Annotated in this window: 46 protein-coding genes and 1 tRNA gene (1 of these 47 running past the window's edge); 29 read left to right on the forward strand and 18 right to left on the reverse strand. The window is 60.4% G+C overall.

Going from position 1 to position 57,671, the window contains the following annotated elements; translation table 11 throughout:
• Window positions 1–354 precede the first annotated feature (354 nt).
• The 6 genes from EV561_RS23510 (at window position 355) to EV561_RS23535 (ending at window position 8,213) form a co-directional block, all read left to right on the forward strand.
• A tRNA-Met gene (locus EV561_RS23510) sits at window positions 355–431 on the forward strand.
• A 437-nt stretch (window positions 432–868) separates the two neighbouring features.
• On the forward strand, window positions 869–2,251 hold the full coding sequence (locus tag EV561_RS23515; protein WP_132525000.1) for an SWIM zinc finger family protein: 1,383 nt from the start codon (window positions 869–871) through the stop codon (window positions 2,249–2,251).
• A complete protein-coding gene (locus EV561_RS23520; protein ID WP_132525002.1) occupies window positions 2,248–3,660 on the forward strand; it encodes a DUF5691 domain-containing protein in 1,413 nt (470 codons plus the stop codon). The genes EV561_RS23515 and EV561_RS23520 overlap by 4 nt, the downstream gene beginning before the upstream one ends.
• On the forward strand, window positions 3,653–4,735 hold the full coding sequence (locus tag EV561_RS23525; RefSeq protein WP_132525004.1) for an AAA family ATPase: 1,083 nt from the start codon (window positions 3,653–3,655) through the stop codon (window positions 4,733–4,735). Before EV561_RS23520 ends, EV561_RS23525 begins: the two co-directional genes overlap by 8 nt.
• The gene (locus EV561_RS23530) at window positions 4,735–7,065 is read left to right on the forward strand and encodes a DUF5682 family protein (protein WP_132525006.1); all 2,331 of its coding nucleotides are present in this window, start codon (window positions 4,735–4,737) and stop codon (window positions 7,063–7,065) included. Before EV561_RS23525 ends, EV561_RS23530 begins: the two co-directional genes overlap by 1 nt.
• Window positions 7,062–8,213 carry a VWA domain-containing protein gene (locus EV561_RS23535; RefSeq protein WP_132525008.1) on the forward strand — a complete coding sequence of 384 codons (1,152 nt, stop codon included), beginning with the start codon at window positions 7,062–7,064 and terminating at the stop codon, window positions 8,211–8,213. The genes EV561_RS23530 and EV561_RS23535 overlap by 4 nt, the downstream gene beginning before the upstream one ends.
• A 55-nt stretch (window positions 8,214–8,268) precedes the next feature.
• On the opposite strand, the gene EV561_RS23540 is transcribed toward EV561_RS23535, so the two are convergent.
• On the reverse strand, window positions 8,269–9,687 hold the full coding sequence (locus tag EV561_RS23540) for an RtcB family protein (RefSeq protein WP_132525010.1): 1,419 nt from the start codon (window positions 9,685–9,687) through the stop codon (window positions 8,269–8,271).
• 1,199 nt (window positions 9,688–10,886) lie between these two features.
• The gene (locus EV561_RS23545) at window positions 10,887–12,440 is read right to left on the reverse strand and encodes a TROVE domain-containing protein (protein ID WP_132525012.1); all 1,554 of its coding nucleotides are present in this window, start codon (window positions 12,438–12,440) and stop codon (window positions 10,887–10,889) included.
• Between the two features lie 212 nt (window positions 12,441–12,652).
• Between EV561_RS23545 and rtcR the strand changes: the two genes are divergently transcribed.
• Together rtcR and EV561_RS23555 are read left to right on the forward strand one after the other, a co-directional pair.
• The gene (gene rtcR, locus EV561_RS23550; RefSeq protein WP_132525014.1) at window positions 12,653–14,266 is read left to right on the forward strand and encodes an RNA repair transcriptional activator RtcR; all 1,614 of its coding nucleotides are present in this window, start codon (window positions 12,653–12,655) and stop codon (window positions 14,264–14,266) included.
• 153 nt (window positions 14,267–14,419) lie between these two features.
• Window positions 14,420–15,121 (forward strand): YoaK family protein, encoded by a 702-nt coding sequence (locus EV561_RS23555; protein WP_132525016.1) that lies wholly within the window; start codon window positions 14,420–14,422, stop codon window positions 15,119–15,121.
• A 5-nt stretch (window positions 15,122–15,126) separates the two neighbouring features.
• Here the strand turns inward: EV561_RS23555 and EV561_RS23560 are convergent, their stop codons facing one another.
• The 3 genes from EV561_RS23560 to EV561_RS23570 form a co-directional block, all read right to left on the reverse strand.
• Window positions 15,127–16,047: a LysR substrate-binding domain-containing protein gene (locus tag EV561_RS23560; protein WP_132525018.1), complete on the reverse strand. Its 921-nt coding sequence runs from the start codon at window positions 16,045–16,047 to the stop codon at window positions 15,127–15,129.
• 201 nt (window positions 16,048–16,248) lie between these two features.
• Entirely contained in the window at window positions 16,249–17,712 is a 1,464-nt protein-coding gene (locus tag EV561_RS23565) for a catalase (RefSeq protein ID WP_132525020.1), read from the reverse strand.
• A gap of 190 nt (window positions 17,713–17,902) precedes the next feature.
• Window positions 17,903–18,601, reverse strand: a complete 699-nt coding sequence (locus EV561_RS23570; RefSeq protein WP_132525022.1) for a GntR family transcriptional regulator — start codon at window positions 18,599–18,601, stop codon at window positions 17,903–17,905.
• Window positions 18,602–18,683: 82 nt separating this feature from the next.
• Between EV561_RS23570 and EV561_RS23575 the strand changes: the two genes are divergently transcribed.
• From EV561_RS23575 to EV561_RS23610, 8 genes are read left to right on the forward strand one after another with little or no spacing between them, the layout of a single operon-like run.
• Complete coding sequence (locus EV561_RS23575; protein ID WP_245512865.1) at window positions 18,684–19,688, forward strand: Ldh family oxidoreductase; 1,005 nt, start codon at window positions 18,684–18,686, stop codon at window positions 19,686–19,688.
• Window positions 19,689–19,711: 23 nt separating this feature from the next.
• Entirely contained in the window at window positions 19,712–20,962 is a 1,251-nt protein-coding gene (locus tag EV561_RS23580) for an iron-containing alcohol dehydrogenase (protein ID WP_132525024.1), read from the forward strand.
• Window positions 20,963–20,964: 2 nt separating this feature from the next.
• Window positions 20,965–22,443 (forward strand): NAD-dependent succinate-semialdehyde dehydrogenase, encoded by a 1,479-nt coding sequence (locus EV561_RS23585; protein WP_132525026.1) that lies wholly within the window; start codon window positions 20,965–20,967, stop codon window positions 22,441–22,443.
• A 27-nt stretch (window positions 22,444–22,470) separates the two neighbouring features.
• Window positions 22,471–23,586, forward strand: coding sequence for a mandelate racemase/muconate lactonizing enzyme family protein (locus tag EV561_RS23590; RefSeq protein WP_132525028.1), 1,116 nt, complete (start codon window positions 22,471–22,473; stop codon window positions 23,584–23,586).
• A 23-nt stretch (window positions 23,587–23,609) separates the two neighbouring features.
• Window positions 23,610–25,223 carry an ABC transporter substrate-binding protein gene (locus EV561_RS23595; RefSeq protein WP_132525312.1) on the forward strand — a complete coding sequence of 538 codons (1,614 nt, stop codon included), beginning with the start codon at window positions 23,610–23,612 and terminating at the stop codon, window positions 25,221–25,223.
• A gap of 14 nt (window positions 25,224–25,237) precedes the next feature.
• Window positions 25,238–26,173, forward strand: a complete 936-nt coding sequence (locus tag EV561_RS23600) for an ABC transporter permease (RefSeq protein ID WP_132525030.1) — start codon at window positions 25,238–25,240, stop codon at window positions 26,171–26,173.
• A gap of 5 nt (window positions 26,174–26,178) precedes the next feature.
• Window positions 26,179–27,051 (forward strand): ABC transporter permease, encoded by an 873-nt coding sequence (locus tag EV561_RS23605; protein WP_207910579.1) that lies wholly within the window; start codon window positions 26,179–26,181, stop codon window positions 27,049–27,051.
• A 55-nt stretch (window positions 27,052–27,106) separates the two neighbouring features.
• On the forward strand, window positions 27,107–28,993 hold the full coding sequence (locus EV561_RS23610) for an ABC transporter ATP-binding protein (protein WP_132525314.1): 1,887 nt from the start codon (window positions 27,107–27,109) through the stop codon (window positions 28,991–28,993).
• A 90-nt stretch (window positions 28,994–29,083) separates the two neighbouring features.
• Here EV561_RS23610 and EV561_RS23615 read toward each other — a convergent pair whose 3' ends face one another.
• Window positions 29,084–31,645, reverse strand: coding sequence for an FAD-dependent oxidoreductase (locus EV561_RS23615; protein ID WP_132525034.1), 2,562 nt, complete (start codon window positions 31,643–31,645; stop codon window positions 29,084–29,086).
• A gap of 205 nt (window positions 31,646–31,850) precedes the next feature.
• Between EV561_RS23615 and EV561_RS23620 the strand changes: the two genes are divergently transcribed.
• The 4 genes from EV561_RS23620 to EV561_RS23635 all read left to right on the forward strand — a co-directional run bounded on the left by EV561_RS23620 (window position 31,851) and on the right by EV561_RS23635 (window position 35,173).
• Window positions 31,851–32,339, forward strand: a complete 489-nt coding sequence (locus EV561_RS23620) for a DUF305 domain-containing protein (RefSeq protein ID WP_132525036.1) — start codon at window positions 31,851–31,853, stop codon at window positions 32,337–32,339.
• A gap of 13 nt (window positions 32,340–32,352) precedes the next feature.
• A complete protein-coding gene (locus EV561_RS23625) occupies window positions 32,353–33,807 on the forward strand; it encodes a YncE family protein (protein ID WP_132525316.1) in 1,455 nt (484 codons plus the stop codon).
• 65 nt (window positions 33,808–33,872) lie between these two features.
• Window positions 33,873–34,400, forward strand: coding sequence for an RNA polymerase sigma factor (locus EV561_RS23630; RefSeq protein ID WP_132525038.1), 528 nt, complete (start codon window positions 33,873–33,875; stop codon window positions 34,398–34,400).
• Window positions 34,397–35,173: an anti-sigma factor gene (locus EV561_RS23635; protein WP_132525040.1), complete on the forward strand. Its 777-nt coding sequence runs from the start codon at window positions 34,397–34,399 to the stop codon at window positions 35,171–35,173. Before EV561_RS23630 ends, EV561_RS23635 begins: the two co-directional genes overlap by 4 nt.
• 25 nt (window positions 35,174–35,198) lie before the next feature.
• On the opposite strand, the gene EV561_RS23640 is transcribed toward EV561_RS23635, so the two are convergent.
• Complete coding sequence (locus EV561_RS23640; RefSeq protein WP_132525042.1) at window positions 35,199–36,113, reverse strand: AraC family transcriptional regulator; 915 nt, start codon at window positions 36,111–36,113, stop codon at window positions 35,199–35,201.
• A gap of 116 nt (window positions 36,114–36,229) precedes the next feature.
• Between EV561_RS23640 and EV561_RS23645 the strand changes: the two genes are divergently transcribed.
• From EV561_RS23645 to EV561_RS23660, 4 genes are all read left to right on the forward strand, one after another.
• Window positions 36,230–36,568: a carboxymuconolactone decarboxylase family protein gene (locus EV561_RS23645; protein ID WP_132525044.1), complete on the forward strand. Its 339-nt coding sequence runs from the start codon at window positions 36,230–36,232 to the stop codon at window positions 36,566–36,568.
• 224 nt (window positions 36,569–36,792) lie between these two features.
• Window positions 36,793–37,305, forward strand: a complete 513-nt coding sequence (locus EV561_RS23650) for a DNA starvation/stationary phase protection protein (RefSeq protein WP_207910580.1) — start codon at window positions 36,793–36,795, stop codon at window positions 37,303–37,305.
• A gap of 63 nt (window positions 37,306–37,368) precedes the next feature.
• Window positions 37,369–38,745 carry an FAD-containing oxidoreductase gene (locus EV561_RS23655; RefSeq protein WP_132525048.1) on the forward strand — a complete coding sequence of 459 codons (1,377 nt, stop codon included), beginning with the start codon at window positions 37,369–37,371 and terminating at the stop codon, window positions 38,743–38,745.
• A gap of 98 nt (window positions 38,746–38,843) precedes the next feature.
• On the forward strand, window positions 38,844–40,379 hold the full coding sequence (locus EV561_RS23660) for a carboxypeptidase (RefSeq protein ID WP_245512867.1): 1,536 nt from the start codon (window positions 38,844–38,846) through the stop codon (window positions 40,377–40,379).
• 12 nt (window positions 40,380–40,391) lie between these two features.
• Here the strand turns inward: EV561_RS23660 and EV561_RS23665 are convergent, their stop codons facing one another.
• The 3 genes from EV561_RS23665 to EV561_RS37285 all read right to left on the reverse strand — a co-directional run bounded on the left by EV561_RS23665 (window position 40,392) and on the right by EV561_RS37285 (window position 42,714).
• Window positions 40,392–41,909, reverse strand: a complete 1,518-nt coding sequence (locus EV561_RS23665; protein WP_245512870.1) for a mechanosensitive ion channel family protein — start codon at window positions 41,907–41,909, stop codon at window positions 40,392–40,394.
• A 241-nt stretch (window positions 41,910–42,150) separates the two neighbouring features.
• On the reverse strand, window positions 42,151–42,516 hold the full coding sequence (locus tag EV561_RS23670) for a DUF488 domain-containing protein (RefSeq protein ID WP_132525054.1): 366 nt from the start codon (window positions 42,514–42,516) through the stop codon (window positions 42,151–42,153).
• Window positions 42,517–42,555: 39 nt separating this feature from the next.
• A complete protein-coding gene (locus tag EV561_RS37285; RefSeq protein WP_165927892.1) occupies window positions 42,556–42,714 on the reverse strand; it encodes a hypothetical protein in 159 nt (52 codons plus the stop codon).
• Window positions 42,715–42,995: 281 nt separating this feature from the next.
• Between EV561_RS37285 and EV561_RS23675 the strand changes: the two genes are divergently transcribed.
• Window positions 42,996–44,576, forward strand: a complete 1,581-nt coding sequence (locus tag EV561_RS23675; RefSeq protein WP_132525056.1) for an aldehyde dehydrogenase (NADP(+)) — start codon at window positions 42,996–42,998, stop codon at window positions 44,574–44,576.
• Window positions 44,577–44,657: 81 nt separating this feature from the next.
• Here EV561_RS23675 and EV561_RS23680 read toward each other — a convergent pair whose 3' ends face one another.
• The 3 genes from EV561_RS23680 to EV561_RS23690 all read right to left on the reverse strand — a co-directional run bounded on the left by EV561_RS23680 (window position 44,658) and on the right by EV561_RS23690 (window position 47,622).
• Complete coding sequence (locus EV561_RS23680) at window positions 44,658–45,578, reverse strand: AraC family transcriptional regulator (protein WP_132525058.1); 921 nt, start codon at window positions 45,576–45,578, stop codon at window positions 44,658–44,660.
• The gene (locus EV561_RS23685; protein ID WP_245512872.1) at window positions 45,572–46,357 is read right to left on the reverse strand and encodes an AraC family transcriptional regulator; all 786 of its coding nucleotides are present in this window, start codon (window positions 46,355–46,357) and stop codon (window positions 45,572–45,574) included. Before EV561_RS23685 ends, EV561_RS23680 begins: the two co-directional genes overlap by 7 nt.
• Window positions 46,358–46,815: 458 nt before the next feature.
• The gene (locus EV561_RS23690; protein ID WP_132525062.1) at window positions 46,816–47,622 is read right to left on the reverse strand and encodes an SDR family oxidoreductase; all 807 of its coding nucleotides are present in this window, start codon (window positions 47,620–47,622) and stop codon (window positions 46,816–46,818) included.
• Between the two features lie 121 nt (window positions 47,623–47,743).
• On the opposite strand from EV561_RS23690, the gene EV561_RS23695 reads away from it, so the two are divergent.
• Window positions 47,744–48,685 carry a GlxA family transcriptional regulator gene (locus EV561_RS23695; RefSeq protein WP_132525064.1) on the forward strand — a complete coding sequence of 314 codons (942 nt, stop codon included), beginning with the start codon at window positions 47,744–47,746 and terminating at the stop codon, window positions 48,683–48,685.
• Here the strand turns inward: EV561_RS23695 and EV561_RS23700 are convergent.
• The 3 genes from EV561_RS23700 to EV561_RS23710 all read right to left on the reverse strand — a co-directional run bounded on the left by EV561_RS23700 (window position 48,682) and on the right by EV561_RS23710 (window position 52,921).
• The gene (locus EV561_RS23700; RefSeq protein WP_132525066.1) at window positions 48,682–49,929 is read right to left on the reverse strand and encodes an adenylate/guanylate cyclase domain-containing protein; all 1,248 of its coding nucleotides are present in this window, start codon (window positions 49,927–49,929) and stop codon (window positions 48,682–48,684) included. The two genes, EV561_RS23695 and EV561_RS23700, sit on opposite strands and share 4 nt — an antisense overlap.
• Window positions 49,930–49,958: 29 nt before the next feature.
• Complete coding sequence (locus EV561_RS23705; protein ID WP_132525068.1) at window positions 49,959–51,599, reverse strand: MDR family MFS transporter; 1,641 nt, start codon at window positions 51,597–51,599, stop codon at window positions 49,959–49,961.
• 77 nt (window positions 51,600–51,676) lie between these two features.
• On the reverse strand, window positions 51,677–52,921 hold the full coding sequence (locus tag EV561_RS23710) for an HlyD family secretion protein (protein WP_132525070.1): 1,245 nt from the start codon (window positions 52,919–52,921) through the stop codon (window positions 51,677–51,679).
• 138 nt (window positions 52,922–53,059) lie between these two features.
• On the opposite strand from EV561_RS23710, the gene EV561_RS23715 reads away from it, so the two are divergent.
• From EV561_RS23715 to EV561_RS23725, 3 genes are all read left to right on the forward strand, one after another.
• On the forward strand, window positions 53,060–53,962 hold the full coding sequence (locus tag EV561_RS23715) for a LysR family transcriptional regulator (protein WP_132525071.1): 903 nt from the start codon (window positions 53,060–53,062) through the stop codon (window positions 53,960–53,962).
• Window positions 53,963–54,103: 141 nt separating this feature from the next.
• Complete coding sequence (locus EV561_RS23720) at window positions 54,104–55,096, forward strand: substrate-binding domain-containing protein (RefSeq protein WP_132525073.1); 993 nt, start codon at window positions 54,104–54,106, stop codon at window positions 55,094–55,096.
• Between the two features lie 174 nt (window positions 55,097–55,270).
• On the forward strand, window positions 55,271–55,765 hold the full coding sequence (locus EV561_RS23725; RefSeq protein WP_132525075.1) for a histidine kinase: 495 nt from the start codon (window positions 55,271–55,273) through the stop codon (window positions 55,763–55,765).
• Between the two features lie 124 nt (window positions 55,766–55,889).
• On the opposite strand, the gene EV561_RS23730 is transcribed toward EV561_RS23725, so the two are convergent.
• Window positions 55,890–57,158, reverse strand: a complete 1,269-nt coding sequence (locus EV561_RS23730; protein ID WP_132525077.1) for an ABC transporter substrate-binding protein — start codon at window positions 57,156–57,158, stop codon at window positions 55,890–55,892.
• 26 nt (window positions 57,159–57,184) lie between these two features.
• Window positions 57,185–57,671, reverse strand: partial view of a carbohydrate ABC transporter permease gene (locus tag EV561_RS23735; protein ID WP_132525079.1) — the 3' portion only. The gene runs 350 nt beyond the window's last position; only the last 487 of its 837 coding nucleotides appear in the window; its start codon lies off the right edge, out of view; it ends in the stop codon at window positions 57,185–57,187.

Consider the following 57,671-nt stretch of genomic DNA (forward strand, 5'->3'; position numbering starts at 1 on the left):
TCCGAACACGGCCGTGAAACGCCCCTGCGCCCATGGTACTTCGTCTTAAGACGCGGGAGAGTAGGTCGCTGCCAGGTCTGCCAAACGCAACAAACAATCTTCTCGACACGCCTCGGCCCAAGCCGAAATCATCGGGCCGCGAAAGCGGCCTTTTGCTTTTGGGGCCTGCCGCAGAACATATGAAATGAAAGATCGGCGCACCGGGTCTATAATGGTGCGTCCATTACAGGAGACCAATTGCTCCGCAATTGGCTCCGGCAGAAAGCATCACCGCTTTGCGGTGACGCTATCGCGACATTCGGCAAAGCCGAATGCGCAACACCGGATAAGCCGCTCAGCGGCTTACCTAGAGGACGCGGGGTGGAGCAGCCCGGTAGCTCGTCAGGCTCATAACCTGAAGGCCGCAGGTTCAAATCCTGCCCCCGCAACCAATATCCCCCGAAATATAGCCGCATCCCATCGCCGGCCGACCTTCGCTGGCACAAAAGCTGCCCCTGCCATCGCGAGCGTAGCTCAAAGGCACGCGGACCGGAACACGAAGGCGCCGAAGGATCGTGCGCAGGATCAATCCGGGTGGATCTTAATGCAGATGGGATCCGCCGTTGCTGTCGAGTGGCTGAAGCGGAAGCAAGGCGCCCGCCATCCGTAACCGTTGTCGAAAGACTGCTCATCCCTGTCGCCATTTCGCGTGAGAGATTGGGCAGGTAGCTTGTCACTTCTCCCGTCACTCATCATAAAGCGATTCCATATTCGCTCAGGTTTTGATTTGCTCAGGTTTCGTCAACTTGGCGTCGTGCGCGGCGATTATGCCTTTTACGATATCAATCTGATACGACATGGATCTGGGTAGCAGGGGCGGGGGTTTCATTTGGGTCTAACTCTGGCGAAGATTGAAGAGGTTGCACCGGATCAGGGCTCGCTGGCGGCGGCGAAGAAGCTTCTGAAGCTTTCGAACTGGCCGGCCATTGCCCAGAATGGTTCAGGCCTCATCTGGGGCGAGTGCCAGGGTTCAGGCGCCACGCCATACAGGATTTCGGTAACCGAGGCCGACGCCGGCTATAAATGCAGTTGTCCCAGCCGCAAGTTTCCTTGCAAGCATGCGCTGGCGCTGATGTGGATGCGGGTCGAGGGCAAGGTCGATTTTGCGATCGGGACAGCGCCGGATTGGGTGAACGACTGGCTTTCGCGCCGTCGCGGACCATCCGCCGTCGCGCCGACCGCCACTGCCGACAAGCCGAAGGCCTCGATCGCTGACATCGAGGAAACGGAAGTTGTCACCGACCCCAGGGCGGAAGCTCGTGCTGCCGCTACCCGTGAGCGCAGTCGGCTTGAACGCGAGGCCTCGATTGCCGGGGGTCTCGACGAACTGGATACCTGGCTTGTCGATCAGATGGATGGCGGGCTCGCAGCCTTCCCGACAAAGGCCTCATCTGCTTGTCGGGTGATGGCGCAGCGCCTGTTTGACGCAAAGGCATCTGGCCTGGCGCTTCGGGTGGATGGTATGCCAGCCCGACTGTTTGCTTTTCCTGAGGTCGAGCGCCCGATCGCCGCCGTGCGAGAGCTCGGCACGCTGCATCTGGCGGCTCAAGCCTATCGTCGGCAGGACCATCTTTCCGAACCCCTGCGCCATGATATCAGGCAGTTAATCGGCTGGAATCTGACGCGCGAGGCACTCTTGGCAGATAGGAACGCTCTGCACGTCTCGGGCATATGGCGGGTCTGGGCGATCCGCAACGAGGTGCAGCCGGACAAGTTGCGCCGGATCGAAACCTGGCTTCAGGGCAGCGACCAGCAAGCCGTGCTTATCGAATATGTCCCGGTGTCGACAGGCGCGTCCTCGAGCGGTTACAGCGTGGGTGATACCTTCGAGGCGGAACTGGTCTTTTATCCGTCGAGCGTACCGTTGCGTGCGTTTATCGCCGGCCAGATCACGGGCGCGAATTCTTCCGATGCGCCTTTGGCTCTTCCGGTTCAAGACCTGTCGGCCTCCTATGGCCTGTACGAAGAAGCATTGATCAAAAAGCCCTGGCTCGGCGAGTATCCGCTGATGTTCCGCGGGGCGCGGGTCAAGCGGTGGGGCGACGATATCTATCTAAGCGACAATGAGATCAGCTTGCCTTTGGCCAAGTCGCAATCGACAGCGACCTGGCCGCTCCTGCAATTGGAAGCGATCGACGGCGCAGCCCTCTGGGACGGTAACGAACTGACGCTTTGCTGGTCGGAAACGGCGCTTGGGCGGTGGACCGCATGACTGTGTCGGCTCTAAAGACTGCGATCCTGCCGAAACTTCTCGCCGGCGCCCGCGATGGCCTGCCGCTCGATACCATCGGCGTTACCGATCCCTTGCAGGCTCTCGCATTGGCCGCCCAGGTCCTGCGGTTCGACCGACCGGTGCATCCGGCCAGGTTTCATGTCGAGGAAGCGGTCGCGGATAGTGTCGCGATCATGCCTGACGCGGCGAGGAAGCTTCTGATCCGCCTGTTTTCGGGCAAGAACCAAGGGTCAGCGCAGCTGTCTTCCATGATCGTGCGAAAACTCGCAGAACGGAAATTGCGGCCGCATCCCTTTGATCTGCCGAAACTCGAAGCCTTCGTGAAGGCGCATGCGCAAAATCTCGGCGCGGAGGCACTTGCCTTCTCGGAACGGGAAAAGCCGGCTGCGCAAAAGCAGAACTATTTTGCACCCGATCGCCTGAATGACGAAAACTGGATGCTTGCGACGCCGGCGATCAAGGCGGGATATATTGGCGTCCGCCGGGCTACCGATCGGGAAGCCGCGCGTGCGCTTGTCGAGGCGGCTTGGGGAACAGAGACCGCGGATAGCCGAATGCGTTTGCTCGGAGCTCTCCGCGAGCATCTTTCCGAAGCGGATGCGCCATTCCTGAAAAGCCTCGAAAAGGATCGCGCGCTGCGTATTCGTGCGCTGGCGCAGAGATTGCTCGCGAAGCTGCCCGGTTTCGAGGGCGACAATCCTGCTTTGCGCGAAGTGCTAGCGCGTATCAAGGTGTCGAAAACCGGGCTGGTTTTCAAGAAGACCAGCCTCACGCTGGAATTGCCGCCGACCGTGCGGGATCACACGAAGATGGCCTGGCTTAATGAGACCTTTGGTCCGATCGGCCTTGATACGCTTGCCGGTGCATTGTCGCTGTCGGTAGATGCCATGGTCGCGGCGGCGGAAAAGCAGAGCGATCTGCTTTTTGCCCTTTTGCTCATGGCGACGCAGGACAAGCGGCTCGATGTTGTGAAGACGATCACCGAACGCCATCTCGCCGATGGCTGGGCGGCCTTTATCTCTAAGGATGCCGAGGCACTGGCGGATTACGACCCGGATATGCGACGAGCCTGGATTGGCCATGTCTTCCGGCCGAACAGCTGGGAAAGCGATACGACGCCATTGATCATTCGCCACATGGCCGAGCTTTTAAGCGCAGAAGCGACAGACGGCATGTTCAGCGATCTTCTGATATCCAAGCCGTGGCTTGCCCTTCGCAGGGAAAATGCCCGCTACGAAGCAGACGTTCTAGACAGTGCGGCTGTCATGTGCCCGCCGGCAATGCGACCGGCCTTGCGCGCGGAGCTTGCCGCGCTCGATCCCGCCAAAATCGGCAACGCCGTTCTTTTCCTTGATCTTATGGATAGCCTGGAGACCGCCCATGCCTGAAGCCCACCTTCGTCGCCCCGCGGAAGAAATCTACGCGGGCGAATTGGCCGCGCTCGCGAAGGGCGACGACCGCCCGCGACCGAGCAACTGGAAGCTCTCTCCGCAGGCGGTTGTGACCTATCTGCTCGGCGGTAAGGCTTCCGATGGAACCGAGATCTCCGCCAAATATGTCGGTAATCGCCGGCTGATCGAAACGGCTGTCGCAACGCTGGCAACCGACCGCGCGCTACTACTGCTCGGTCTGCCGGGCACGGCGAAATCCTGGGTGTCGGAACATCTGGCTGCAGCGATCTCCGGTTCGTCGCAACGTCTCATCCAATGCACGGCGGGCACGGACGAAAACCAGATCCGTTACGGCTGGAACTACGCGCTGCTGCTTACCAAGGGCCCTTCGCCGGAAGCCTTGGTCAAGACACCGCTGGTTCGGGCAATGGAAGAGGGCACGCTGCTGAGGCTCGAAGAACTGACCCGCATGGGCTCGGATGTACAGGACACGCTGATCACCGTGCTTTCGGAAAAGACATTGCCGGTTCCGGAGCTTGATATCGCCATCGGCGCCGAGCGAGGCTTCAATGTCATCGCCACGGCCAACAATCGCGACAAGGGCGTCAATGATCTGTCCTCGGCGCTAAAGCGGCGTTTCAACGTCGTCGTGCTGCCGTCGCCAAGCTCGCTGGATGAGGAAACCCAGATTGTCGTCAAGCGCGTCGGCGAGATCGGTACCAATCTCAGCCTGCCGCCGATCCAGCCGGCAGACAAGGAGCTTGCCCGTGTCGTCACTTTGTTTCGCGAAATCCGCGATGGCAGGACGCTGAACGGCAAGACCAAGCTCAAGACATCGACAGGGACGCTCTCGACGGCGGAAGCCATCTCCGTCGGCGTGTCGGCCTGGGCGGAAGCCGCTCATTTCGGCGATGGCCGGATTGATGCGAAGGCGCTTGCTACAAACATCGTTGGCGCGGTGGTGAAGGATCCGGTGCAAGACAGCGTGGCGTTGTCGGAATATCTGGAAACCGTGGTTCGGACGCGTGATGGGTGGAGCGATCTCTACGAGGCCATTCGCGAGGTGATCTGATGGTCGCGAAACGGAAGGCGCATCTCCTCGGTGTCCGTCATCACGGACCGGGCTCGGCGGCGCTCCTCAAAGGGGCGCTCGACGCGCTTGATCCGGCCTGTGTGCTGATCGAGGGATCGCCGGAGGGCGATGCGTTGATCCAGTATGCCGGCTTGGCAGGCATGAAGCCGCCGCTCGCCATGCTGTTTTATGCGGCCGACGAGGCCGCGAACGCCGTCTTTGCACCGTTTGCGGAATTCTCGCCGGAATGGGTTGCCATTCAGTGGGCGCTCGCCCGCAGCCGCCCAGTTCGCTTCATCGATTGGCCGGCTTCCGTATCCCTGGCGCTGGCCAAGACTGCGCGCGAAGAAGCTATTGCCGATCTGGAAAAGAAGACAGCGGAGGCGCAGAAGAGTGACAAGGAGGAGCAGGGGGAAGATTTGGCAGCTCCCGAAGGGCCGGCTCGTCGGCTCGATCCGCTCGACCTTCTGGCGGAGGCAGCCGGTTATGGCGACGGCGAGACCTTCTGGAACGGATTGATCGAACAGCATGGCAGCGGCCAGTCGCCGCTCGATATCTTCACCGCCATCGAAGACGCAATGACGGAGACGCGTCAGCATCAAACCGAGGCCGGCGGCATCAGCGAAGCCGAATGGTTGCGCGAGAAGCGCCGCGAGGCATTCATGCGGGGGCATATCCGCGATGCGCTGAAGAACCATGAAGGCGAGGTCGCCGCCGTAGTCGGTGCCTGGCATATTGGCGGCCTTCGAGAGGAGACGACGGTTGCCGAGGATCGCGCCATCATCAAGGATCTGCCGAAGATCAAGGTGGAGGCGACCTGGGCGCCTTGGAGCGACGGGCGCCTGAGCTACGCTTCTGGTTATGGTGCCGGCGTTATCTCTCCAGGCTGGTATCGACACCTCTGGAGCCTTTATTCCAACGATCGTCACGAGGGGCCAGAAGCCTTCGCCGCCGTCTGGCAGGCGCGGACCGCCGCCTTGTTGCGGCAGGAAGGGTATGATGCCTCGACGGCCTCGGCGATCGAGGCGGCACGGTTGGCGCTAGGACTTGCCAGTATGCGGGGCTTGAGTGTGCCAGGCCTCGCCGAAATGCGGGACGCTTCGCTTTCCTCGCTATGTCATGGCGACGATATGCAACTCGCGATGATCGAGCGAAAGCTCTATATCGGCGACCGGATCGGCGAGATTGATGAGTCCGTGCCGCAAATGCCGCTCGCCAAGGATTTCGAGGCCTGGTGCAAGAAGACGCGGCTGAAACCGGACGAGGCGGCCAGCGAGATCAAGCTCGATTTGCGCAGCGAGGCGGGCCTTCTCAAATCGACCTTCCTGCACCGGCTCAACCTCCTCGGTATTCATTGGGGGCGGCTGATCGATGCGGAAGCCGGGCGCGGCACCTATCGTGAGATCTGGCGCCTTACCTGGTCTCCCGATATGTCGGTCGGCTTGGCGGAGGCGCTTGTCTGGGGCCTGACGATCGAGCAGGCGGCAGCGGCGGCCACAGTAGACCGTGGCCGCAAGGCGGAAGGCATAGCAGCGCTTTCGGAGCTGGTGCGTGGCGCGCTGGTCGCAGATCTTCCCAAGGCGGCTGGCGCCTGCATCGATCTTCTGCAGGCGGCGGCTGTATTAAACAATGACATTACCGATCTCATGAATGCGGTGGCGCCGCTGGTGCGCATCGTACGCTACGGCACGGCCCGCAAGCTGCCGGAGCCCGAACTTCGAGCGCTGGTCACGGCACTCGGCGCCGAAGTGAATGCCGGCGTGCGCATCGGTTCGCGCCAACTGGATGACGACACGACGTCGAAGCGCATGAATGCCATGCGCTCATATGACGAGGCGCTTGGTCTTTTCGGCGATGCCGCGCTGTTGGAAGAATGGCGTCGCCAACTCGCGCTTCTGGTCGATGACGAGCAGGCTGTTGCGCCGGTCGTCGGCTTCAGCTTGCGCCGGCTGCATGACCTTGGCCTCTGGAACGAACAGCAGGTATCAGCTGCCTTTTCGCGACAGATCGTCGGCGAAACGCCGGCGCGAGCCGGTTCCTTCGTCGAAGCGTTCATCGCAGGATCGGCGGAAGTGCTGATCCAAGACCAGGCGCTGCTCTTCCTGATCGACGAATGGCTTTGCGGGCTGGATGAAGAGATGTTCGTCGAAAGCCTGCCGCTCCTGCGGCGCGCTTTGACCGGATTCGATGCGAGCGGCCGCAAGCGGATCATGCAGCGCATCGCAGGCGGTCGAAAAGAAGCTTCGGCCGTGCCGGTGGAAACCGGGGATAACCCTGCTTTCGAACGCGCGCTGCCGCTTTTGAAACGAATTCTGGGAATGAGCGTATGACATCTGAACGGATCCGCCGCTGGAAGCTCGCTCTTGGCGATGACGACATGGAGGGGCTTGGCGAGCGGGATCAGCGCCTGAGCCGGGCGCTGTCCGCGCTTTATGATTCCGATAGCAAGAAGGGACGCGGCGGGCTTGGCGCGTCCTCGCCGAAGGTCTCGCGCTGGCTCGGCGATATTCGCGAGTTCTTTCCGACGCCGGTCGTGCAGGTCATTCAGAAAGACGCCTTCGAGCGCCTGAATCTCAAGGCGCTGATGATGGAACCGGAGTTCCTCGAAACGCTGGAGGCGGACGTCCACCTCGTCGCCGATCTGATTTCGCTACGCGGCGCGATGCCTGAGAAGACCATGGAAACCGCCCGCATGGTGGTGGGCAAGGTCGTCGAGGACCTGATGAAGCGGCTGCAATCCAAGACGGTGGAGAAACTGAGCGGTGCGGTGAACCGGTCGCAGCGAACGCATCGGCCGCGCCATGCCGATATCGACTGGCCGCGTACCATCCGCACCAACCTGCGCCATTATCAGAAGGACTACAATACGGTCGTGCCGGAGACGTTGGTCGGCTTTGCCCGCAAAACGCGGACGCGCGCCGATCTCGACCATGTCATGCTTTGCGTCGACCAGTCGGGCTCCATGGCGCCATCAGTCGTTTACGCATCGATCTTTGCGGCGGTCATGGCCTCGCTGCCGGTTCTGTCGACGAAACTTGTCTGCTTCGATACCTCGATCGTCGATCTGACGGAGGACCTGGCCGATCCGATCAAGGTGCTTTTCGGCATTCAACTCGGCGGCGGCACGGATATCAATGCAGCCCTTGCCTATTGCGAAACGAAGATCGATCGGCCGAGCAGGACGCATCTGCTGCTGATCACCGACCTTTATGAAGGCGGAGATGCCGCCGCCATGCTGGCGCGGTTGGCGGCGCTGAAACAGTCCGGCGTCAACGTCATCGTGCTTCTGGCGCTCTCCGATGATGGCCGGCCGAGCTATGACAGTCGCCATGCCGGCGCGATCGCTGCGATGGATTGCCCGGTTTTTGCCTGCACGCCGGATCAGTTTCCCGATCTGATGGCGACGGCTTTGACAAAACAGAATGTCGGGCAGTGGGCGAGCGCGAACGGCATTGAGCTGGTGCGCGGCACGCAATGATGAATCGGACAAGAATGAAATAGACAAGGGCGGCATCTGCCGCCCTTGCTTGCTCTTATCGGCGCTTCTTCCGCCACGGTGCGTTCTTTTGCCAGTCGCCGGCCATGATGCTCCCGTAGGGAAGCACCTCGTCGACCACTTCGGCCAGGCCGTAATGCGCGATCTGTGCCCGCACATTGGTGGCCGACTTGTAAGCGCCCGGCAGCTCGGAAATATCCGGGAAGCCGGAGAAGAACCGTACGTCGAGCCCCGTCGTTTCCTTCGCCAGTATGTCGGCGATGTTGTTCGGGCTGAGCCCGCGAGCATCCGCACCATATTCCTCCGCGAGACGCCGCATATGGGCGCTGCGGGAAAAATTGCGACCGGCGCCGTGCGGCGAGAAGCCGAGGCCATGGGCAGCGTTCGAACCGCGAACGATCAGGATCGGTTCCGCCATGTTGAGCGGAATGATTGTCAGATCGGTCGCGTCCTCGGCCCAAGCGTCGAAGGCCGGCGTCGCACCCTTGCCGTGGTAGAAGAGACCGTCCGACTTCCGGAAGACGAAGTTGTGCTCGTTCCAGAAGCGATCGGCGATCTTGGCGGAGAGCTTTTCCGCCGCCATGTCGTGGATGATCGCATGGTTTTCCTTCGTCCACTGCCGCACCGCCTGAAGAGCGGTCCAGTAGAGATCGCCTTCCTCGGTATCGGCCGGAATCCAGGCATTGTCGCGATGGGTTTCCGGCGAGAGCTGCTCGCGGACCCTGTTTGCCGCCTTCATGCCCTTGTCGTAGAGCCGGGCGCCGGGCGCACGCGATCCGTGATGGGTCACGAGCGCCGTCTCGCCAGTCGATTTCATCGTGCCGACATAGGCGAAGTGATTGCCGTCGCCCTGCGTTCCGAAATGCTCGATCCCGGCCGAAAGCGCTCCGTCCCTCAGGAACGGGTTCTGCTGGAAGGCCGACAGCACCGCCTCGGAAGGCTTGATCTGCGCGCCGCGCGGGCGCCCGCCGGGGCCGAAATGCGTGACCGCATGAACGGCGTCCAGCAGCGCCTTCGGATCGACGCCCGGAAAAACCGAGATCGCCATCGAGCAGCAGATATCGGCCGAATGCATGCCGGGATGGATCGCTTCCGACGCCACGACACCGCCGACGGGAATGGTCCCGACCGGTCCGGCCGGGCAGGCGTCCGGCATGATCGCTGCGGCGCGCACGACCGGCGTGCGGACGAGCTCGCGCATCGTCGCGTTCACCTTCTCGACATTGTCCTGTTCGAAAGCGTTTTCGGCGCGGATGTTTGAATAAATGTCGATATCGCTTTCCGTGCGGAGCGCCAGCGTCGGCCCCGGCTGGAAAGCCCGGGCAGCGGCGAGCGCTGCATCCATCGATCCACCTTCGCTCAGGACCTGGTTGGCCGCATCCAGCGCCGGGCGAAACCACTTGCCCTGCGGCATGCCCGCGTTGATCAGATCCTGTCCGCTTACCACTTCAATCATCTTCTTTTCTGCGTTCGCAGTCCTTCTATTCGTTCGTTTAAACACCAACCGGGCGACAATCTAGCCTCTTAGCTTTTGCCCCGGAACCATCTCACCACACGCACTTCATGCCAGATGACGCAATGCGGCCCCTGTAGTCCCGGGGCGGCATTCGCCCGGGTTCGTCTCAGCATCCCGGCAACAAGATTCGGCAAGACAGTTACTGAGCTACGCAATGCTTTCGCGATAGGGGATGCATCGAAACATCCGACCTCCCCGCCTTATGCTCGGCGGGGTGCTCTATCCTGTAGTCCTGCCGGCATTTGCCGGGGCACTTCATGCATTCCTGTCCCGGCAACAAGGGTGACAGGATCATGAACTGAGCCACGCATTTCCTTCGAAATACGGGATGACTTGAACATCCGACCTTCCCGCCGAAATCGACGGGACGCTCTACCTGTAATCCTGCCGGCATTTGCCGGGTATTCCTCTGCAGCGGCGACAAGTTTGGACGAAACCGGATGGCCCCGCTCGTGCCAGAGAGCGCTGCCCAGGATAGGAGTCGAACCTAACAGACCATCCGTGGATATGGTGGCTGTAGTTTCGTCCGGCATTCGCCGCTGTGTTTCAATTTCGGCCGTGGCGACCAATAGTGAGCAAACATCCTGCTTCCATGCCTTTCGGCCTTTCCGCAAGGCGGGCCTCGAACCCGCGCCCCAAAGGGGTTACCGATGTAGTTTCCTCGGCATTCGCCACGGTATTCCAGTCATTCTTCGTACAGCCATGGCGACGAGTTTTGCGGAAACATCATTGCTCGACCACTGAGCGACGGAGCATAAAGCTCAGGGAGGAATCGAACCTCCGTACATGTAGTTTCCTCGGCATTCGCCATGGTATCTCAGTCATCCTTCTTCTAGTCATGCGACGGGAATTCAGAAGAGACATCTTTCGGGATGTAGTCTCTTCCGGCATTCGCCATGCATGGTCCAAATTCGTCCGCGACGACGAAAAGTGGGGGAACGCCTGCTCTGTCCGCTGAGCTACGGGTCCATGGATTGGAGGACCCGACGGGATTCGAACCCGCGACCTGGAGGGTAACAGCCTGTAGTTCCATCCGGCATTCGTCACGGTATCCCGCGCCGTCACTACTCAGCGCGGGACATTCTCGTTGTTGCATCTTGCTTTCCGAAGACCGAAGCCGGTTTCAGGGCAGATACGGCTCAAAGATCGATCGTCTCGATCGTACGGACCCATTCGCCTGCATCGGACTTGCCGGCCGCAAAGCTTTCGATGGCGCCGTAAACGGCATCCGAAAAGCCGCCGATGTTCAAGATGTCCGCACCCGTTGCCGGGGTCTGGACGTAGGGCTGGATATCGAGGCAGACCAGCTTCGCAGCCGGATTCAGTCTCTTGATCTGCGCCCATTGATCCATCATCGCCGTTGTCTGGCCCTGGCCCGCCGCATCAATCCAGGACTGGTTGTCCGAGACGAAGACGACGAGATCCACCTTGGCCTTCTCCTTCACCAGCAGGTGGAGCGGTGCCGAGCAATTCGTTCCGCCGCCGCCGACCGCCGCAAGCTTGGCCGCGTTGGTCATCACGCTATCCCGACCGTTCAAGTCGACGTGAACCACGTTGTTCTCGAACGGCAGGACCCGCGTGTTGCGGTTGCGCCGCAGGAAGGAAGCAGCCACCAAGGCGGCCACATCGATGCAGCGCACGACGGTGGTTGCGCCCTTTCGGTGACCGGTCACCGGCGAACTCATGGAGCCGGACACGTCCGGGCAGACCACGACATTGCCGTAAACCGTCGGGACCGCGGAGATCGCAGTCTCCATCGCATCCTGCAGCGCGTCCTTGACGACTGTGGGGACGGATGGATCCACCATCTGCCAGGCCACCATCAGCTGGTAGGGGAAGACACGGGCCTTCCGCACCGCTTCAGGATCGGCAAGCCGAACCGCCAGCTTTTCCGCAACGCCATCGACCTCGAAAACATGGTTTCGGGCGAATGTGTTGAGGTTCTGGCGGGCCATCTGCCAGGAGCTCTTGAGTGCGATTTCCGCCCACTGCTCCCTGCTCAGGCCAAGCGATGTCAGCATCTGGAACGGCACATTCGGGAGCGGCAGGGCCGTATCCCGCTTGAAGGCTTCGAAAGCCATGACCTCCGCTGGAAGGGCCGCTACGTCGTACGGTTTGCCGATCGCCCAGGCGTAGAGCGCTGCGCGCGCCTCGTCCTTCGGCTTCGGATGCACCATCTTGATCACGTCCGGCAGCGACGGGTCGTTGCCGACCATCGCATGGAGGATTTGGTCCACCGTGCGGGTTTCGAACCATGCCTGCACCATCTTCTTCGGGCGCGTTCCGAGCGACTTACGACCGGTGGCACCCGAGCGCATGACCTGCACGAAGCCGCGCAGCATCTTGCCGCTCTTTACCACCTTCGGAAAGGCGCGCGCGAAAGCATCGCTTTCAAGGGCCGAAAGCATGGCCAGAAGCATGACCGGCATATCTTTCATGTGACCCTTCTCGGCAGCGTAAATCGCCACCTTGGCCAGAAATTCCGGCTCGACTTCGGCTGCGAGCTTCACGACAGCATCGAGCTGTTCGCCGGCATTGGCATGGAACGTATCGTTGAACGTTCCCGTAACCGCATATTGCGCCAGGGCTTCCCGCGCTGTCAGTGCATAGGCTGGAGCGCCCGCGTGGTTCACGGTATTAGTGCCGGCGATGAGCTTGCCGAAGTAGGATTTGAAGATTGCCTTGTTCACCATGGCAGCACCTCTTGGTCTTGGTTGTGCCAGATACCTTTCAAGTCTCATGCCAAACTGCCATGGAGGAGCCAGGTCGAGCGCAATTTTCTTTTTATCCTGTTGTTATTAAAAGAGTAAAAAATATCACCGGCCATGCAATGGCTACAATTGCACTTCTGTAAACCACTCGATATTCTATCTAAAATAATAGAGTTTATAAAATTGGATAAACGATGAAGCGCCGCGTTGCGATCAGCATCCTGGGGACCACCCTCGATATGGGCCGTCGTGAAGACCGTTGGAACCGATGGCGGCCGAATGTTGGGCTGTGTCAGCAGACGGGCTTCTTCATCGACCGCGTGGAACTGATCCACGACAATCATTCCGACTGGCTGGCGAAAAGCATCATCGGTGATATCGAAACCGTCTCGCCGGCCACCGAAGTCCGGCAGCGGATTATCAATCTCAAGGACCCCTGGGACTTTTCCGAGGTCTATACCAAGTTGCGTGATTTCTCGCGCGACTATGATTTCGATCCGGATACAGAGGACTACCTCGTCAACATCACCACCGGAACGCATGTCGCCCAGATCTGCTGGTTTCTGCTGACTGAAGCGCGGATCATCCCCGGTCGCCTCTTGCAGCTTTCGCCGCCGCGCGATCGCGAGCCGGGGCAGGATTATGCCGGCACGCACCGAATCATCGATCTGGATTTGTCCCGTTATGACGAGATTGCCAAGCGCTTCGCTTCCGAACGGGACGATGCGGCCTCCTTCTTGAAATCCGGCATCTCGACGCGAAACGCGGCCTTCAACCGGATGATCGACGAGATCGAACGTGTCGTGATCCGGTCAACAGCGCCTGTCCTCTTGACTGGTCCGACCGGCGCAGGCAAATCGCAACTCGCCAAGCGCATCTATGAACTCAAGAAGGCGCAACGAAAGGTTACGGGGCCGTTCGTGGAGGTCAATTGCGCGACATTGCGCGGCGACCAGGCGATGTCTGCCCTGTTCGGCCACATCAAGGGCGCCTTTACCGGCTCGGCCGGCGAGCGGGCAGGACTGCTGAAGTCTGCGGATAAGGGTGTGCTATTTCTCGACGAGATCGGCGAACTCGGTGCTGACGAACAGGCGATGTGCCTGCGTGCCATCGAGGAAAAGCGGTTCCTGCCTGTCGGGGCCGACAAGGAGGTGTCTGCCGATTTTCAGCTTCTGGCCGGCACGAACCGAGATCTGCGCGATGCTGTGCAAGACGGTCGCTTTCGCGAAGATCTTTTCGCTCGCCTGAACCTTTGGACCTTCCAGCTTCCCGCTCTTCGAGAACGCAAGGAGGATATCGAGCCGAACCTTGATTTCGAACTTCGCCGGTTTCTGGAACGAGAGGGGCAGAACGTCACTTTCAACAAAGAGGCGAGGGAACGTTACCTAGTGTTTGCGACAGGCGCGGAGGCTGCCTGGAGTGCCAATTTCCGTGACCTTTCGGCTTCGGTGACCCGCATGGCAACACTTGCTCCGCAAGGCCGAATTACGGTGGATGTCGTCAATGACGAGATTGCACGTCTCAAGAACGCCTGGGGTGGCGTTCCACGAATGGTCGCTGCCGATCACGTGATCCTTGAGCTTCTCGGCGGCGATGCAGCGGCAAAGCTCGATCTTTTTGACAAAGCCCAACTCTCGGCGGTTTTGGATGTCTGCGTGGATCATGTTTCGGCCAGCGCCGCCGGACGTGCGCTCTTTGCCAACTCGCGGCTGGACAAGAAAAGCTCCAACGACGCCGATCGGCTGACCAAATATCTGGCGCGCTTCGGTCTGAAATTTGAAGATATTCGAGATGGGCGTCGGTCGTAATAGGATTTTGTGGCCGAATATCCGGATCTATCGGCGATGTTTCGATTTCACGTAGACTTCGCCATATTCTGAGTGGGTGTCTCCACGCATAGATCAAAACAACCGGATATTTTGTTCCTGCAAGCTCGACGATAATTTCAAGCGAGGAAATCAATGGATCAGGAGGTTGCAAGGGCAGATGGGAGTGCTCCGTCGGCGGCGAGTACGCTACCGCTGACGTTGTTATTGAGCGGCACCGGAGGATATCTCGACGCCTTCACCTGGATTGGCCATGGCCATGTATTTGCCAATGCCCAATCCGGAAACGTGGTTCTGCTGGGGATAGACATCGCCACTGGAGGATGGTCGGATGCTTGGCGTCGGCTGATGCCCATCGTGGCTTTCTTCTTTGGTGTCTTCGCCGCCTATTGGGTCAAGGGTGTCGCTTCGAGGAAGGACCAGGGGTGGTTGACCTTGCCCAGTCTCGGAGTTGAGATCGTCGTTTTAGGTGTCGTTGCGACCCTTCCATCCAGTTTCGCCAGCGCACCAATCGTCCTTGCCGTGTCTTTTGTGACGGCTTTCCAAAGCTCGATATTCAATAGACTTGAGAACTGGCCCTACAATTCGGTAATGACGAGTGGAAATTTGCGCATGGCGGCAGAATCCCTTTTCCAATGGGTTGCTCGGCATCGCGACCGCGCTTCCCTGGATCAGGCAGCGAAATTCGGGGCCGTCTGCCTTAGCTTTTGCGTCGGCGCTGCGGTCGGGGGCGTTGCGACAGCGGTAATTGGAAATGCAGCCTCGATAGGGCCAGCCATTCTGCTGGGAGCGGCACTGCTGGTTTGTCTCAGAGACGGTCGTGTTTTGAGCAGCTGATTGCCTCACGATCCGGCCAATCTAGGCGTCGCGCTGAGTTTCAGTTCGTTTGCTATCGCCGATAGCTGAGCAGCGAGCTTCTCAGACTCCGCTCCGCGCGGATCACTTCTGCGCCAGGCAAGCCCGATCTGACGCGAATAGGCTTCATTGGTCATTGCCCGATAAGAAATCAGGTCATGATCGGCGACCGCGAGCGCCGGGATGAGCGTGCATCCCTCTCCGGCGGCAACCATGTATTTCAGGGTCTCAAGGCTGGTGCCGTGCCTGTTGCTGCGATCCACCAGGGTGCAGACAGACAGAGCTTGGTCGCGAAGGCAGTGTCCCTCTTCAAGCAACAGCCGCTCTTGCGGGTCCAGCTCTTCCCAGCCAGGACCAGTCTCAGAGTTAGCCGGATGTCCAATCGGGCTGGCAAGAAGGAAGGGTTCAACGAAGATCTCTGCAGTCGCCAGAGTGGGCTCAGCCTGCGGCAGGGAAAGGATCACCGCATCCAGTTCCCCGTCGACCAGCTTTTCGACCAAGGCTGCGGTAAGGCCTTCGCCGAGAACAAGAGATAGGTTTGGGTAATGCGTGCGAAGCTCGCGAAGTACCTTCGGGAAAAGGTAGGGACCAAGCGTCGATATTGCCGCCAGCCTCAGCGAACCGCCCCACGATTCATCCGATGTCTGCACCGAGCTCACGAGGTTGCGTGCCTCGTGTAAAACGCCTCGGGCGTGATTGATCAAACGCTGCCCCTCCGCCGTGACAAGAACTCGGCGCGTCGTGCGTTCGAAGATCGTTATGCCGAGCCAGGCCTCCAGCTTTCGGATTTGGGCAGACAGGGACGGTTGCGCAACCCTGCAATGCTCGGCCGCTCGCACGAAGCTGCCGTGGTCCGCGACGGAAACAACATATTCGAGGTCACGAAGTGACAGGCCCGACAGGCTCATGGTCAGCACTCAATAGATGATGGCTATTCATTTTCTGCGGAGATTACCCCTGGCCTATTAATTGGTCCAGGAGAGTTGTTTGTCGAAATCTCAAAACCGGCAATATCGAGCCGGCTTTGGGAGATCGCCCGCGCCAGAGGGGATGATGCGGGCGATCGTTGGAGCCTCGCTTGGGAGGAGGAAACAGGCTCCACCAGATATTTACTCGGCCGCGAGTTTTGCCGCTTTGGCGCGGTGGATGCGCTCGATCGCTTCGGCCACACCCGCGCCATAGGCAGGATCGGCCTTGGAGCAGTTGGAGATGTGACGATCGATGACCGGCTGCGTCGCGCCATAGATTGCGCGGGCAGTGTTTTCGAAGAGAACCTTCTGCTGGGCAGGCGACATCTTCCGGAAGAGATTTCCAGGCTGGGAATAATAATCGTCGTCTTCGCGGTGGTTCCAGCGCTGGACCGCACCGTCGATCCTCAGCGGCGGCTCGGAGAAATCGGGCTGCGCGACCCATTCACCGCGGCTGTTGGGCTCGTAGGAGGTGCGGCGACCGCCGTTGCCATCGACGCGCATCGCGCCGTCACGATGGTAGCTGCGGAAGGGGCATTTCGGCGCGTTCACCGGAATCTGCGAATAATTCACGCCAAGGCGGTAGCGCTGCGTATCGCCATACGAAAACAGACGGCCCTGCAGGAGATGATCGGGCGAGAAGCTGATGCCGGGCACGATGGTGCTGGGGCTAAAGGCAATCTGTTCAATCTCGGCAAAGAAGTTCTCAGGATTGCGGTTGAGTTCCATGACACCGACTTCGATCAGCGGATAGTCGGCCTTCGGCCATACCTTCGTTACGTCGAACGGATTGATATGGTAGGTATTGGCCTCTTCTTCCGGCATGATCTGGATCAACAGGGTCCAGCGCGGGAAGTTGCCTTCCTCGATATTGTCGAAAAGATCGCGCTGGCTGCTTTCGCGGTCGTTACCGATGAGCGCCGTTGCTTCCTCATCCGTCAGGTTCTGGATGCCCTGCTGGGTGCGGAAGTGGAACTTCACCCAGAATCGCTCATTCTGCGCGTTGATGAAGCTGTATGTATGGCTGCCGAAACCATGCATATGGCGCCAGCTCTTCGGGATGCCGCGATCGCTCATAACGATGGTGACCTGGTGCAGCGCTTCCGGCAGGTTCGTCCAGTAGTCCCAATTATTGTCCGCGGAGCGCATGCCCGTGCGCGGGTCGCGCTTGACGGCGTGGTTGAGGTCAGGGAATTTCAGCGGATCACGGATGAAGAAAACCGGGGTGTTGTTGCCGACGAGATCCCAGTTGCCTTCGTCCGTGTAGAATTTCAGCGCGAAACCGCGAATATCGCGTTCAGCGTCAGCGGCGCCGCGTTCGCCGGCTACGGTCGAGAAACGCGCCGCCATTTCGGTCTTCTTGCCGATTTCGGAGAAGATTTTCGCGCGAGTATACTTCGTAATGTCGTGGGTGACCGTGAACGTGCCAAATGCGCCGGCGCCCTTTGCATGCATGCGCCGCTCGGGGATAACTTCTCGGTCGAAGTGCGCGAGCTTTTCCAGGAACCAGACATCCTGAAGAAGTGCCGGTCCGCGCGGACCGGCGCTGATGATGTTGTTGTCGTCGACGACGGGAGCGCCGAACGATGTCGTGAGCTTGTTCATCTGTTCCTCTTTCCTCTAACTGCATGCTCGGGAATGCCGTTTGACGTCCCTGCATGCTCTTGGTAGAGGATGTGGAATGATAGATTAATGATAATCATTCTCAGAATTTGATAGTCGTTGCCTATCAATTTGGCCGAGCTTCGCCCGCGGCGGCCGGCAATGACCGCAAAAGGCGGCCAGTTCGGCCCCTCTATTCGCCGCCGAAAATCCCCATGAAGCGCTTGCGCGAGCGCTCGATGTGATCGCGCATTGCAGCCTCTGCCAGGGCCGCATCCTTCTGCTTGATCGCAGCAATGATGCGGGCATGCTCGTCATTGGCATCGGTCGTCGCACGGGCATGAAAGAACAGCCGGAACAGGTGAACGTGGGTATGCAGCCGCGTCAGCGTCTCGTGAATGAGAACATTGCCGCTGCCGATGGCGACCAGGTCATGGAATGCGCTGTCGCTCTGGGCAAATTGGCCGTAGGCCTGCCGTGGGTCCTCGTGGTGCGTGGTTCGCATCTCGTGGTCGATCTTCTCCAGCATCTCGATCGCGTCGTCGCTCATGGCAAGTGCTGCGCGCGAGGCGGCGAAGGGTTCGAGCAGCAATCGCAGCTCATAGAGCTGTTGCAGCCGAGCCTTGTCCATCTGGCTGGCGGCGCTGTAGCCGATGAGATGGGTCTTGACGACGAGGCCCAGCGCCTCCAGACGGGACAGGGCTTCGCGGATCGGTGTCTGCGACACGCCGAGCTCGCGCACGAGGCTGTCCACCGAGATGCGGCCGCCAGGCGGGATCTTCAGCGTCATAAGCTGGGCATAGATCGCATTATAGACCTCGTCGCCCAGTCGCGGCGGACGGCGCACGAGCCAGCTGTTGGATCCGCCCTCTGCCTTCAGGTCCTTTACCATTGAAAATTACTCCCTTGACGCAACCTTTCCTTAGCAGCATAGTGCGCGAACTTCAATCAGATATCCGATCGGATTTTATGTCGTGACTATCGTTGATGCCGTTTTGCTGAAGGATGTGGCTGCAAAGGCACTCGATCGTGCGGGAATCCCGAAGGACCACGCCGTCCAGCAGCTCGATCTCTTGATGGAAGCCGAGTTGAGGGGCATTCCCTCACATGGCCTGCTTCGACTGGACCGGATCACCCGCCGCATCGCAAATGGTGTCATCGATCCGAATACAAGCGGGTCGCATGAATGGCGCAAGCAGGCGTTTCTTAGCGTGGACGGGCAGGAGGGCTTGGGTCCCGTTGTTGCCAATGCCGCGCTCGATGCCGTCAAATCGCGGGCGCGGGAGACCGGGATCGCGGTCGCAGCCATCCGCAATTCGAACCATATCGGCATGCTCGGCTGGTATGCAGAGCGCGTTGCGAGCGAGGGGTTCACTATTATTGGGCTGTCGACCAGCGAGGCGCTTGTGCATCCCTGGGGTGCGCGCCGGGCGATGCTCGGAACCAACCCGATCGCGATAGGCATTCCGGCCGAGGGCGAGCCCTTCATGATGGATACGGCAACGGGCGTGGTCTCGATGGGGGAGATCCATGACCACGCTCATCGCAAGGCGCCAATTCCCGAGCACTGGGCGCTCGACGAGGGCGGCAACCCGACGACCGATGCCGAGGCGGCCAAGAGGGGAGCAATCGCGCCCTTCGGTCAGGCCAAGGGTTATGCGCTTGGGCTTGCCTTCGAGCTTTTGGTGAGCAGCCTCGCAGGTGCTGCGATCGGAGCCGATGTCCGCGGGACGCTTGACGCGACTGAGGTCTGCAACAAGGGCGATGTCTTCATCGTCATCGACGGGCCGCGCTACGACATCAGGGATTATCTAGATGAAATCCGCAACATGGAACCGGCTGCCGGCTTTTCGCAGGTCCTAGTGCCCGGCGAGCGTGGGCGCGCCTGCCGCGACCAGCGTTTGCGCGATGGGGTACCGGTTGCGGACGAGGTCTGGGAGCGTTTGCAGGTTCTGGCCGGCATGAAAGTGGCGGCCTGAAGAGCATTTTTGGGAGGATGACGTTGCCTTTGTTTGGAACACTTCGCACGCCGCGAAACCTGGTCTTCGGCGCCGGTCAGCGCAATGCGCTTCCCGCCTATGCCGCGGCTCTTGGCACGAAGGTGCTCGTCGTCACGGACGAACGACTGGCAGGAGATGGCGAGTTTCACGTGCTTATGGACAAGCTCGCGGAGGCCGGGCTGCAGACGAAGGTCTTCGACGGTACGATCGCCGAGCTGCCGCTGGAATGTATTGCGCGCGGCGTCGAACTCGGTCGCGCATTCGGGGCGGATCTCATCGTCGGCATTGGCGGCGGCAGCTGCATCGATGCGGCAAAGGTCATTGCCTTGCTGCTCGCGCATGGTGGCAAGGCCTCGGATTACTACGGCGAATTCAGGGTTCCAGGGCCAGTCCTGCCGCTTATCGCTTTGCCAACGACGTCGGGCACCGGATCGGAAGTCACGCCCGTGGCCGTCATCACGGATCCGGACCGGGCCGTGAAGGTCGGTATCGCCAGCCCGCATCTGATTTCCCACACGGCGATCTGCGACCCGGAGCTGACATATTCCTGCCCACCATCGCTCACCGCCGTTTCGGGCGCCGATGCGCTCACCCATGCGATCGAAGCCTATACGACTGTCCGTCGCCAGCCGACTGGGACCATCGTCCATGAGCATGTCTTCCTCGGCAAGAACGCGCTCAGCGACAATTATGCGCTGATGGCGATTTCGCATATTTCCGCGAGCCTGAAGCGGGCCTGTGACAATGGAAGCGACCATGTGGCGCGCGAGCGGCTGATGCTGGGCGCGACGACGGCGGGGCTTGCCTTCGGAACAGCCGGCACGGCGGCTGCGCATGCGGTGCAATATCCCGTCGGCGCGATGACCCACACGCCGCACGGAATGGGCGTTGCTGTCATGATGCCCTATGTCATGGAGTTCAACCGGGCGCATTGCGAGGCTGAACTCGGCGAAATCGGCGCGGCCATGGGGATCGATCTCGCCGGAAAATCGTCCTTCGATCGCGCCTCGGCGACAATCGACGCCGTCGACGCGCTTTTCGGATCGATCGGCATTCCGAAGACGATCGCCGATCTCGGTATAATTGCCGGGCAGCTGCCGCAGATCGCCGAACAGGCGATGGGCAGTGTGCGTCTTATCAAGAACAATCCGCGTCCGCTCGACATGGAGACGATGACGCTGCTGGTCGAGGCCGCATTCAGCGGCGACCGCCGTCGCCTTCGTGCCATGTCTCCAGATCGAAAGGCAAATTGACCATGAACGCCATCCAGAAGATCTCGGCCAATCTGAGTTTCGACATAGGCTCCATTCCGACCGACCTCTATATTGGCGGCAAATGGCGCGCTGCTTCGACCGCTCAGCGTGCGGAGGTCATCGATCCCTCTACCGGGCTGACCATCGCCTCTGTTGCTGACGGAAGTGTCGAGGACGGCATGGAAGCGGTTGCTGCCGCCTATGCCGCAGCACCGGCCTGGGCTACGACCGCACCGCGCAAGCGCTCGGAAATCCTGCGCCGCTGCTACGAACTGATGATCGAGCGCAAGGACATGATTGCCGAACTCATCAGCCTGGAAAACGGCAAGGCGCTCAGCGATGCGCTGGGCGAGGCCATCTATTCAGCGGAATTCTTCCGCTGGTTTTCCGAGGAGGCCGTGCGCCTGAACGGCGATCTCTATACGGCACCTTCCGGCGCCAACCGCATCCTGGTCGAGCATCAGCCGATCGGGGTCTCGGTGCTTGTCACGCCCTGGAATTTTCCGGCAGCGATGGCAACCCGGAAAATCGCGCCGGCGCTGGCAGCCGGCTGCACCTGTATTCTGAAACCCGCGACCGAGACGCCCCTTACCGCCTTCGTTCTTGCGCAGATTTACGCCGAAGCCGGGGTTCCAGACGGCGTGGTCAATGTCATCACCACGACGAAGGCTGGCCCCGTCGTCAGCGCCATGCTGCATGATCCCCGGGTCCGCAAGCTTTCCTTCACCGGCTCGACGCCGGTCGGGCGTAAGCTGCTGCATGAAGCGGCAGATACGGTGCTCTCCTGCTCGATGGAGCTTGGCGGTAACGCTCCCTTCATCGTCTTCGAGGATGCCGATCTCGATGCGGCGATCGAAGGCGCGATGGTCGCCAAGATGCGCAATGGCGGCGAGGCCTGCACCGCTGCAAACCGCTTCTACGTCCAGAAGGGCATTGCCGACGCCTTTTCCAAGCGGCTTGCTGAACGCATGGGCGCAATGAAGGTCGGTGCCGGCTACGACAAGGCGACGCAATGCGGCCCGGTCATCAACAAGACGGCGCTGGATCGCATCGCCGGACTGGTTACCGATGCGACGAAGCGGGGCGCGAAGATATTGACCGGCGGTGCGCCGCTCGACCAGGACGGCTTCTATTTTCCGCCGACCGTGCTGCAGGACGTGACCGCCGATTCCCACATTACAGCCGAGGAAATCTTCGGCCCGATCGCAGCCATCAGCACCTTCGAGACCGAAGAGGAAGTGATCCGTGCCGCAAACAACACCGAGTTCGGACTGATCTCTTATGTCTACACCCGCGATCTCTCCAGGGGCCTTCGCGTCTCCGAGAAACTGGAAAGCGGCATGGTCGGTCTGAACCGCGGGCTCGTCTCCGATCCCGCCGCTCCGTTCGGCGGCGTCAAGCAGAGCGGCCTCGGACGTGAGGGAGCCCATCACGGAATTCTGGAGTTCTGCGAGACGAAATACATTGCAGTAACTTGGTAAATATCAATCGATTTGGGAGGAAATCCATTGAAAATCAAATCAGTAGAAGCATTTCAGGTGGCGCTTGGCACCGGTGATGATTGGACGGCGCGGAGCGCCTTCGTTCGGATCGAGACCGAAGACGGTCAATTCGGTCTCGGCGAAGCATCGCCGATGCAGGGAGGTGTTGCGTCCCTCGTCATCATCGCCAAGGACATGGCGCCATATCTGGTCGGCAAGGATGTTCTCGACCACGCCATCCTTCTGGACACGCTCTTCCACCGCTGCATCAAGCTCGGGCCAGAGGGTGCGACGACGGCGGCACTTGCCGCGCTCGACATCGCTCTTTGGGACCTGAAGGGCAAGCTGCTCGGCCAGCCGGTCTACAAGCTGCTCGGCGGCGCCTGGAGAACCAGCCTGACCTGCTACAGCTCGGTCGGCGGCAATGCGGCCAGAACCGTCGACGAAGTTCTGCGCGTCGTCGAACGCCGGGTGGAGAAGGAAAAGCCGGCTGCGGTGAAGATTCGCTGGGATGGCGATCGGACGAAGCAGGATGTCGATATCCCCGGAGACATCGCCAAGGCGAAGGCCGTGCGCAAGCTGCTCGGCGACGATTTCGTCCTCGGGTTCGACGCGAACAATGGCTATTCGGTCGGCGGTGCAATGCGTGTCGGCCGGGTGTTGGAGGACCTCGGCTATACGTGGTTCGAGGAGCCTGTTCAGCACTATAACGTTCGGGCCATGGGAGAGGTGGCTCAGCGGCTCGACATCACTGTCTCTGCGGGCGAACAGACCTACACGCTGCAGGCGCTCAGGGAACTGATCGACGCAGGCGTGCGCATGGTACAGCCCGACATCGTCAAGATGGGCGGCATCACCGGCATGATGAAGTGTGCGGCAATCGCCCATGCGCATGGCGTCGAATTGGTTCCGCATCAGACGCAGCCGACCGTCGCGCATCTCGCCAATATCCATGTCCTTGGCACGATCATGCATTTGGCCAAGCCCGTCGAGCTTGCCGACAATTGGGAAAGAGGCGCCTCGGTCTTCGTCAATCCGTCCGAGCCGCATAACGGCCTTTTTGAACTGCCGACCGCACCCGGCCTTGGTGTGCAATTTGACGAAAAGGAAATGGAACGACGCAAGATTGCGATCAAGTTCTGATTTGCGACTTCTGGGAGGAAGGTATGACGATTACGCGTAGAGAATTCATGGTCCGCAGTGGCCTGGTTGCGGCGGCCCTTGGCACAGGGACGTCGCTTTCCACCGGAACCAGCTATGCCGCCGCCGACACCATCACGCTGGCCGTGGCCGCCCGCTCGCCCGGCGGCATCAACCCGCAGCAGACGGGACTGACCGGCGGCGACAACTGGGCAATCAACCAGGTGTTCAACACGTTGGTGGAGGCGCCGGATGGCCGCTGGGCGTCGAAGCCGGAGGATTTTCAGCCGAGCCTGGCCGTTAGCTGGGAATCGTCGGCCGACGCAAAGACCTGGACCTACAAGCTTCGCAAGGGCGTGGCCTTCCACAAGGGCTACGGGGAAATGACCTCGGACGACGTCGTCTTCACCTTCAACCGACAGCTTGACCCGAAGACCGTCACGGCAAACAAGGTCTTCTACACCAATATCGCATCGGTAGAGGTGCTCGACCCGTTGACCGTCCGCTTTACGCTGAAACGCCCCGACCCGCTTTTCAACGGGAGCGCCGTGGCAACGCTCAGCGCCTCGATCATGAGCCGCAAGGCCTTCGAGGAAAAGGGCGACAAGTTCAATATGGATGGGATTGGCACCGGCCCGTATCAGGTCGATTCGATCACCGCATCGGGCGGGACGAGATTGAAGGCCTTCCCCGAGCATTTTGCAGGCCCTCCGGCGACGCCGAATCTGCTTATCACCTATATCGCCGATACGACGGCACGCACGCTTGCCTTCGCCTCGGGCCAGGTCGACATGATCGAGGGCGTGCGTGCGCCCGGCTGGCTGAACACGATGAAGCAGCGGTCCGCGAAAACGATCTTCGACGCCACCGCGCCGGGAAGCCTGAATACCCTGCATGTCAATCTGACGCGCCCGCCGCTCAACGACCTGCGCGTTCGCCAGGCGCTTCGATATGCCATCGACAATGCGCAGATCGCCAATGCGTTCAACGGCATCGCGACACCGATGGTTGGCGTCATCGCGCCGCAATTTGCGGGCTCCGTGAAGATGGAAGACCTGCCGCCGGAGCTTCAGTACAAGCCAGATCCGGAAAAGGCGAAGGCGCTCTTGGCCGAAGCCGGTCATCCGCAAGGGGTGACCATCCCGTGCTATGTCAGCCAGCGGGAGGACTATGCCTCGATCATGCTGATGATCCAGGAGCAGCTTCGCGCCTGCAACATCAATCTCGATCTGAAGATCATCGACCACGCGACCTTCCATTCGGACAACCATCTCGACAAGAATTCGCTAGCGCTCTGGTCGTCGAGCTATCCGCCGATCGGCACTTCGATCCTCGCGTCGCAACTGGCTTCGGATGCCGAGGTCAAGGCCGATGGGACGGGGCAGGGCAACTACAGTCACTACGGTGTCGCCATTCCAGGCATCGACGCGCTGCTCGACAAGGCCCAGGATGAGCCTGACTTCAACAAGCGAACGGCACTCATCCAGGAAGCCGAGAAGCAGGTTCTGAAGGATCTCCCGCTCTTCGGCATCATCACGCTGTCCTATGTGATTGCCCGCAATCCGCGGCTCGACATCGGCTACAAGGTCGAGGCCGGCCCCGCATACTGGTCGCTCTCCAAGGCCAAGCTGACCGCCTGACGGGAGGAGCGACAATGCCCGGCATCATATCAGCGAAGCTGCTCGACGCTATCCCGACGGTCCTGCTTGTCCTGACCCTTGTCTTCGTCGCGCTGAGAATTCTGCCGGGCGATCCCGCGGTCGTCGCCCTTGGCGACTATGCCACGCCGGAACAGCTCGCGTTGTTCCGGCAGCAGACCGGCCTCGACGCGCCGCTCTGGCAGCAATATCTGGTCTTTCTTTGGAATGTCGCGCGCTTCGATTTCGGGACGTCGCTGATCTCGCATCAGCCTGTCCTGCAGACCATCGGCGAGAACCTGCCCTACACGATCGAGCTGACGCTGGCTGCGACCATCATCGGCACGCTGCTGGGGCTGCCTTTCGGGGTCATTGCCGCGGTTCGCCGCAATCGCTGGCCCGACACAGGCATGCGCATCTTCTCGCTTGTCGGATACGCCATTCCCGATTTCTATCTCGGAGCTCTGCTTCTCATTGCGTTCGCGCTCAATCTCGGCTGGTTCCCGATCAATGGCGGCGGCGATGGTTTCGTCGACGGGCTCTATCACCTGGTTCTGCCGGCCGTGACCCTCGCCATGGTCAAGATCGCTTTTCTCGGGCGGCTGACGCGCACCTCGTTGCTGGAGGTTCTGTCGAAGGATTATATCCGGACCGCGCGCGCCAAGGGCGCCTCTCGACATGCAATTGTCTACAAGCATGGTCTCAGAAATGCGTTACTGCCCGTTATCACCGGGCTCGGCCTCAGCGTGCTCGCCACATTTTCCGGCTCGGTGGCCGTCGAGCTGGTGTTCAATCGGCCGGGCATCGGCGCGATGCTGATCAATGCGATCTCCGAGCGCGACTATCCGCTGATCCAGGGAGGCGTCGTGATCTTCGCGCTCTCGGTTGTTCTTGTGAATTTTCTGGTCGATATCGCCTATGTGCTCGTCGATCCGCGCATTCGGGGGAAATGATGGCTGTGACCGAAACATCTCCTGTCGTTTCGCTCGATTCCAGCGTTCTGCAGATCCTGAAACGCGTCTTCCTCACCCGCTTTTCGACGGTAATCGCTGCCGTGATCATCGCGATCTTCGTCATTGTCGCCGCGCTGGCGCCGACGATTGCCCCCTATGATCCATTGAAGCAGAGCTATCTCGATATCAGCGCCTATCCGTCGGTGGCGCACTGGCTGGGAACGGACCAATTCGGCCGCGACGTTCTCTCCCGCCTCATCTATGGATCGCGAAACTCGCTGATCTTCGGACTGATAGCGCCGGTCCTTGCCGCCATCATCGGGACGACGCTCGGCGTGACCGCCGGCTATTTCGGCGGCATCAGCGACCGTATCATATCCCGCATCATCGATATCCTCATGGCATTTCCGGAACTGCTTCTGGCGATCATCATCGCTGCTGCACTCGGTGGCGGGTTCTGGAATGTCGTGGCGGTGCTGACGATCGCCTTCGTTCCCGGCTTTGCCCGCGTGGCACGCGCTTCGACGCTTTCGGTCAAGCAGGAGCCCTATATCGAAGCTGCCATGGCGATCGGGGTGCGCACGCCCGTTATCATTGTCCGGCATGTCGTTCCGAACATTTCGGCGTCGATTGTCCTTTTGCTGACGCTTTGGATCGCGTCCGCGATCCGCCTCGAAGCCGCTTTGAGTTTCCTCGGCATCGGCACACAGCCGCCGGCGGCGAGCTGGGGCAATATCATCCGCGATGGTCTTGGCAATGTCTTCGGCTCGCCGTGGCCGATCATCGGCGCCGGCCTTGCCGTCACCATCGTTGTCCTGTGTTTCAACGTGATCGGCGATGCGGTGCGCGACGTTCTCGATCCGGAGGCGGCGGAGTAGACGCCCGGCCGGATTTTCAGAAATGACGCCGCAGAGCAGAGGAGGCTCCGTGAGCATGATCAAACCCAGCACTTTGGACCATAGCGACGAGACGCACGCTGCGGGTTCCGATCGCCGACCCGTATTGTCCGTTCGCGATCTCAGGACGTCGTTTCGCTCCGGCGACGGCTGGCTTCCCGTCGTCAAGGGCGTTTCCTTCGATGTCGCGCCGGGCGAGACGCTTGCCGTAGTCGGCGAATCCGGATCGGGCAAGAGCGTGACCGCCTTTTCCATCATGCGACTGCTGTCGGAGGAGAAGGCCAAGGTCGAGGGCTCGGTTGTTCTGTCGGGCAGGGAGATCCTGCAACTGCCTGAAGCCCAGATGCAATCCATACGCGGCAACGAAATCGCGATGATCTTCCAGGAGGCGATGACGAGCCTCAACCCGCTCTTCACGATCGGCCAGCAGATCGTCGAGGCCCTGGCCATCCACAAATCGCTCTCCGGCGGGGAGGCAGAGGCCGAGGCGATCCGGCTGCTCGAGCGGGTGCAAATCCCGGCGGCGCGCAGCCGCTACAATGACTATCCGCACAATTTCTCCGGCGGCATGCGCCAGCGCGCGATGATCGCGATGGCGCTGGCGTGCAAACCGAAGGTCTTGATCGCAGACGAGCCGACGACCGCGCTTGATGTGACGATCCAGTCGCAGATCCTCAATCTCATCAAGCAATTGCAGAATGAAGAGAACATGGGGGTGATCTTCATCACCCATGATATGGGCGTCGTTGCCGAAATCGCCGAACGCACCGTCGTCATGCTCAAGGGCGAAGCCGTGGAAACCGGTACGACCGAACACATCTTCAACCACGCGACGCATCCCTATACGCGCGCCCTGCTCAACGCCGTGCCGCGGCTGGGCTCGATGCGTGGCCAGTCGCAACCGCTGCGCTTCCCGACCATCGATCCGAAGACGGGATTGGGCCGGGAGGCCGAAAGCGGCGCCAGCACCGTCAGCACGCAGGAACGGCCGCTGCTGGAAGTTCAGTGCCTAACGGCTCGATTTGATATCCGTACCGGCTTGTTCGGCAAGGTCCGCAACCGCATCCATGCGGTCGAGAATGTTTCCTTCGACCTGCGCGCCGGAGAGACATTGTCGCTGGTTGGCGAATCCGGTTGTGGAAAGTCGACGACCGGGCGGGCGATCATGCGTCTGATCGAGCCGAAGGCGGGCTCCGTCAAGATCGACGGGCAGGAGGTTACGACCATGTCCGCTGCGCGCTTGCGTGAGGCGCGCCGCCATATCCAGATGATTTTCCAGGATCCTTTTGCGAGCCTCAGTCCGCGACGGACGATCGGGCAGGCGATTGCCGAACCATTTCTCACCCACAAGCTCGGCACGCGGGCGGAGGCCGAGCGCAAGGTCGCGGATCTCCTGGAAAGGGTAGGGCTCTCGCCCTCGATGGCGAAGCGCTTGCCGCACCAGTTCTCCGGCGGTCAGCGCCAGCGCATCTGCATTGCGCGTGCTCTGGCGCTCTCTCCGAAAATCATCGTCGCCGACGAAAGCGTTTCGGCGCTCGATGTCTCGGTCAAGGCGCAGGTGATCAATCTTCTGATGGAGCTGCAGGAAAGCTTCGGGCTAGCCTATCTCTTCATCTCGCACGATATGGCAGTCGTCGAACGCGTCAGCCACCGTGTCGCCGTGATGTATCTCGGCGAGATCGTCGAGATCGGGACGCGCGAGGAGGTTTTTGGCAACCCGCAGCATCCTTACACCAAGCGTCTTCTCGCCGCCGTGCCATTGCCCGATCCGTCCCGTCATGGGCTTAGCCGTCCGGTGTCGACCGATGAGATCAAGAACCCCATTCGCGCCATGGACTATGTCCCTCCGGTCCGGGAATACTTGAGCGTTTCCGCGGACCATCTCGTCCAGAAATGGACGGCGGATTGGGCGGCAGCGATGTGATGCCTAGCAAAAAGCCCACCTGCTCGTTTGTGAGCAGATGGGCTTTCGATTGGTGGATTTCGGATCCGGCTTGCTGCAGAAAGCTGTCGCTCAGGTCCTCGGCTTCAGATTTTCTGGGTCGTAGAGCGGCTTGTATCCCACGGCTGCAACTTCGACCGGATATTTCTCCGCGAAATACTCGACATTGAGCTTGCGGCCGACCTGGCAATAGTCCCAGGGCAGATAGGCGAGCGCGATGTTCTTGCCGAGCGTCGGGCCGAAGGCGACCGAGGTCGTGTAGGAGACGCGGCCGAGTTCATCGACCAGCGTCTTGCCGGTATCGGGGTCGAGAACGGGCATCGAGCCGACCGGATAGCGGGCTACACCCTTGGAGTCGACATTATCGGTCATGACGAGCGTGCAGAGCATCGCCGGCTGGTGATCCCGTGCCTTGTATTCGAGATGTTTCGCCTTGCCGCGGAAATCGGCGTCCTTGACCTTCGGACGCGCCAGATCGCTTTCGATCAGATTGTACTGCGTCAGGAGATCGGCGTTTTGCAGACGCAGGCTCTTCTCCATGCGGCGCGAATTCGCATAGGTCTCGACGCCGAAGGCCATGATGCCGGTAGCCCGCAGCGCATCCCAGACGGCCAGGCCGTCCTCGTATTTCATGTGCAGTTCCCAGCCCTGCTCGCCGACATAGGAAATGCGGAACGCGGTGACCGTCTTGCCTGCGATCTCGATCGGCTTGATCGCCGCGAATGCGAAGTTTTCCTGGTCCAGGCCGGCGGGGTCGGCGACAACCTTCTTCAGAGCTTCGCGGGCATTCGGACCCCAGATGCCGATTGTGATGAACTTTTCCGAGACGTCAGTGATCGTGACATCAAGGCCGCGATCTTCCGAGACACGCTTCATGTAGTGGAAGTCGCGCGGGCCGGCATCGGCGCCGTTGACGAGGCGGCAGCGGTCGGCCATGCGGAAGACGGTGAAGTCGGCGCGGACCATGCCCTCGTCGTCGAGGAAGTGCGTGTAGATGCCCTTGCCGATGTTGGCATCACCGCCGATCTTGGCGGCGCAGAGCCATTCCAGCAGCTCGACATGGTCCGGCCCTTCGATGTCGACCATATGGAAATGGCTGAGATTGACGATGCCGCAATCCTCGCTCATCGCCAGGTGCTCGGCATTCGACACGCGCCAGAAATGGCGGCTGTCCCATTCATTCTCGCGCACCGGGACGCGATTGCCGTATTTCTCCAGCAGGTGCTCGTTGGCCTTGTAGCCATGCGCACGCTCCCAGCCGCCGAGTTCCATGAAATGGCCGCCGAGTTCCTTCTCGCGTTCGTAGAAGGGCGAACGCTTGACGTTGCGGCCGGTGCCATAGGGCTCGCGCGTGTGCACGGCCGGGAAGTAGATCTTCTGCGCCGCTTCGAAGGTGCGGCCTTCGATGAACTTCTCTTCCAGTTGGTGCGGGTAGAAGCGGGAATAGTCGATCGAATTGTGGTCGATCTCGGTGCGACCGTCGGTCATCCAGTCGGCGATCAGCTTGCCGTAGCCCGGCCCGTCCTTGACCCAGATCGCTACGCAGTACCAGAGGCCGCGAACCTTCTGGCTCTCGCCGCAGGACGGGCCGCCGGCGGCCGACACCTGCAGCAGACCGTTGAAGGAATGGCCTTCGTTATAGCCGAGTTCGCCCAGGATCGGGGTCAACTCCATGGCGCGCTCGAGCGGCTCGATGATCTGCTCCATGTCGAGATCGCGCTGCGAGGGCGAGAGGCGCGCCTCGTGCTTTTCGAGAATGTCGCGCGGATGGCAGAGGCGTGGATTGGTGGTTTCGTAATAGCCCCACTCGATCTGGCCGCCTTCTGTTGTCTTCGGGTCGCCGGTGTCGCGCATATAGGCGGAGTTGCCCTGGTCGCGCAGCAGCGGGAAGCCGATCTCCTTGCCGGTGCCTTCGAATTCGTTATACGGACCGAAGAAGGTGAGCGGATGGTCGACCGGCATGACCGGCAGGTCCTCGCCGACCATTTCAGCGATGAGGCGACCCCAGATGCCGGCGCAGACGACGACATGGTCGGCCATGATGGTGCCGCGATGGGTGACGACGCCCTTGATACGGCCGTTTTCAACGATCAGCGACTGCGCCGGCGTATTGCCGAACATCTGCAGCTTGCCCGACTTCTCGGCGGCATCGACGAGCTTGCCGGCAACCGTCTGCGAGCGCGGAATGACGAGACCGGCATCGGGGTCGAACATGCCGCCCTGTACCTGGTCTTCCTCGATCAGCGGGAACATCGCTTTGATCTCGGAAGGTGTTACGAGGTGAGCGCGCGTGCCGAAGGCCTTGGCCGAGGTCACCTTGCGCTTGATCTCTTCCATCCAGGTATCGTCGCCTGATCGCGCCACTTCCAGACCGCCGATGCGGGCGTAGTGGCCCATCTTCTCGTAGAAATCGATCGAATATTGCGTCGTCCAGACCGAGAGATAATCGTGGCTGGTCGTGTAGCAGAAGTCGGAGGCATGCGCCGTCGAGCCGATGTCGGTCGGGATGCCTGATTTGTCGATGCCGACGATATCGTCCCATCCGCGTTCGATGAGATGGTGGGCAATGGAGGCGCCGACGATCCCGCCCAACCCGATGATGACTACCTTCGCCTTTTGCGGAAACTCTGCCATTGCATGCGACCCCGATTGGAATTGAAAACGGATTTTAAGGATAGGAAGTCTGTGACCAGAGCCTGTCTACGACATAATCCACCATGCTGCACGACCAGCGCAATCCAGTCCATGGACCGGCCCCGTCATAAAAACGATTGGCGTGCGGAATAATTCGCCGGCTGCGCTGTCTACCTAGCTGAAACCAAACTTCATGGAGTTCGGCATGGTTAGACGATCAAACGGCGGGAGACATCTCCTCGCCGCACTTCTCCTCACATCTTTTGCAGGCGCAACACCCTCCTTTGCCCAGCAGGCGACGGCGACCGCCGACCAGTCGGCGCTACAGGCCGAGCAGCCCTATCTCAGCGAGAACGATGCGGCGATGACGGCGATGATGGACGGCATGGCAGCCAAGCCGACCGGCGATGTCGACCGCGATTTCGTCGAGATGATGATCCCACACCATCAGGGTGCGATCGACATGGCCCAGGCTTATCTGCGCTACGGCAAGAACGAGCAGCTGAAGCGCATCGCCCAGGAAATCATCGTCGACCAACAGCAGGAAATCGCTGCCATGCGGTTGGCGCTTGGCGATCCGCTGCCGCCGTCCACGCCTGCGCCGACGCAGGTCGCTCCGCAATCTCCGGCTTCGACAGGTGCCGGGATGTCCGCCATGCAGGGCATGGATCGGAATATGAAAATGGGCAAGTAAAAAGGACCCGATGATGAAGCGTACCCTTCTGACCCTCAGCTTTCTTGCAGGCACGATGCTGGCGCCGATCGCCGCATTTGCCGGACAGGCGCCGGGCGCTGCTGCCGATCCGGATATTCCCGTCAGCCACAAGGATCGCGTCTATGCGGCCGAGCAGTTTTCCAACACCGTTTCCGTCAGCGATCCCGTCGACAACAAGCTTCTGGGCGTCATTCGCCTCGGTGATCCGCAGCCCGGCAACCTGAGCCCGCTCTACAAGGGCCAGGTGCTCGTTCACGGCATGGGCTTCTCGCCTGACCACAAGACGCTCGCCGTTGTGTCGATCGGCTCCAATTCCGTTACCTTCATCGATACCGAAACCAATGCCGTCAAACACACGACCTATGTCGGCCGCTCGCCCCACGAGGCATTCTATACGCCTGATGGCAACGAGGTCTGGGTGACGGTGCGCGGCGAGGACTATCTCTCCGTCATCGACGCGCATACGTTTGAGGAAAAGCAGCAAATCAAGGTGCCTGCCGGACCGGGAATGCAGATCTTTTCGCCTGACGGCAAATACGGTTACATCTGCTCGTCCTTCAATCCCGATACCGTCGTCGTCTCGGTCGCCGATCACCAGATCGTCGGGCATGTGAAGCAGGACAGCCCTTTCTGCCCGAACATCGCCGCCTCTCCCGATGGCAAGCAGGTCTGGTTCACCTTGAAGGATACGGGCAAGGCGCAGGTCTTCAATGCGCAGGCGCCCTTCGATCTCATCAAGACGCTCGATACCGGGCCGATCACCAATCACGTCAACCTCGTCCACAATGCCAACGGAACATTTGCCTACATCACGGTTGGCGGGCTGAACGAGATCAAGGTCTTCCGCACCGATACGTTCGAGCAGGTCGCGACCATCCCCGTCGGCAATCTGCCGCATGGCGTCTGGCCATCAGGCGACGGTACGCGCGTTTATGTCGGGCTTGAGAACGCCGATGCCTTCGCCGTGATCGATACGCTGACCAACAAGGTGATAGCCAACATCCCGATCGGCCAGGCACCGCAGGCCGTCGCCTATGTTCCTAACGCCGTACCTGAGGGAGACGGCATGCAGAACCTGCAGCCTCTCGGCGCCTCCAGCCAGGCAGCGCATCTCCAGCTCGTCTCCGTAAAACAGAAGGATGCCAAGGTTCCGACCAGCGTTACGCTGTTCGACCAGGGCCTCACGCAGGTCCTGCAGGCTTCCGTCACAGGCCTTGAGCCCAAGATGCCTTATGTTCTGGCGCTTTCCACCCACGCGGATGGCAGCGGCACGCTCGAGCCACTCTCCTCCTTCATGACCAATCCGGCAGGTTCGGCCATCGTCAATGCCGTCGGCCCGATCCGCCAGATTGTCCAGAGCAACGTCAAGGCCGAACGCCGCTACCTCGTCGTCGCTGATGGCGGAGACAAGGGACCGGGCGATATCGTACAGGTGCAGGCAAAGTAGTATCCGCTCGGCCCGCCATTCATGATATGGAATGGCGGGCCGATGCTCGGGGAGGCGAATACGCCATGAGCGACATTCTGCAGCTTGTCGAACCGCTGATTCCAGCCTTGCGACGCTATGCCCGCGGATTGATGAAAGACACTGTTGCAGCGGATGACCTTGTCCAGGATTGTCTGGAACGGGTCGTGAGCCATTGGCATCGCCGCCGCAACGACGATCCTCGCACCTGGGTTTTCGCCATTCTCCATAACCTTGCCATCAATCGCTTGCGGCAGAAGACCAGGCGTGGCGAACACCTGCCGTTCGATACGGTCGACGAGGCATCTTTCGCCGTCAGGGCGACGCAGGAGGATGCGCTTCTGCGCAAGGATATTCTTCATGCGCTCGATCAATTGCCGGAGGATCAGCGCAGCGTGTTGCTGCTGGTTTCGGTCGAAGATCTGTCCTATGCGGAAGTGGCCGAGGTGCTGGCCATTCCGATCGGAACCGTGATGTCGAGACTGTCGCGAGCCCGGGAGCGGCTTCGTTTGATATTGGAAGGCGCCGCAGGGGCGGCGCAAACGTCCGGAGCGCATCTGCGGAGAGTGAAATGAGTGTGAGACCGATCACCGAGGACGATCTGCAGGCTTTTGTCGACGGCGCGCTTGACGATGCCCGGAAGGCTGAGATCGCGACCTATATCGAGGCGCATCCCGATGTTTCGGCGCGAGTCAAAAGCTATGCCGATCAGCGCCTGAACCTTCGCGCCATATTCGATCCGATCGTAGATGAGCCGGTGCCGACCCATCTCAATCTTGCCCATATGATTGCCGGCCGGCGATCGCGCCGGCTTCCGGCCTGGGGCATGGCGGCCGCCGCGACCGTATTGCTTGTTGCCGGCGGATCCGGGGGCTGGTTCATGCGTGGCGCTTACCAGCCCGCAGGGCAGGGCATGGGCATGCTCGCTCACGAGGCCTCCAATAGCTATAGCGTCTATGCTTCCGATCAAATGAGGCCGGTCGAATTGCGGGCAGACGACATGCCGGAACTTGTCGATTGGGCGACGCAACGCCTGGGACACAAGCCAGTGCTGCCCGATCTTTCCAAGTCGGGCTATCGGTTGATGGGCGGGCGCATCCTCTCCACTTCGGCTGGCGCTGGGCTGATGCTGATGTACGACAATGATCGTGGGACGCGCCTCGTCATGCTGACAAGGCCAATGGTTGCCGATCAGAACATGCCGATGACCGTGAATTCGGAAGGAAACATGCCCGGTTGGACCTGGGCGGCCGACGGAATGGGTTACAGCCTCGTCGGCCCGATGCCGGCCGAGACGTTGCATCCGCTCGCCGACGATATCAAGCAGCAGATGCGGACGGCGACATAAGAGGTCCGATCACCAACGTTTGAGTCTACTGGGCTTGCTGCCTGAAGCGCCCCGGCGTCACGCCCTTGCTTGCCTTGAAGGCCTTGCCGAAGGCGGCTTCGGATTGATAGCCGACCTCGGCTGCGATATCGGCCGTCGTGCGCTGGCTTTGCAGCAGGAGACTGCTCGCAAGGCTCATGCGCAGATCGGTCAAGAAGGCGCCGACAGTCATGCCGGCGCATTCCTGGAACTGGCGGGCATAGGTCGCACGCGACATGGCGGCAATTCCGGCAAGCTCGCTCAGCGTCCATGGATGCGCGGGTGATGCGATCACCGATTTGATCGATCGCACCAGCCGCTGGTTTGCCAATAATGCCAACAAGCCGGGTGCTTCCAGGGGCGATGTGCCGCTGGCGCGAAGCGCCATGGTGAAAAGCGCGAGGCACATTGCCGTCACGATCGCCAACGCTCCGGGTTGCTCGACCATGGCTTCCTGGCGAAGCAATCCGACGAGCGTCCTCAGCGTCTCTTCCGACTGCTCCTCGATCAGGGAAACATGGAAGACATCGGGCAAGGTGTCGAGCAACAGCGTCGACGAGCCCCACGCATGGTTGAAATGGCCGCATATCAGGTCGACATCCGGCTCGCCTTCGCCGTTTGTTCGCAGCGGTAGCATCCCTTCTTGCGTGACCTTAAGGGGCCGGGTCTCAGCCTTGGGATGGGTCCCGATAATCGCGTGGGCCTCTCCACGCGGAAACAACAGGAAATCGCCGGAGCGCATCCGGACCTCGAGGCCTTTCCCCGTACGGATCAGGCAGTCTCCCCCGAGAACAAGATGAAAGGGCAGCGTGCCCTTCTCTGCCTGTTCGTGACCGATGACGAAGGCGCCCTGCAGCTGGCACCTGATGTCCAGTGCCGGCTGCAGACGCGACAGGTCGATGAGGCGGCTTAAGATATCCATGAGACGATCGCGCTATTATTTGAGGTTTTAGAGCATTCAAAAAATCATCGATGACGGTCATATTCCTTTTCAACTGCAGCGGCAATCACGCCGCGCCGGTAGCAAAGGAGAAAGTCATGTTGAACTGGAAGGAATACCGAACACAGCTTTTCGGTCGTATCGGCGAGATCGCTAAGGTCGCACCTGACACCGTCAAGGGCTACCAGGCGCTGTCGTCGGCCGGGCAGAAGACGAACCATCTGGACGCGAAGCAGCGTGAGCTGATCGCGCTCGGTGTCGCCGTGTCGCTGCGTTGTGACGGTTGTATCGTTGTTCACACGACCGAAGCCCTGAAGAACGGCGCGACGCGGGAAGAGATTGCCGAAGCACTGGGCGTTGCGATTTCGGTGAATGCTGGTGCTGCGCTTGTCTATTCCGCCCGTGTTTTCGATGCAGCCGATCAGATTTCGCAGTAACCGGGATTGGACGCTGTCATAAAATTTCTCTTCGCAACGTCCGAAGACCTTCAGAATCGTGTCCGACAAGCTGGCCGGGCACAAGACCGCGCCTATATGCATTTGGGGTTCACCCAAGGATTCGGCAGGAACAGCAAGTTCCTCCAAGCTTCATCCTCGGGACATCGTTTTGTGATTTTGAACGTTTTGGAAACGGCCGCATCAGCGGTCCTTGATAAGGATGGATGGACATGAGCAAAGACAATTCGCCCGCCCCGGATTTGGCCACGCCGACGGATTTGCGCCGCAACGACCGGTCGAAAGTGGCCGATGCCCTCAACGCCGTTCTCGCGGACAGCTTTGCCCTTTACCTCAAGACCAAGAATTTTCACTGGCATATCTCCGGACCGCATTTCCGTGACTATCATCTGATGCTGGACGACCAGGGCGCCGAAATCCTTGGCACGACGGACGATATCGCAGAACGCGTCCGCAAGATCGGCAGCACCACGCTGCGCTCGATCAAAGATATTTCCCGCCGCCAGAGCATTCGCGACAATGACGCGGAGTTTGTCGCGCCGGAAGCGATGCTCGCGGAATTGCGCGAGGACAATCTGCATCTCGTCGAAGGATTTCGTAAGGTCAAGGAACTGGCCGACGAAGCCAAGGACAATGCGACCAGCGGGATCGTCGATACCTGGACCGATCTTGCGGAGCGTCGGGCATGGTTCCTCTTCGAGGCAACACGCAAGTCCTGAACCGGCCTTTGAGACCAACGCCGGCATCCGCGATTTGATGCCGGCCATCAAGGGGGCTCGCGGATGAGCAGCAAATTCGATGCGATCGTTATAGGTGCAGGGCAGTCAGGTCCTTTCCTGGCTGCCCGTCTTGCCGCTGCCGGCAAGACGGTTGCGCTCGTCGAACGAAAATTCCTTGGCGGAACCTGCGTCAACGTCGGCTGCATGCCGACGAAGACCATGGTTGCCAGCGCTTATGCCGCCCATCTCGCCCGGCGCGCCTCGGACTACGGCGTGACGATCGGCGGCGATATCGGCATCGACATGAAGAAGGTCAAGGCGCGCAAGGACAAGGTTACCCTCGATGCCCGCCACGGTCTTGAAAGTTGGTTCGAGGGAATGAAGAACTGCACGGTCATATTTGGCCACGCATCCTTTGCTTCCCCTCACGAAATCGAGGTCGACGGGCAGAGGCTGACGGCGGATCAGATCTTTCTGAATGTCGGCGGCCGCGCCACTATCCCTGACATGCCCGGGATCGAGGATGTTCCCTATCTCACGAACAGCTCGATCCTCGCTCTCGATACCATTCCCGAACATCTCGTCGTTATCGGCGGCAGCTATATCGGCCTGGAATTCGGGCAGATGTTCCGTCGCTTCGGCGCGAAGGTGACTGTCGTCGAACGAAACGCCCGGCTTATCTCGAAAGAGGATAGTGACGTCTCCGAGGCGGTGCACGACATCCTGCGGCGTGAGGATATCGATATTCACGTCGGTGCCGGTTGCATCGGCTTCGAACGGCGTGGCAAGGACATTGCCGTGCTGATCGGCGGTGAGGGCAACGCCTCGGTCGTCGGTTCGCATGTGCTTCTCGCGGTGGGCCGGCGGCCCAATACCGACGATCTCGGTCTGGACAAGGCGGGCGTCGAGACCGATGAGCGCGGATACATCAAGGTCGACGACAAATTGCAGACGAATGTGCCCGGAATCTGGGCGCTCGGCGACTGCAACGGCAGAGGCGCGTTCACCCACACCTCCTACAATGATTTCGAAATTGCCGCCGCCAATCTGATCGATGGCGGCGATAGGCGCATCAGCGACCGTCATCCGGCCTATGCGCTCTATATCGACCCGCCGCTCGGCCGGGTGGGCATGACGGAAGCGGAGGTGCGGCGATCCGGGCGAAAGGCGCTCATCGGCACCCGACCGATGACCAAGGTCGGCCGGGCGGTAGAGAAGGGCGAAACGCTGGGCTTCATGAAGATCCTGGCAGATGCAGAAACAGGCGAAATCCTTGGCGCTTCCCTATTGGGAACCGGTGGTGACGAGGCCGTCCATGCGCTCATCGACGCCATCTATGCGAAGGCGACGACAGAGACGCTGAAGCGCGCTGTCCATATCCATCCGACCGTCTCGGAACTCATTCCGACTGTCATCGAAGGCATGCAGCCGCTCACCTGATCCGCTCGATCAATATCTGTTGAATTCTCTCACTATGGTGGTTGCGCTTACTATCGCGCAATCATGGTCCCGGACCGGGGCCGATGGAGGATGTGCCTGTGTTTCTTCGTAGCTTCGCCAAGGCCTTGACGATCGTTCTTTCTGTTGTCGCCGTCTCAGCGCCGGCAATCGCCCAGCAATCGGGCCAGGGGAGGGGTGGAGGAGCAGCAGGCAATAGCGGCGTTCTGTCCTTGCTGCCGCCGGACGCTGTCAGCGATCATGTGCTCAACATCGGCGACAAGACCATTCCCTACACGGCGACCGCCGGTACGCTTGACCTCTACGGGCAGGACGGGGAAAAGACGGCGGCCATCTTCTATACCGCCTATGTCGCGAAGAACCGCAGTCCCGACAGGCCGGTGACCTTCGTCTTCAATGGTGGCCCCGGAGCGGCCTCCGCCTTCCTCAATCTCGGCCTCGTCGGCCCGCGCGTGCTCGATTTTGGGCCGAGCGGACGGGATGGCGCGCAGGCCAAGCTGGTCGACAACCCGAATAGCTGGCTGCAATTCACGGATCTCGTCCTGATCGATCCGATCGGTACCGGCTGGAGCCGCACGATCAAGCCGGATGATGCTTCCAATTTCTATAGCGTGCGCGCCGACGCCGACAGTCTTGCCAAGGCCATCGCGCTCTATGTCGCCAACAATGGACGAGCTTCGTCGCCGAAATATATCCTCGGCGAAAGCTATGGCGGCCTCCGTTCGGCGAAGGTCGCGTCGTCCTTGCGCGAACAGCAAGGCATCCTTGTTTCCGGCATCGTCATGCTGTCGCCGCTGATCGAGGGATCGCTGGTCTTTGGTGGTGACCGGTTCGCGCTTGGCGCGGCGCTGCAGCTGCCGTCGCTGGCGGCGGCCGATCTCGAACGCCGCAATGTCTTCAGCGAAGAGGCCATCCAGGATGCGGAGAAATTCGCGCTCGGCGACTATCTGACGACGCTTGCCGGCGCCCCGCCGACGGGTGATGCAGCGGAAGCCTTCTACGGCAGGGTGTCGGAGCTGACGGGCATTCCGGTCGACGTTGTCGGAAAGGCCCGGGGTTTTATCGGCAATGCCTATGTCAAGAACTCGGTCGACGGCGGCAGCAAGGTCGTCAGCCCCTATGATGCCTCTTTCATCGCGCCGGACCCCTATCCGGAAAGTGCTTCCGATCGGGGTGACGATCCGATCCTTGATGGTTTCGTGCGGGCCTATGGCGGGGCCTTTGCGAGCTATGCGCATGATGAACTCGTCTTCAAGACCGCAATGACCTACACGCTGCTTTCCGGCGATGTGAATGGACACTGGAACTGGGGAGGCCGTGGCGGGGGCGGTCGCTCGGAGGCGAGCGGGACCGACGATATCAGGCAGCAGCTTGCGCTGGTTCCGTCGTTCCGGCTGCTGGTGGCGCAAGGCTACAGCGATCTGGTCATCCCTTTTGGGATCAATCGATACGTGCTCGATCACCTGCCGCCGGAGGCTGCCGGTCGTGTCGAGCTGAAGCTTTATCGCGGCGGCCACATGTTCTACACGCGGCCGAGTTCGCGCGCCGCATTTTCGGATGATGTGAAGGCTTTCTACACTTCGAATGCCGCATCTCCTCCGCCTCAATCGGAGTGAGCGCCGCTCCAATCAATCGTGCTGAAGCTGGAAGAGGTGGCGGATGCGCGAGGTAAGCGAACCGGGGTGGGCTCCATTGGTCAGTATGTCGCTATCGGCAAAGAGATGCCGCTCGGCGTCGATGCGACGAGACATGATCAATCCCAGTTCTTCGGCAATCGAAGGCCGGTCGCGAATGAGCGGTGCCAGGCAGGCTTCGCTGATCTCGTAGATGACGACGAAGGTCAGTGCTCGCAAGGTGCCGACCTCGCCCGCGCCCATCAGAACGCCGCCTTCGCCGAAATAGTCGCCTGGGGCGAGACGTCCCAGCTCGATCTGGCGGACACCTTCGCGGCGGCTGACGATGACCACGCCTGTGCGCACGATCATCAAGGATTTCAGCCGATCCTCCTGCTCCGCAATGACGCTGTCCTTATGGAAGGTCCGACGCGTCATGTTGTTTGCCAGCGTTTCCTTTTCGTCTTCTGTGAGTGACGAAAAGAGCGGGACGTTGCTAAGCAGCCGCCATGGCGTGCCCGGGTGTTGTGCCACGCTCCCATCTGCTTGTTGTTCCTGAGTTATTGCGCTGACCGAGCCGACGGGGTCGGCGAGTCTGAGGCTGGATGATTTCGTGTGGCGATAAATGAGATCGTATATCTCGTTCTTCGCCGCCGTGGTCATGGAAATGTCCTTGATGCGGCATGAAAGGGTCAGATGGATCGCCTGCCCGTCGATCGAGTCGATCATGACCGTCGGCTCGGGAAATTTGAGAATGGAGTTGCTGCTCAAAAGCACATTGCGCATCAAATCGGTGATGACGCGAGGGACCACGGTTGGCACGATCCTCACGCTGATCATCAGCCCGTGACTCTCATCGGGACTGCTAAGATTTGTCAGCCTTGCCTTGGCCAGTGCGCTATTGGGGATGACCACGAGATCGTTCGTGCCGTTCAAAAGATGCGTCGAGCGCCAGTTGGTCTCCACGATCCGGCCCTGGATATCATCATCGAGCACGACCCAGTCGCCGACGGTATAGGGGCGGTTAAGATTGAGGGCGATACCTGAGAAGACGTCGTTCAGAGTGCTCTGCAGCGCCAGACCGAGGATGATGGCGAAGACACCTGATGTTGCGATCAGCGTTCCGATTGGTACGCTGAAGACGTTCGAGACGATCGACAGAGTGGCGCCGAGATAGATAATTCCGACGACCAGATCCTGGACAAGGCGGCCTTCGCGCGGTTTGCGTTCCAAGATGAGGAAAATGCGCACGAAGGCGACGAGAACCCAGGCCCCGTTGACCCACCACACTATCTTGGCGAAGCCGACGAAAATCTTGCGCGCTATATCCGCCTCGACCGGGCTTGGCTCGTAGGGAATGATGCCGTTGTAAAGCAGGAGCACAGAGAGCGCGATGAAAAAGGCCGTCTGCCCGATGAGTCGCCCGGCCTGACGGCGGCGAAGCATGAGGCGGCTGATCAGCGTCCCCGCGACGATCAGCACGCAGAACTGAGCAATAGGATCTGCAAAGATCTTTAGCAATGAAGACGGCAACGTCGGTCGTTTCCTGTAGCTGACATGGGCGATCCCCGTCGAACGGCGGGTACACTGACATGAAGTCGACCTCAATTCCATCCCCGGCAAGGAGCTCGGAAGCGTGAAGCCGCCGCGCTAAAATACTGCGCACCGGGAACGAATGTCTCCTATCCGCTCGGATAGTTGTCCGAGACAAGAGGATGCCTCTTCAAAACCCATCTCGAGGGAAGCTTAGCCGAGTAATCGTTGGGGTAGGCCGTCAAGATCTGTGGTCGGTTGCCTGCAGATAATCTGCGAGGACGATGGCGTGGTTTCTGGCGGTATCATGGGTGGAGTAAAGCAGCGTTACCGGTCCTGCCGTCACGATTTCCCGCAACTGGTGAACGACATCAGGATTGGCGTCCAGCTCTGCTTTATAGCGCTGACGAAATTCCTTCTCGCGCTCTGGAAGGTGTCCGTACCATTTGCGCAACTCAGTGCTTGGCGCGATCTCCTTTAGCCACAGGCTCAGCGCCGCCTTGTCCTTGCTCACCCCGCGCGGCCATAGCCGATCGACCAGGATGCGCTGTCCGTCGGACGGGTCAACCGGATCGTAGATACGTTTGATCCAGATGTGACTTTTCATCCCGACCTCATCATCCGCTCCGTTGGCCAGACTAAACCGTCAGCTCTTCTTCTTGTCTTTCGATGACGTGAAATGCATGGAGGACATGGGGTCGCTTGCCGGAAAGGTCTCTTCAAGCGCCTCCTCCAGAAGGTCGTCCTGTTCCTTCTTCGGCTTTTCGGACGCTGTCTTGCCGGCTTTGTGTTCTGATTTTTCCATCGACCTGGAATCCTTTGTCGCCATCGTGGCGCTCCTCTTACCTTGGCTTGTAAGTGATGCTTCGATCACGCGATTGGTGGCATGGTCGCGCAATTGTCCCCCGATGTCGAGTGTCGAAGGTGGATTTCGGGGCATCCATGCCGTATCGCAAATACCCGGCAGCCGAGCTTGATTTTTTAGATGATGACTATCATCTTTATTATCTCATATCTGTCATCTCGGCTTGCTATCTCGTTTTGAAGGGTGCATTGCTCGCCCCTTGCTACAATCAGGGAATATCCATGACACAGTCTTTTGCGATTAACGGCGACTTGCTGATCGGCGCTGATTCTTCCGGCGACAATCGCTCCGTCCGCGCTATCAATCCTTCCACGGGTGCCAATCTGGAACCCGCCTTTGCCATCGCAACCGAGGCCGATGTCGCCCGCGCCTGTGCGCTCGCTGGCCAGGCTTTCGATACGTATCGCTCCATCAGCCTCGAAGCGCGGGCAACGTTCCTGGAGACGATTGCCAACAATATCATGGAGATCGGCGATGCGCTGATCCAGCGCGGCAATGAAGAAACCGGCCTGCCGGTAGCACGTCTCGAAGGCGAACGTGCCCGCACAGTCGGTCAGCTGCGTCTTTTCGCCCAGGTTGTTCGCGCCGGCGAATGGCTCGATCTTCGCGTCGATCCCGCACTCCCGGAACGTAAGCCGCTGCCGCGGGCGGACCTGCGCCTTCGCCAGATCCCGCTCGGGCCGGTTGCCGTCTTCGGCGCCAGCAATTTCCCGCTCGCCTTCTCTGTTGCCGGTGGTGACACGGCTTCGGCGCTTGCCGCCGGTTGCCCCGTCGTCGTCAAGGGCCATCTCGCTCATCCCGGCACGGGTGAACTCGTCGGCCGCGCCATCCGCGCTGCGGTCGTCGCCTGCGGCCTTCCGGAGGGCACGTTCTCGCTGCTCAACGGCGCCAATGAGACGGGTGCTGCTCTGGTACGCGATCACAATATCAAGGCGGTCGGCTTCACCGGCTCGCGCGGCGGCGGTATGGCGCTTGCTGCTATCGCAGCAGCCCGGCCGGAACCGATCCCGGTCTATGCTGAAATGAGCAGCATCAACCCGGTCTACCTGATGCCGGCTGCCCTTGCTGCCCGTGCCGAAGCGCTCGGCAAGGCCTTTGTCGGTTCGCTGACCATGGGCGCCGGCCAGTTCTGCACCAATCCGGGCCTGATGTTTGCGGTCGACGGTCCCGATCTCGATCGCTTCGTTGCCAGCGCGACCGGCACGATTTCCGAAAGCGCTCCGGCTCCGATGCTGACGCCGGGCATCCATGCTGCCTATGACAGGGGTGTTGCCGCACTTGCCGGCCATGAAGCCGTCAAGACGCTGGGCAAGGGTCTGCCGGCTGAAGGCGTCAACCGCAGCCCCGCAATCTTCTTCGAGACCGATGCGTCGCATTTCCTTGCCGACGAGAAGCTCGGAAACGAAGTCTTCGGCGCTAGCAGCTTGCTGGTGCGCTGCAAGGATGTCGACCAGATGATCGCGGTTGCCGAGAAGCTGGAAGGCCAGCTGACGGCAACGCTGCATATCGATGCAGGCGACTATGCCGATACGCGCAAGCTCATTCCGGTACTGGAACGCAAGGTCGGTCGCATCCTCGCCAATGGCTGGCCGACGGGTGTGGAAGTCAGCCATGCCATGGTGCATGGCGGCCCGTTCCCGGCAACTTCGGACAGCCGCACGACGTCGGTCGGCACGCTCGCCATTCGTCGGTACCTGCGTCCGGTGTCCTACCAGGACCTGCCGGCAGAGCTGCTGCCGCCGGAACTTGCCGGCGAAGGCCTTGAAAGCCTGCCGCATCTTCTGGACGGTGTTCGCAAGTAATTCTCTGAACCGACAGCAATGTCCGGAAACGCGGGTGGCCTCAGGGTCGCCCGCTTTTTTGTTGCTGGAGGTTTTTCCCGGTTATTCGCCATGTCCGAAGGAGGCGACACCCATGCGTTCTCTTCGCCAGGCTGCGGGGCTTGTCCCGACAAAACGGGTGAAGATGCGGGTCATGTGGCTCTGGCTGGCAAACCCGATGGCGGCGGCGATCTCAGGGATCGTCAGCGTCGATTTCAGCAGCAACCCTTTTGCCGCATCGACCCGGCGTTCTGTGAACCAGCGATGCGGCGGCTTACCGGTCGATTGGCGGAAGGCGCGGGCGAAATGGCTGTTCGAGAGACCGCAATCGCGGGCCAGATCATCAATCGATACGCCGTCTCGTAGATTTGCCGCGATGGCTTCCTGTGCCCGGCGCAACTGCCAGGCCGCGAGACCGCCTCGTTTCGAGGAGACGGTAATGCCGCTGCCATAGTGCTGCAGCAGGTGCGTCTGTAGGGCCAGCGTTATGTAATCGACAAAGAGCGAGCTGGCATGTTCCGTTCCGTTGAAGGCCGGCGCGAGGCAATCGAGCAGGTGCCGGACGATCGGATCGTCGGTTCCAGGGTCCATCCTCAGCCACATATGGCGCGCGTCGACGCCCTCTGCGAACTGCTTCAGCGCAGTGAAGGGCAGATAGAGGCGCGTTGCGTTGAAGCCGTTCTCGAAGAAGGCTGCAGGCGGTACGGTCAGATCCCAGAGGCAGATCGTGCCCTTGCCGATCGTGTGGCGCTGCGGCGTGCGTGCTGAATCTATGCGCACGTTGAAGGTGGAATAGTCGAGATGGTTGAGCGGCAGGGCGTAGGCTGCTTCTCCCGGCACGGCTTTCAACGTCAGTTGCGGGGAATCTACGTGCAGGCGAGAGATGGTGATGGGGTTGCTGCCTGATACATGCGAGATCAGCGTCGGGGGATTTTTGACGCTGTATCGCCGCTGAAGAAGGGCGCCCTGTCCGCTGGTCAGCACGGATCGGCTTCCTGCCCGACGGCTGCAGCCATCCGCGGCGTTTGCGTGATCTGCGTTTCGCGCCACCGGCCGGGTGTCATGCCCGTGGTCTGCGAAAAGACGCGGGTAAGATGGCTCTGGTCGGAGAAGCCGCACATTACGGCTATTTCAGCCAGCGGCGCGCCAGTCAGCATCAGTTCCTTGGCCCGATCGACCCGGCGCTGCATCAGCCAGCGATGGGGCGGGGTGCCGGTGCTGCGGGCAAAGGCGCGGGCGAAATGGCTGGTGGAAAGCCCGCAGTCGCTGGCAAGCTGCGCCAGGGAAACCTCCTGATCAAGCCGCGCATCGATCGTGTCGCGAGCGCGGCGCAGCTGCCACGGCGTAAGACCGCCAACGATCGCCAGCGGGGAAATGCTGATCCCGCCATAGCGCTGGACCAGGTGCGTATTGAAGGCCTTGCCGATATAGTCGAGAAACCTGGAATTCATCCGGTCGGGCTTTCCAACGACAGGTATCAGGCAAGACAGAAGATTTTCTACTACCGTGTCGCCGGTTGCCGAACCCGGTCCGAGAGCCGGTGCCGTGATACGATCGACACCCAGCTTGTCGGTGATCTCGTCAAATGCCTGCCGCGGCAAATAGAGGTGCGCATCCTCTCCTGCATCAATCGGATATTTGGTTTCGTCCAACATCAACATTAAAAGGCTGATCATGCCGTAGGGAAAGGGTATGACGGGCACGAAACGCTCTATCATCCTCACCCGCTCCATCGGCGGGTCCTGGCGTTGCAATCCCAGCATGACACCGATTTCGCGGCTTCTTTCCGGATCTCCATCCGGCCCGGGACATTCCAAGTCGTTTGCGTGCAGATTGACCCCGCTTTTCAGCAAAGCGGTTTTCAATGCACACGCAGGTGTGCTCAAGCGGAAATAGTTGTCGGGTCGAATTCCACGCATCGTCGCAAGCCCCACATCCTGCCCACAATGGATCGCCGATCACGCTTCGATGGCGCCCCCTCGAATACTATCTCGTCAGCCACTCTCCGATTTTTCGACGGCTACCAACTTTTTATAACAGCTACCAGACGTCAATGTGGGTTAGTGTCGGTTTTAGTCAAATTGCGATCGAAATCTGCAATCCATCATGTAGAGCAGGCTTATCTACTCCGGATTTTGAGGGGCAATACTGGGTATATCGCAAATGCGAAGGCGCCCGCATTTGCGGGCGCCGAATTGTTTGTAATATAAGCTTATTTTATTCAGGCGGCCGGACCGACATGATAGCGATCGGCCGGCTTGGTGCGCGAAAGGTTCGGCATCATCGCCTGACGGGCGCTTTCATAGGCCTGCCATTGCGCATAGTCCGGCAAGGCCGGAATGGTCGCGAGTTCGCCCTGATCGAAGCCCGCCAAGGCGGCATCCACCATGTCCTCGGCCGACATGACGATTTCGGTTGGCAGATGCTCGACCGGCGTACCGGCGATGCCCCAGAAATCGGTGGCGGTCGCGCCGGGCATAACGGCCTGGATATTGATGTTCTTGTCGGCAAGTTCATGCTTCAGCGACTGGCTGAAGGCGAGAACGAAGGCCTTGGAACCGCCATAGACCCCGTTCAGTATTTCGGGAGCAACGGCGACGATCGAGGCGATATTGATGATGGCGCCGCCGCCACGAGCGACGAGGCCAGGCACGACAGCGTAGGTGAGCCGGGTCAGGGCCACGACGTTGAGATTGATCATCTGCTCCATCTTGTCGATATCAGAGCCGAGGAGCGGTGCCGTCCCGCCGACGCCGGCATTGTTGACCAGCAAAGTGATGCTGGCGTCGCTGCGCAGAACTTCCTCGACGCGGGCAAGATCAGCCTTGTCGTTGAGGTCGGCAGCGATGGCTTCGATGGTCCGGCCGGTTTCGGCAGTCAGGCGAGAGGCCAGATCCTGAAGGCGATCGCGATTGCGGGCGACGAGGATCAGGTCATAGCCGCGCTTGGCAAGACGGTGGGCATAGACAGCGCCAATGCCTGTCGAAGCGCCGGTGATGAGGGCAGTGCCTTTGGATTGCGTGGTCATTGTTTCTCTCCTTTTCGGTGGCGCGGCGTCATGCCGTTCGCTTGAGGAGGGTTATAGCGCTGCTTGTTTGCGTCCCAAATGTCATATATACCACCTTTTAGGACATAGGGAGATTTCGGTCATGCAACGCATCGCCTTCCTGCTCTATCCCGGTTTCCAGGTGATGAGCCTTGCGGCAATCTCGGCCTTCGAATTCGCCAATCTGGAGATCGGGGAGGATCACTACGAGATCATCTACGTCTCGGAGACCGGCGGCCCGATCACGAGTTCGATCGGCATGACGGTCGATACCCGGGCCTTCCATGAGCCGGATTTCGATACATTGGCTGTTTCGGGGGCTCCCGGCATAGCGGTGCCAACTCCGGGCGAGCAACGGTATGTGCAGGAAGCGTTGACAAGATCACGGCGCGTTGCCTCGATTTGTACCGGCGCGTTCGTGCTCGCAGAGGCGGGCGTGCTTGATGGACGCAGAGCAACAACGCATTGGTCCGTGGCGCGCGAACTGCAGGTACGGTATCCGAAGATCAAGATGGAAGAGGATCGCATCTTCATCATCGACGGTTCTGTCTGGACGTCAGCCGGCATGACAGCGGGTGTCGATCTGGCGCTTGCGATGGTGGAAAAAGATCTGGGCGCCGATGTCGCGCGGGCTGTGGCAAAGAAGCTCGTCGTCTATCATCGCCGCGCCGGAGGCCAGTCGCAATTTTCGGCGCTGCTTGACATGGAGCCGAAGTCGGACCGGATACAGAGTGCGCTGACCTATGCCAAACGCAACCTTCATACTACGCTTTCGGTGGAGCAGCTTGCCGATGTTGCCCATCTCAGCCCCCGGCAATTCAGCCGTGCCTTTCGCGAAGAAACCGGGCAATCTCCGGCAAAGGCGGTCGAGACCCTGAGGGTCGAAGCAGCGCGGCTGATGATGGAAGACGGAAGGCATCCGATCGATGTGGTGGCGCGAGAAACGGGCTTTGCCGACCGGGAGCGTATGCGCCGCGCCTTCCTGCGCGCCTTCGGACAACCACCCCAGGCGATCCGGCGCAATGCGCGCGGGGCTGAGCTTTAGGTATCCTTCTCTTCCAAGGGAGAGGGAGTGATTGCAAACAGCTCCACTTTCTCCTTGAAGCCTTTCAGTCTGCGGTAGCCGATCGAGACGGTTTCCACCTCGAGCAAATCCGCGACCTCTTGCGACATCAGCAAGGGATCGCCGGTTTCGCTGCAGACGCCCTGGATGCGGCTGACGAGATTGACGTCGGGGCCGACGATGGTGAAATCCAGGCGGCGCCCGGAGCCGATGTTGCCGTAGCTGACTTCGCCATAGTGCAACGCGATGCCAGCCTGCAATTGGGTGTCGGGAAAGCGCAAGCCATCGATGCGGCCGAGAATATCCCTTGCAGCTTTGAAAGCCGCGCGGGCAGACCGCGCGGCATCATAGCCGGGAAAGACGGCGAGGACCGCGTCGCCCATGAATTTCAGGACCTCGCCGCCACGATGGGTGATCGCAGGCACGACGGCATCGAAATAGACGTTCAGCAATTCCAGCACGCGCTCGCTCGGCAGGGCGTTGGACAGCTCGGTGAAGTGGCGCAGGTCGCAGAGCATCAACGCTGCTTCCATCGTCTCGATTTCGCCAGTGCGGATGCGACCGGCGAGAATTCGTTGCGCCGTCATCGGGCCGACATAGGTGTCGAGCAGGCTGAGCTCGACCTGGCGCAGGGTTCTGAGCTCGCAGACGTTGCGCAGTGACGGCATGATCCGCTCGATCACCTGTCGCTCCGCCGGTGTAAAGCCGCCGCGGCGTCGTGTGCCGAAGGACGCGGCGCTGACCGGACCATCGGCATTGCAGAGCGGGACGACCATCAGTTCGACGAGATCACGGCCGGCGAATGTGTCGAGCTGCTCCCATTGATCGCCGTTATCCGTGCGGTCGGCAATGACTGTTTGCCGGGCGGACATCGCCTTCCAGAGCGCACTCTTGGCGAAAAGGGGAGAAACATCGCCGTATTCGCGATCCCGGATCTGGATCGGTTCGTTCGGCGCCCAGGCGATGGAGCGGCCGATGATTTCCGGATGCAGGGTCCGGAGATGCAGCGCGAGGCGGTCGAGGGGTAGCCCGATGGCCTGAAGCCGGCGGCCAAGTCCGAAGATCAAATCGGCTTCGTCAAGCGCGTGCGCTTCATCTCCGGAGAGCCATTCGATCAGCGCGAGTATGGCGGCCGGGCTGACGGCACCGCGCCCGGGGCTGAAGTCTTCGATTTCGGCAATGTCAGTCGGCAGGGATCGGGCAGAGCGAAGGTCGGCGGGCGTCATGATCGTAACTCCTCATTGGAGGGCGACGCCTAGTGGGCGCCGCCTCCATCCACATGGCCGGGTTTCTTGAGCAACAGGCTGGCAACGAGAGCGGCAACGAGTGCCACGCCGAGGAAATAGAACGTATCGCTGAAGGCCATGATATTGGCCTGTTCGCGAACGCGGCCGGCGACGGCGATGACCGCCTTGTGCTGGGCGGCGGCCTGGTCAGTGACGCCATGGTTCATGAAATAATTGGTCAGCTGGGCGATGCGGGTGCGGGTGGCTTCCTCGAAGGTCGAGACCGAATTGGTCAGGATGTTCGAATGGAACTGCTCGCGTTTCTGCTGGAAGGTTTGCAGCATCGCGATCCCGACCGCGCCGCCGAGGTTGCGCATCATGTTGAAGAGCGACGAGGCGGAGCCTGCATTTTCCCTTTCGATGCCCGCAGTCGCAACGGCAGTCAGCGGGGTAAACGCAAGGGCCTGGCCGATGGCGCGGACGATGTTCGGCCAGAAGAGCTGGTCGCTGGCATAATCTGCCGTCATGTAGACATTCATGAAGTTGCTGGCGGCGAAGAGGGCGAAGCCGGCGATGATCAGAATGCGGACGTCGAAGCGCTTCATCAGGCGCGGGACAAGCGGGATCAGCAGCAACTGCGGAATACCGGTCCAGGCGAGCACCATGCCGATCTGCTCGGAATTATAGCCCTGGATGCGGGTCAGGTAGATCGGCAGGATGAAGACCGAGCCATAAAGCGCGATACCCATCAGGAAGTTGGCGACGATGCCGAAGCCGAAGTTGCGGCGGACCAGCAGGCGCAGGTTCAGCAGGGGGTGCGCGGTCTTCAGCTCGATGATCAGGAAAAGGGTGAGCGAAACGGCAGCGATGACGGACAGGCGGAGGATGAAGGGCGAGCCGAACCAGTCGTCCTTGTTGCCCTCTTCGAGCACCGTTTGCAGCGAAGCAAGCCCGATCGCCATGGTGAAGATGCCGGGCCAGTCGCCCTTGGCGAGCAAGCCGAGGTTCATCGGCGCGCTTTCCAGGGAGAACCACAGCATGCCGACCATGATCGCGCCGGGAACCAGGTTGACGTAGAAGATGTATTCCCAACCCCAGTTTTCAGTCAGGTAACCGCCGATGGTCGGGCCGATGGCTGGCGCGAAGGTGGCGGACAGGGCAAAGAGCGCAAGGCCGATCGACTGCTTGGCCTTGGGCAGCATGGTGATGATGATGGTGAAAGCCATCGGGATCAGCACGCCGCCGGAAAAGCCCTGGATGGCGCGCAGCACGATCATCTGCTGCAGGTTTGCGGCAAAGGCGCAGGCGACCGAGAAGACCAGGAAGAGGATGGCGTTGGCCAGCAGGTAGGTACGGACCGAAAAGACGCGAGCGAGCCAGCCGGTCAGCGGAATGACGACGATTTCGGCGATGAGATAGGAGGTCGAGATCCAACCGCCGTCATCGGTGCCTGCGCCGATCGCGCCCTGGATATCGGCGAGCGAGGCGTTGACGATCTGGATGTTGAGGACGGCCATGAACGCGCCGAGCGTGGAGCCGATGACGGCGATCCACATCTTCAGGCCGCTGGCGCCATGCATTTCCGTTGCCGCGGGGGTTGCCTTCACATTCGTTCTTTGGGCAGGCGCTGCAACAATGTTGCTGTTTGCTGCGGGTTGAAAGGTGGCCATGACAGTTCTCCTTCTGGCTCTTGAGAAGACATTCTCACGAGCCACGGCCGGCGATAATTGTGAAAGGAAGGGAAGGATCATCCAGCGTGGCTGGATAATCCTTCTTCATGGTTTTCGGCGTCTGCTGACGCCTTCGGATTGCGGTCGTTCGAAAACACGGCGGCCTTGGTATCGATGTCGGGCTCGACCGACATGCCGGAGCGCAGCAGGCCGGCGAGGCTGGGATCGTCGAAGGTTATCTTCACAGGGATGCGCTGGACGATCTTGGTGAAGTTGCCGGTGGCGTTGTCAGGGGGCAGCAGCGAGAATTCCAGGCCGCTTGCCGGCGATATGCTATCGACATGGCCCTTGATGGCAGCATCCGGGAAGCTGTCGACCTTGATCTCGACCTCTTGGCCGGGGCGGACATAGGTGAGCTGCGTTTCCTTGAAATTGGCGACGACATAGACGGCGTTCAGCGGAACCACGGCCATCAGCTGGGTGCCTGCGGTGACGTACTGGCCGACACGAAGCGTGCGGGCACCTACGGTTCCATCGACGGGTGCTACAATCTGGGTATAGGAGACGTTCAGCTCGGCCTGATGGGCAGCCGCGGTACTGTGGTCGCGCTCCGCCAGGGCTTGATCGCGCTGAGTTTGAAGCACGGGGATTTTCTTCTGCTCGGCGACGAGGGCTGCCTGATCACGCTGGAGCTGCGCCGCGGCCTGGTCGCGGGCCGAGACGGATTGTTGGGCGCGCTGGGTCGTGCTTGCGCCTGATTGAATGAGGTTCTGGAAACGGTCGTTATCGGCTTCGGCAAATTTCAGCGATGCTTCCGAGGCCGCTATCGTGGCCTTTGCCTGGTCGATGACCGATTGTTGCAGGGCGATCTGCGCATCGAGATTGGTGATGGCGGCATTCGACGCCTTGAGGCTGGCAAGGGCCTGGGAGAGCGCTGCCTGATAATCGCGGTCGTCGATACGGGCGAGTACCTGGCCGGCCCTGACGTGTTCGTTGTCCTTGACCAGCACGTCGGCGATATAGCCGGAAACCTTCGGTGCGATCGTGGTGTAGTCGGCCTTCACATAGGCATCGTCGGTGGATTCGATGAAGCGACCCGTCGTCCAGTAGTGATAGCCGAAATCTGCACCGAAGGCGACGCCGGCGAGCAGGACGGCTGCGATGACGCTGCGTTTGACGATCTTGCGACCAGCCTTCTTGGAAGCCTCGGCGGCAGGCGCCGTTGGGGCATCCGTCGCGGGGGCGGCTGGAGCTTCGGAAACCTTTGCAACTTCGGTCTGTCGCGCCGTTTCAAAAGCGTCTTTGCGGGGCAATTCAACCATGGTCCTTCTCCTTCGATCTGGGCTTCACCGCGTGAAGCCCGATGTGTCGTTGGGAGGAAAATGCCTCATGGCACGCCAAGTGATAATCTGCTTAAATCGGGAAAGATCATCAACCGAGAGCGGATAATCGGAGCAAGCATGGATAGGCTGACGAGCCTGACAGTCTTCGGGCGGGTCGTGGAATGCGGTGGTTTTTCCGCTGCGGCGAGGCGGCTCAACATGTCGGTCACCATGGTCGGCAACCATGTGCAATCGCTGGAAGATCGGCTCGGAGTCCGGCTTCTCAACCGCACGACGCGCAAGGTTAGCCTAACGGAGTCAGGCAAATATTACTACGAGCGCTCAAGCCAGATTCTCGCCGATCTCGACGAGGCCGATACGGCAGTCGGCGCGCTGACGACAACGCCGCGAGGCACGCTAAGGATCTTTACCAGCACGGCGATCATTCGCTTCCTGTCGCCTGTCGTATCGGAATATCTCAGTCTCTACCCCTCCGTCTCGATCGATCTGAATATTGGGGAGCGCATGGTTGATCTCGTCGAGGAAGGCTATGACCTTGCCATCAGCGCGGTACCGCTGCCGGACAACAGCCTCATCTCCCGACGCCTGACGCCGTGGCGACACGCATTGGCCTGTTCGCCTGCCTATCTCGAAGCGCATCAGCCGCCCTCGGTGCCTGCAGATATAGGGACGCATAATTGCTTGCGCTACGCCTATTATCCCTATGGCGACGAGTGGCGTTTCTTCGATCCGAACGGAGAACAGGTCAGCGTCAGGGTCGCCGGCAATATCGTGACGACCAGCGCAGAGACGCTGCGCTACATGGCGCTCAACGCGCAAGGTATCCTTCTGGCGCCAAGCTTCGTTATCGTGGACGATCTGGCGGCCGGCAAACTGGTGCGGTTGCTGCCGGACTACAAGCCGGCGGAATTCAACATCAGCGCGATTTATCCGAACCGCGCGCATCTGCCGACCAAGACGCGGCTTTTCATCGATCTGGCGGCGGAGCGCTTCGCAGAACACCGCAGGTGGATGAGCTGATTTCGCATTTTCAGCCCGTGCGCGAGCCCGGACGCGTTTTCGGCTCGCTTCATATAAGTGTCATCCCTGTCGGCTAAGCCGCGATGCCGTTTGCCGCGTTTTTCGTGGCGTAACCGCTCAAAGGCGAAGGTTTTCGAAGCCATGTCGACGCTGCAGCAGGTTGCTTATCGTGCAGGTTGCTCTGTTGCGACCGCGCATCGGGTGCTGAACCGCAACGGTCCCGTCAGCGACGAGATGGTTCGCCGGGTGCGCCGTGCGGCTGCCGAGCTCGGCTATCGCGCCAGTGGCCGTGCCATCGCGCTTGCCAGACGCCGGCCTGTTATCGGCGTGCTGATCCCGAGCATCACCAATCCAGTCTTTGCAGCCTCGCTGTCGAGCATCCAGCAACGCATGCTGCTTGCCGGCCACAGTGTGCTGATCGCGCAATCGAATTACGATCCCGCGCAGGAGGTCGATGCGGTTGCCTCGCTCCTCAACGAGCGTCCGACGGGGCTTATCCTGACGGTCTGCGATCCGGAGCGCAGCCTTGCGCTTTCCTCGTCGCTGCCGCCGACCGTATTGCTCAACAATCTGCCGACGCCTCGTTTTGCAGCGGCTGTGACGACCGATAATTTCGGGGCGGGCAGGGATTTGACCGACCATCTGATAGCTCATGGTCACCGGCGTATCCTGTTCGTGTCCGGTCATTTCGGTGCATCGGATCGAGCAAAGCTCCGCTATCTCGGCCATGTAAGGGCCATGAGCAATGCCGGGCTCGAGGCCTTCGAGGCACTGCAGATACCCTTCATCGACAGCTATGATCAGCTCGATCTCAGCGAAGCGGTCTCGACACTCAAGCCGACGGCGATCATCGGCTCCAATGATCTCCTGACGCTGGGTGTCATGGGCTCGGTGCGGCGGCTGGGGCTTTCCGTTCCGCTGGATATTTCCGTTGCCGGTTTCGACGGCATCGCCATCGGCCGGATGATGGATCCGGCGCTGACCACGGTCGAGATACCCGATGGCACGATGGGAGCTGCGGCTGCGTCCCTGCTGCTGGACATAGCGGAGAATGCCGCTCCGCCACGGCATTTGACGGCTGCCTACAGGTTGCGTTGCGGCGGCACCGTTCGCGATCTCAACCACGTGTCATGACCGGCGCGCAGTCCCGGCTATAAGCATTTCGCAAAGGCCGCTCTTGGCCCCCAGACACAAGCCAGAGGTTCATTTTTGGCCTCTTAAGGGCCAGAGACCGCGATTTTAAGATATTACTTTTAAAGGTTGTCGGCCGATGCCGCTGCATCGCTCTCAACCTTTCAGGATACTGTCATGAAGAAAATTATCGCTTTCGCCTTGCTTGCTTTTGCATCTCCTCTGGCGGCCCACGCTGCGACCTTGAAGTTTCCCAGCGACAAGCCCATCGCAAGCATCACCATCCCTGACAGCTGGAAGCCGGAAGAGACCGAGAGCGGCGTTCAGGGAACATCGGCTGATTCCGCCGTCTATCTTTCGGCCGACGTCGCCAACAGCAAATCCATAGACAAGGTCGTTACCGACTCGATCGATTTTCTGACGAAAAACGGGGTTTCCATCGATCAGTCGACACAGAAGGACACCCCCGTCACCGAGGTCAACGGCTTGCAGATGACGACCCTGGAATGGGATGGCAAGGATGAAGACGGCCCCGTCAGCGTCGGCCTGCTCTTCGTATCGACATCCGGCGACAATGCGCTCGTGGTAACCTATTGGGGAAGCAAAGGCGACGAAGACAAACACGATGCCGAAGTCAAGGCAATCGTTGCCTCGATCAAGCCGGTCAACTGATCGCACTGGAGTGGTGTAGGAGCGGCTGTTACTGCCTCCGACAGCCGGCGCGGACACCATTCACTTCAATAGAAAACGCCGCTTCCCGGGGGAAGCGGCGCGGTATGGCTGGTCAATCGCAAGCTTAGCTGTGCGAGGGCAGCATGTCCTGGACGTCGGAAGCTGCGTCGTCCAGCGCTTCCTTCGGCTGTGCGGAGCCGTCGACGATGCGCGACAGGTTGTCGACAATCGTCTGGGTGACGCGAACGCCGTTTTCGCCCGGGAAGGCGTACCACGGGATCATCAGCGACATCTGGTTCAAGCTGGCCTGGAAGAGCGGGTTCTTCTTGTAGAAGTCGCCGAGATATTCGGCAGACTTGGCAGCAAGTTCGTTGTTCGGAACGTAGCCGGTGCCGGGAACGACGACAGAAGCGCCGTAAGGGCCAGCTGCGAACTTGATGAACTTCCAGGCGGCGTCCTGCTTGGCAGCGTCATGCGTCAGGATGACGGCAGCGTTGCCGCCGGTCGGCAGCTTGCCGTTGACCGGGTCGATCAGCGGGATCTTCGCGGTGCGCAGGTCGAACTTGGTGCCGGTGTTCTTGATCGTGTTGATCAGGGCGCCGGTGGTCTGGAACGTGAAGCCGACCTTGCCGGCTGCGAATGCCTGTTCGCCAGCCGACTTGGTGAAGACCGGCATGCCGCCTTCCTTGACCATGCGCTGGATCAGCTCGGCAGCCTTCTGGCCTTCCGGACCGTTGAAGGTGACCTTGCTTTCGTCGTCGGAGAGCATCTTGCCGCCGGCGCCGAAGAGAAGGGCGGAGAACATCCAGTCGTCACCCTGCCAGCGGAAGTCGATACCGTCGACGCCGTTGCCGAGAGCCTTGATCTTGCCGCCGAGAGCGATGACTTCGTCCCAGGTCTTCGGCGGGTTGTTCGGGTCGCCGCCGGCAGCTTTCACGAGATCGGCGTTGTAATACATGATCGGGTTGGAGGTGGCGAAAGCGAGGCCGACCTGCTTGCCCTTGACCTGGGCGAGCTTCAGGATCGTGTCGGAGAAGCCTTCTTCACCCATCTTGCCGTCCTTCTGGACGAGCGGTCCGAGATCGACGGCGACGTTGCGCTCGTCGAGCATGCGCAGGCGGTTGAGGCCGATGAAGGTAACGTCGGGCATGTCGGACGTGCCGGCTTCGCGCAGGATCGTCTGGATGCCTTCTTCATAGGTCGCCGACGGGGCAGCGAACTGGATCTTGATATCCGGGTTCTCTTCCATGAACTTCTTCGAGATCGTGTCCATCACGTCCTTGAAGAAGCCGGGCATGGGGTAGTGAACCGTCAGCGTCGTCTCGGCGTAAGCCGGGACAGACACGGCCATCGTAATGGCTGCGGCTGCGAGAATCTGGGTGATATGCTTCATCGCTCGTTCTCCTGTTGGAAAACCGGTCATCCTTTGAGACCGGTCATGGTGATACCCTCGACGAAGCGCTTCTGCGCGAGCAGGAATGCGACAACGAGGGGAAGGGTGATAAACAGCGTGGCAGCCATGAGGGCGCCGTAATCGTCGCCGGCTTCGGCGGCGCGGAAATACATGAGGCCAAGCGGCGGGGTGGCGTAACCCTGCTTGCTGATGACGATCAGCGGCCAGTAGAGATCGTTCCAGTGCGCCACGACCGAAAAGATTGCAAAGGCGGTCACCGCCGGCCAGGCATTGGGCACGATGACGCGGGCGACGATGCCGAGCTCCGACATGCCGTCCAGCCGCGCCGCGTGGATCAGATCGTCCGGCATGGCGCGGAAGAATTGCAGGAACATGAAGATCGCAAAGACCGAGATCGAGAAGGGCGCCACCAGCGCGGTGTAGCTGTTCAGCAGATCCAGGTTGTTGAAGGCGACGTAGAGCGGCAGCGCCGTTGCGTGGATCGGCACCAGC

Origin of the sequence: Rhizobium sp. BK376 (assembly GCF_004341625.1) — a bacterium.
GTDB lineage: Bacteria > Pseudomonadota > Alphaproteobacteria > Rhizobiales > Rhizobiaceae > Rhizobium.

What these genes read in the sequence shown, in the direction of transcription:
- EV561_RS23530 (WP_132525006.1), top strand. Translation starts at nt 4,735, where the DNA reads ATGGTCGCGAAACGGAAGGCGCATCTCCTCGGTGTCCGTCATCACGGA.
- EV561_RS23655 (WP_132525048.1), top strand. Translation starts at nt 37,369, where the DNA reads ATGAGCAGCAAATTCGATGCGATCGTTATAGGTGCAGGGCAGTCAGGT.
- EV561_RS23725 (WP_132525075.1), top strand. Translation starts at nt 55,271, where the DNA reads ATGAAGAAAATTATCGCTTTCGCCTTGCTTGCTTTTGCATCTCCTCTG.
- EV561_RS23685 (WP_245512872.1), bottom strand. Translation starts at nt 46,357, where the DNA reads ATGCTGGGATTGCAACGCCAGGACCCGCCGATGGAGCGGGTGAGGATG.
- EV561_RS23595 (WP_132525312.1), top strand. Translation starts at nt 23,610, where the DNA reads ATGACGATTACGCGTAGAGAATTCATGGTCCGCAGTGGCCTGGTTGCG.
- EV561_RS23520 (WP_132525002.1), top strand. Translation starts at nt 2,248, where the DNA reads ATGACTGTGTCGGCTCTAAAGACTGCGATCCTGCCGAAACTTCTCGCC.
- rtcR (WP_132525014.1), top strand. Translation starts at nt 12,653, where the DNA reads ATGAAGCGCCGCGTTGCGATCAGCATCCTGGGGACCACCCTCGATATG.
- EV561_RS23700 (WP_132525066.1), bottom strand. Translation starts at nt 49,929, where the DNA reads ATGACGCCCGCCGACCTTCGCTCTGCCCGATCCCTGCCGACTGACATT.
- EV561_RS23555 (WP_132525016.1), top strand. Translation starts at nt 14,420, where the DNA reads ATGGATCAGGAGGTTGCAAGGGCAGATGGGAGTGCTCCGTCGGCGGCG.
- EV561_RS23710 (WP_132525070.1), bottom strand. Translation starts at nt 52,921, where the DNA reads ATGGTTGAATTGCCCCGCAAAGACGCTTTTGAAACGGCGCGACAGACC.
- EV561_RS23600 (WP_132525030.1), top strand. Translation starts at nt 25,238, where the DNA reads ATGCCCGGCATCATATCAGCGAAGCTGCTCGACGCTATCCCGACGGTC.
- EV561_RS23705 (WP_132525068.1), bottom strand. Translation starts at nt 51,599, where the DNA reads ATGGCCACCTTTCAACCCGCAGCAAACAGCAACATTGTTGCAGCGCCT.
- EV561_RS23670 (WP_132525054.1), bottom strand. Translation starts at nt 42,516, where the DNA reads ATGAAAAGTCACATCTGGATCAAACGTATCTACGATCCGGTTGACCCG.
- EV561_RS23570 (WP_132525022.1), bottom strand. Translation starts at nt 18,601, where the DNA reads ATGGTAAAGGACCTGAAGGCAGAGGGCGGATCCAACAGCTGGCTCGTG.
- EV561_RS23560 (WP_132525018.1), bottom strand. Translation starts at nt 16,047, where the DNA reads ATGAGCCTGTCGGGCCTGTCACTTCGTGACCTCGAATATGTTGTTTCC.
- EV561_RS23565 (WP_132525020.1), bottom strand. Translation starts at nt 17,712, where the DNA reads ATGAACAAGCTCACGACATCGTTCGGCGCTCCCGTCGTCGACGACAAC.
- EV561_RS23525 (WP_132525004.1), top strand. Translation starts at nt 3,653, where the DNA reads ATGCCTGAAGCCCACCTTCGTCGCCCCGCGGAAGAAATCTACGCGGGC.
- EV561_RS23695 (WP_132525064.1), top strand. Translation starts at nt 47,744, where the DNA reads ATGCAACGCATCGCCTTCCTGCTCTATCCCGGTTTCCAGGTGATGAGC.
- EV561_RS23715 (WP_132525071.1), top strand. Translation starts at nt 53,060, where the DNA reads ATGGATAGGCTGACGAGCCTGACAGTCTTCGGGCGGGTCGTGGAATGC.
- EV561_RS23645 (WP_132525044.1), top strand. Translation starts at nt 36,230, where the DNA reads ATGTTGAACTGGAAGGAATACCGAACACAGCTTTTCGGTCGTATCGGC.
- EV561_RS23610 (WP_132525314.1), top strand. Translation starts at nt 27,107, where the DNA reads ATGATCAAACCCAGCACTTTGGACCATAGCGACGAGACGCACGCTGCG.
- EV561_RS23540 (WP_132525010.1), bottom strand. Translation starts at nt 9,687, where the DNA reads ATGATTGAAGTGGTAAGCGGACAGGATCTGATCAACGCGGGCATGCCG.
- EV561_RS23640 (WP_132525042.1), bottom strand. Translation starts at nt 36,113, where the DNA reads ATGGATATCTTAAGCCGCCTCATCGACCTGTCGCGTCTGCAGCCGGCA.
- EV561_RS23720 (WP_132525073.1), top strand. Translation starts at nt 54,104, where the DNA reads ATGTCGACGCTGCAGCAGGTTGCTTATCGTGCAGGTTGCTCTGTTGCG.
- EV561_RS23545 (WP_132525012.1), bottom strand. Translation starts at nt 12,440, where the DNA reads ATGGTGAACAAGGCAATCTTCAAATCCTACTTCGGCAAGCTCATCGCC.
- EV561_RS37285 (WP_165927892.1), bottom strand. Translation starts at nt 42,714, where the DNA reads ATGGAAAAATCAGAACACAAAGCCGGCAAGACAGCGTCCGAAAAGCCG.
- EV561_RS23675 (WP_132525056.1), top strand. Translation starts at nt 42,996, where the DNA reads ATGACACAGTCTTTTGCGATTAACGGCGACTTGCTGATCGGCGCTGAT.
- EV561_RS23625 (WP_132525316.1), top strand. Translation starts at nt 32,353, where the DNA reads ATGAAGCGTACCCTTCTGACCCTCAGCTTTCTTGCAGGCACGATGCTG.
- EV561_RS23730 (WP_132525077.1), bottom strand. Translation starts at nt 57,158, where the DNA reads ATGAAGCATATCACCCAGATTCTCGCAGCCGCAGCCATTACGATGGCC.
- EV561_RS23635 (WP_132525040.1), top strand. Translation starts at nt 34,397, where the DNA reads ATGAGTGTGAGACCGATCACCGAGGACGATCTGCAGGCTTTTGTCGAC.
- EV561_RS23615 (WP_132525034.1), bottom strand. Translation starts at nt 31,645, where the DNA reads ATGGCAGAGTTTCCGCAAAAGGCGAAGGTAGTCATCATCGGGTTGGGC.
- EV561_RS23650 (WP_207910580.1), top strand. Translation starts at nt 36,793, where the DNA reads ATGGACATGAGCAAAGACAATTCGCCCGCCCCGGATTTGGCCACGCCG.
- EV561_RS23690 (WP_132525062.1), bottom strand. Translation starts at nt 47,622, where the DNA reads ATGACCACGCAATCCAAAGGCACTGCCCTCATCACCGGCGCTTCGACA.
- EV561_RS23535 (WP_132525008.1), top strand. Translation starts at nt 7,062, where the DNA reads ATGACATCTGAACGGATCCGCCGCTGGAAGCTCGCTCTTGGCGATGAC.
- EV561_RS23630 (WP_132525038.1), top strand. Translation starts at nt 33,873, where the DNA reads ATGAGCGACATTCTGCAGCTTGTCGAACCGCTGATTCCAGCCTTGCGA.
- EV561_RS23620 (WP_132525036.1), top strand. Translation starts at nt 31,851, where the DNA reads ATGGTTAGACGATCAAACGGCGGGAGACATCTCCTCGCCGCACTTCTC.
- EV561_RS23585 (WP_132525026.1), top strand. Translation starts at nt 20,965, where the DNA reads ATGAACGCCATCCAGAAGATCTCGGCCAATCTGAGTTTCGACATAGGC.